Below are 46,207 nucleotides of genomic sequence, written 5' to 3'. Positions count from 1 at the left end.
TCGCACCTGGCGGCATCGCCTATGTGCCTGGGGTTGTTCGGCTAACCCCCCCCGGGGGCGGGCCCTGGGCCCACCCCCCCCCGGCCCGGGCCGCTGCGGTTAAGCCGTGGAACGCTGGGTGACAGTGGAACGCTGCGGTGCCCGTGGAACGTTGCGGCGAAACCGCAGAACGCTCCGGTGAAACCGTGGAACGGACGGCCGACGCACCGTCCGTTCCACGGTTCCCCTCCCGCTTCCCCCGTGCACCCTCCCCCGACCAAGGGTCTGTCCGCTCCCGGCCGCCGATTCACCCCATCGGGCGGGCGCTCGGAGTGAATACGGGGAGTGACGGGGGGCGCTTTCGCCAGGCGTTCTTCTCCCGCTGATCATCCTCTGCCTACGGTCGTCCGCAGGAGGTGACCTACATGGCGGCGGACGACGGGGCCCGGCCGGTTCCGACGGCCGTACTGGTAAGGATCTGCGACCTGGCCGGACGGCTGCGCGGCACCGGCTTCGTCGCCGACGACCACGGCACCGTCGTCACCGGACACGAGGTCGTCGACGGGCTGACCCGGCTCGTGCTGCACGCCCCCGGCGACCGCACCTGCCTCGCCGAGGCCGACGCCCTCACCCCGCTGCCGGAGCACGGCCTCGCCCTCGTACGCACCGAGGACCTCCAGGTGCGCCCCCTGCCGGTGACCGCGCGGACGAAGATCCCGGCAGGGACGTACGTACAGCTGGCCGCCGGAGGATGGCGGGAGGCGCGGGTCCTGGGGGCGGCACCCGTGACCTACACCGCCACCGACCGGTTCCACCTCCTGGACTCCGCGATGGAGCTGGCCATGGGCACCGCGGGCAGCGACGCGCTGCGCCTCGGCGGAGCGGCGGCCGGAGGGCCCGTCCTGGACGCGGAGACGGGCGCGGTGCTCGCCGTCGTCGGGACCTCCCTGCACTCCGCCCACCGGGCCGCGGGTTTCGCGGTGCCTCTGGCACCCGGCAGCGGAGGCCCACTCGGTGAACTGCTGCGGCGCAACGCGGCGACCGTGCCCGCGTACGGGGCCGACCTCAATCTGGCCGGGGCGCTCCAGCTGACCGCGACCTCCGTCGGCTCGGCACGCGGCCCCGCGCAGTGGCGGGAACCGGTCGCCAGGGAACGGCTGTGCCGGGAGTTCGACGCCTTCGGCACGGGGGAGGCGTACGTACTGGGACTGGTGGGCGAGCCCGGCACCGGGCGCACCACGGAGCTCGGGGCGCTGGCCGCGCGGCGCGCCTGCGGTGCCCGCCCCGCGCCCACGGTGTGGCTGCGCGGCGCCGATCTGCGGGACACGGACACCTCGGTGGCCGACGCCCTGGCCCGCACCCTCGCCCAGGCCGGCCGGATCGTCGCCGCCTCGGGGGCGCCAGGGGACATGACCCTCGCCACCCCCGACCGGATCGCCCGGCTGGCCAAGGAAGCGGGACGGCCGCTGCTCGTCCTGCTCGACGGTCCAGAAGAGATGCCGCCGGTTCTGGCGCACCGGCTGGCCGAGTGGACGGCCGGGACGGCCGACTGGCTGCGCACGCACGGGGCCCGGCTGGTGGTGGCCTGCCGGCCGGAGCACTGGGAGCAGGCCGGGGCGCTGCACCCCCCGCACGCACTGCACCCCGTACCGGCAGAGCGGCTGCCGCCCGCCGTCCTGGTCGGGGACCTGGACGAGGCGGAAGCGGCCGTCGCCCGCGAGCGGTACGGCATCGAGCACGGTGCGCTCGACGCCGCCGACGCCCGCCACCCGCTGACCCTGCGGCTGCTCGCCGAGGTGGGCGCCGCCCTGCCGGAGGGCGCCAGAACCCCCGCCGGCCCGGCCCGCGAGGACGTGTTCGAGGCCCATCTCGCACTGGTCTGCCTGCGCATCGCGGTACGGGTGGCGGCAGCCCGGCGGCCCGCCGCGCGGGGGAGCGCGGTACGGCGGCTGGCCGCGGAGACCTCCGGCCGGGTGCACGAGGCGGCCCGCCGCTGCCTGGGCCCCGGACAGGGGGAGCTGGAGCGCGGGGCCTTCGAGGAGATCTTCCCGTGGCGCACCGGGTGGGCCCCGGCGGTGCTGACCGAAGGGCTGATCGTGCCCGCGGGCGGCGGCTACCGGTTCGCCCACGAGGAGGTCGCCGACTGGGTGCAGGGTGCCCACCTGGACCTCGCGGAGGCCGTACGGGACCTGGTGCACAGGGCGGGGGAGCGGAAGCTGCCCGTGCCCCGGCACCGGATCGGCCCCGTCATCGAGGCGATGCTGCTCCTGGAGCGGCACCACGGCCCGGGGGAACTGTCCGCCAGGATGCGGGAGTTGATCGTCGCACTGGAGGTGGCGGAGAGCGCGGACGCGCGCTGGTGGGGCTCCAGGCTGCTCGTCGGGACCCTGCTGCGGGTGCGCGACGTGGGGGCGTACCGCCAGGTGCTGAGGGAGCTGGCCCAGGCGGTCACCGCGCGCTCGCTGCGCGCGGGCGGACCGCAGGGGCTGGGCGGGCTCGGCATGTTCGGGCCCTGGTTCTGGGAACGGCTGGAGCTCGACGTTGCGGAGCGGCTCGATCTGCTCAGGGTGCTGGTGCTCGCGGACGGCGCACCGGGCTCGCAGGCGCCCGAGGGGCGCTACCTCGACGCCGTCGCCCGGCAACTGGTGGCGGACGTACGGCGGACCCAGGTGCTGCTGTGCGCCTGGTTCGAGGACGGCCGGGAGCTGCCCGGCGGGGCCGGGGTGACCGTCGCCGAGGTGGCGCAGGCACTGCTGCACACCCACCGCGGCCCGGCCGTCGACGACCTCGCCGAAACACTCGTGGAGGCCGGGCATCCGCGCGCCGACGAACTGCTGCGGGCGCTGTGCGCCGACGAGCCGGCCGCGCTGTGCCGGGGTGTCGCCCGATGGGCGCACGACGAGCGGGCGGAGCGCCGGGTGGCCGCCGCCTGTTACGCGTCCGTCGTCGCCCCGCACGCGGTGGGGAGCGTGGACCGGGAGCTGCTGCGGTCCGCGGGCCTGGCGCTGCTGGCCAGGCCCGCGGACCTGGGCCTGCACGGGGCCGCCCTGGCGCTGCTCGTACGGGATCCCGTGTCGCGGCCGCGGTTCCTGCCGCGCGCGGTGGCGGCGTTCACCGTCGGGCAGCCCAGGGTGCCCGCGGACGCGCTGGCCGCCGCACTGGGCACCCATCCGGAACCGGTGCTCGCGGCGCTGCGCAGCGGGCTGTACTCCGGGAGCGGGGGGAGCGGGGGGAGCGGGGGGAGCGGCGGCGAGGCCGGAGGCGGAACGGGCGGGGGCAGCGCGGGAGAGGACGACAAGGGCCGGGAGGGCACCGGCGAGGGCAGCGCCGGTCAGGACGGCACCGGCCAGGGCAGCGCCGGCCAGGACGCCATCGGCCGGGGCGGCATCGGCCGGGACAGCGCCGGGGAGGTGCTCCGGGCGCTCGCCGCTGCCGCCGCCGACGCCCCCGCCCAGGCCGGGCGCGCGGCAGACCTGGTCGCCGAGTACGTCGCCCGACGCCCCGAGGGTGCCGCGGGCGCCGCCGCCTATGTCGCACAGCGGCTGGAGAGCGGCCCCGGAACCCGCGCGGAGCTGTACCCCCTGGTCAGCGGGATGCTCCGGACGGGCTCCAGGCAGGCGCGCCGCGCGCTGGTACCGGTACTGGCCGCGCCGGGCACACCGCTGTCGGGGCCGCTGCGGGCCGAACTCCTCGACGTACTGCTGGAGTACGAGGAGTTCCCGTGCGAGGACCCGGCGCGGGGCGCGGACTTCTCCGTGCTCGACGCCGTGCTCCTGGCGGCGGCGCAGGGGGCCGGGCGGCGTGCCCCGTGGCAGACCCGGGAGCTGGTGCGGCGGGCGGGGTCGCTGCTGGTGCGCACCCCCGAGGGAGCGGCCCGTTTCGACCGGCGGCTGGTCGCACTCGCCAGTGAACTGCCCGGTTTCGCCGCCCAGCTCGCCGGGTGGCTGGCCGCGGCGCCGGAGGACTGGGCTGCGGTCGTCGGGCCCAGTTCGCGGCAGATGGTGCGGACGCTGGCCGAGGCGGCGGTCCCGCCGCCCCGGGACGGGGGCACCGATGCGGGCCGCCGGGTGTGGGCATGGCAGTCTTAGACCTGCGTAGAGCAGGCTTCGGGGTCCGGTCGGACCGGTCGCGACCCCCGGGGCAGCCCACATCACGTACCAGAGACGTACAAGGAGCGGTCACAGTGCAGCGCTGGCGCGGCTTGGAGGACATCCCCCAGGACTGGGGACGCAGCGTCGTCACCATCGGCTCCTACGACGGCGTGCACCGCGGGCACCAGCTGATCATCGGGCGGGCGGTCGACCGCGCCCGCGAACTGGGCGTGCAGTCCGTCGTGGTGACCTTCGACCCGCACCCCAGCGAGGTCGTCCGCCCCGGCAGCCACCCGCCGCTGCTGGCCCCGCACCACCGGCGCGCCGAGCTGATGGCGGAGCTGGGCGTGGACGCGCTGCTGATCCTGCCGTTCACCGCGGAGTTCTCGAAGCTCTCGCCCGCCGAATTCGTGGTAAAGGTGCTGGTCGACAAGCTGCACGCGCGGCTGGTCGTGGAGGGTCCGAACTTCCGCTTCGGGCACCGGGCGGCGGGGAACGTCGAGTTCCTGGCCGAGCTGGGACCGACGTACGACTACGACGTCGAGGTTATCGACCTGTTCGTCAGCGGTACGGCAGGCGGTGGCGAGCCCTTCTCCTCCACGCTCACCCGCAGGCTCGTCGCCGAGGGCGACGTGACGGGCGCCGCGGAGATCCTCGGGCGGCCGCACCGGGTCGAGGGCGTGGTCGTACGGGGTGAGCAGCGCGGCCGTGAACTGGGTTACCCGACCGCCAACGTGGAGACCCTGCCGCACACCGCCATCCCGGCCGACGGGGTGTATGCGGGGTGGCTGACCGCGGACGGGGAGCGGATGCCGGCGGCGATCTCGGTGGGGACGAACCCGCAGTTCGAGGGGAAGAAGCGGACTGTCGAGGCGTATGCCATCGACCGGGTCGGGCTCGATCTCTACGGGCTGCACGTGGCCGTGGACTTCCTCGCGTACGTGCGGGGGATGGCCAAGTTCGAGTCGATCGAGGCGTTGCTGGAGGCGATCGCGGACGATGTGAAGCGGTCGCGGGGGTTGATCGCGGATGCGGATGCGGATGCGGACGGGGACGCGGGCGTCTAACTGGACCGGGTGGGGGGCTCCGCCACCCGAGGGGCGGGGCTCCGCGTGCGGAACTTCCGGCCCTGGGGCAATGTGAATGCGGACATGTCCGTGTATGCCCCTGTGGAAGGTGGATCCATGACCGACAGCGAGAGCACCGTCGACAAGCTCAAGGGCAAGGCCAAGGAAATGGGCGGCAAGGCCACCGGCAACGACCGGATGCAGGCCGAGGGCAAGACCGACCAGACCAAGGCCAAGGCCGAGGAGACGGCCGCCAAGGCCAAGGACAAGATGAAGGGGATCAAGGATTCCCTCGGCAAGAAGAAGGACGGCGACGCCCGGGGCTGACCGGCGGAGCCCGAGGTTCGGGCCGATCGAGCTCCGGGTCCCGGTGTGCCGTGTGCGGCGCACCGGGACCCGTTGTCATGCGTCCATGGTGGTGGCCGCGGCCCAGTGGCAGGCCACCTGGGTGCCGCCGCCGCGGGCAGGAAGCACCGGGAGCGTTTCCGTACGGCACCGGTCCGCGACACCCGCCGCCTCCGCCGCACCCGAGGCGAGGATCTGACAGCGGGCGTGGAACCGGCACCCGGCGGGGATCCGGGAGGGGTCCGGGGGCTCACCGCTGAGGACCACCGGCTCCCGGTCCGCCTCGGGCAGCACCGACAGCAGGGCCTGGGTGTACGGGTGCCGGGGAGCGGTCAGCACCTGCTCGACCGGGCCGGACTCGACGATGCGGCCCAGGTACATCACCGCCACCCGGTCCGCGATGTTCCAGGCGAGGCCGAGGTCGTGGGTGACGACCAGGGCGGAGAGCCCCAGTTCGTCGCGCAGCCGCAGCAGGAGGGCGAGGATCTCGCCGCGCACCGAGGCGTCGAGGGAGGCAACCGGTTCGTCGGCGACGATGAGTTCGGGGCCGAGGACCAGGGCACCCGCGATGACGACGCGCTGGCGCTGGCCGCCGGAGAGTTCGTGCGGGTAGCGGAGGAAGAAACGCTCGGGCGGACGGAGACCGGCCCGGGAGAGAGCGTCGGCGACGGTGGCGCGTTCGTCCCCCGCGTGGCCGTGGATGCGCAGGCCCTCCGCGACGGCGTCGTACACGGTGTGCCGGGGGTTGAGGGAACCGCTCGGGTCCTGCAGGACGAGCTGGACGCGCTTGCGGTACGCCTTGAGGGCGCGCGCGCGGTAGTCCAGGGGAGTGTCGGCGAAGGACACCTCGCCCGAGGTGGGGCGGACCAGGCCGAGCAGGGCGCGGGCGAGGGTGGTCTTGCCGCAGCCGGACTCACCCACCAGGGCGACGATTTCGCCGGGGGCGAGGGCGAGGTCCACACCGTCGACGGCCCGGGCGGGCGGGGCGCCGTGGCGGCCGGGGAAGGTGACGTGGACGCCGTCGGCGGAGAGGAGGGGCGGGGGTGCGGTGGTGGGGGCGGTGGTGGACATGGGGCCTCCGTACGGTGGGTGGGGGGAGCGGGATGTGTCCGCGTGCGTGTGCTGTTCCCTGCGGCCGGCAGACGTGGCGGAGCTGTGCGGCCGTGCACGTCGGGTGGGAGCGGCGGGGTGCGCCCGGCGCTCGTGCTGTTTCCCGTACCGCCGGCTGTGCGGGGAACAGCGTGGCCGCCCGCTACGACCCGCCTCCGGCGCCCTACGACCCGCCTCCGGCGCCTACGATCCGCCTCCGGCACCCGGCCCCGGCGGGGAGGCACCTGAGCCCGGTGCCCCCACCGTGCCGACGTGCACGCAAGCCGCCCGGTGGGACGGGCCCGTCTCCCTGAGGGCCTGGTCCTCCGTGGCGCAGGCGGTGAGGGCGACCTGGCAGCGCGGGTGGAACGTACAGCCCGGGGGCAGGTCCGCCGGGTCCGGCGGGTCGCCCGCCAGCCCGCCCGGAGCCCGGCGCGAGGCGGGGTCGCCGATCCGGGGGAAGGCGGCGGACAGGGCTCGGCCGTACGGGTGCCGCGCCCTGCGGTGGACCTCCTGCGCCGGGCCCTCCTCGACCACCCGCCCCGCGTACATCACCGCGAGACGGTCGCAGGTGTCGGCGAGGACCGCCAGGTCATGGCTGATCATGAGGAGCGAGATGTTCTGGTCGGCGACCAACTGTTCGATCAGTCGCAGGATCTGGGCCTGGATCATGACGTCCAGCGCGGTGGTCGGCTCGTCGGCGACGATCAGGTGCGGGTCGCAGGCCAGCGCCATGGCGATCATCACGCGCTGCCGCTGGCCGCCGGAGAGCTCGTGCGGATAAGCGTCCGCGCGGGCGGCGGGCAGGCCGACCTGTTCGAGGAGGGCGGCGGCGCGGGTGCGGGCCGCCGCCGGAGTGGCCTGCCGGTGGACCAGGATCGGTTCGGCGATCTGGTCGCCGATGCGGTGCACCGCGTTCAGCGAGTGCATCGCGCCCTGGAATACCACTGAGGCGCCTGCCCAGCGCACCGCCCGCAGCCTGCCCCACTTCATGGTGAGGACGTCCTCGCCGTCGAGCAGGATCTCGCCCGAGACACGGGCCGAGGCGGGCAGCAGGCGGAGCAGGGCCAGGGCGAGCGTGGACTTGCCGCAGCCGGACTCGCCCGCGACGCCCAGCTTCTGGCCCGCCGCGAGGGTGAGGTCCACACCCCGTACGGCGTGGATGTCCTTGCCGTACGTGACGTGCAGGTCCTTCAGTTCGAGGAGGGTGGGAGCGGAACCCGGGGCAGCGCTCCCGGCAGGGCTCGGTGCGGCGTTCAACGGGCCACCCCCAGTTTCGGGTTGAGTACGGACTCGACGGCCCGGCCGCACAGGGTGAACGCCAGCGCGACGACCGCGATGGCGATGCCGGGAGGTGCCAGGTACCACCAGTGGCCCGACGACACCGCGCCCGCCTCGCGCGCGTCCTGCAGCATCCCGCCCCAGGAGACGATGTCGGGGTCGCCGAGGCCGAGGAACGCCAGGGTGGCCTCGGTGAGGATGGCGGCGGAGATCAGCAGCGTGGTCTGGGCGAGCACCAGAGGCATGACGTTGGGCAGGACGTGCCGGGACATGATGTGGGCGTGGCCGCCGCCCAGCGCCTGCGCCCGTTCGATGTACGGCCGCGATTCGACCGCCAGAGTCTGGGCCCGGACGAGCCGGGCGGTCGTCGGCCAGGACGTGATGCCGATGGCGAGCACGACCGTCCAGATGCTGCGCGACATCACCGTGGCGAGCACGATGGCCAGGACCAGCGCGGGCATCACCAGGAACCAGTCGGTGACGCGCATCGTGACCGTCGCGAACCAACCGCCGAAGTGCCCGGCCAGAATGCCGACGAGCGTGCCGATGGCCACCGACAGGGCCGCCGCCATCAGGCCCACCGCGAGCGAGACCCGGGTGCCCCAGAGCAGCAGGCCGAGCAGGTCGCGGCCGAACTGGTCGGTCCCCAGCGGGAATTGCCCGCTCGGCGACTCCAGGGCCTTGCCGGGGGCCGCGGTGACGTTCTGCACGTCGTCGCCGACGAGCAGCGGGGCCGCCAGCGCGAGTACGGCGATCAGGGCGAGCGCCGCGAGGCCGGCGAGCCCCGCCCGGTGCGCGCGGTACTGCCGCCAGAAGCGGGCGGCGGACCTGCGGCGCCTGGCCCGGGCCAGGGACCGGGCTGTGGTGGGCACGGCGCCCGCCTCGCCGTCGTCCCGGGCGGGCTGCCGAGGAGGTACGGAAGCGGATTCGGTCGTCATCGGCCCACCCGGGGGTCGAGCAGCGGATACAGCAGGTCGGCCACCAGGTTCATCAGGATCATCGCGCCCGCGAACACCACGAACAGGCCCTGGATCAGCGGCAGATCGGGCACGCTCAGCGCCTGGTAGAAGAGGCCGCCGAGACCCGGCCAGGAGAACACCGTCTCGACCAGGATCGACCCGGCCGCCACGTGCCCCAGATTGATGAAGATCATGGTGACGGTGGGCAGCAGGGCGTTCGGCACCGCGTGTTTGCGGCGTACGAGCGCGTCGGTCAGCCCCTTGGCCCGCGCCGTCGTCAGATAGTCGCTGCCCATCTCGTCGAGCAGCGAGGAACGCATCACCAGGAGCGTCTGCGCGTAACCGACCACGACGAGGGTCAGCACGGGCAGCACCATGTGGTGCGCGACATCGAGGACATGAGCGAGGCCCGTCTCCTCGCCCGACTCCATCCCGCCGGTCGGGAACAACCCCGGGAGCGGGCCGATCCCCACCGAGAAGACGATGATCAGCAACAGTCCGAGCCAGAACGAGGGAACCGACCACAGGGTCAGTGCCACCCCGGTGCTGAGCCGGTCGCCGAGCCTGCCGTGCCGCCACGCGGCCCGGGTGCCCAGCCACAGGCCGAGCATCGAGTAGAGGAGCACGGCCACTCCGGTGAGCAGCAGCGTCGCCGGGAACTTCTCCGCGATCAGCTCCCCGACCGGGGCGTGGAACTGGTACGAGACGCCGAGGTCTCCGCCGAGGGCCTTGCCGCAGTACTCCGTGAACTGCTGCCACACGGGCAGATCGAGCCCGAACTGCCTCCGCAGTGCGGCGAGTTGCACGGCGGACACCGGCCGTCCGTGCGTCATCGCACTCACCGGGTCGCCCGGGATGATCCGGAACAGGAAGAAGCTGGTGACGAGTACCGCGAAGAGCGAGACGGCGGCGCCGCCCAGCTTTCCGGCCACGTACAGCAGATAGGTCAGTCGGGGGCCCGAGCTGCGGGTGAGGCGGTCGGGCGGCCCGGTCTTCACCGGGCCGCCGTCCGGCTCCCGCACCACGGCGGGGGTGCTTGCGGTGCTCATGGGTGCCTGTGGTCCTTCGGGTGCGTGCGCGGAACTACTCGCGGTCCTCGGCGCCGGCACTGCGGCGCCTGACGGTCACCACGGCGATGGCCGCGACCAGCAGCACACCGATGCCCGTGATGATCCAGACGGCCGGTCCGGGACCGCTGTCGCCGTCCTCGGCACCGCCGGCCGCCGGCACCGCCGACCACCAGCTCCAGTAGCCGTCCTGACCCCAGATGTTGCCCGCCGCCTCCGGCATGGTGGTGATCGACTTGATCTGGTCGGTGCGGTAGGCCTCCACCGCGTTCGGATAGACCATCACGTTCATGTAGCCCGTGTCGTACAGCCGCGCCTGCATCTGCTTCACCAGTTCGGCGCGCCTGGTCTTGTCGTACTCGGCGATCTGCTGCGCGTACAGGGCGTCGAACTTCTTGTCGCAGATGAAGTTGTCGGTCTGTCCGGTGTCCTTGGGGGTGGCGGGCAGGGCGGCGCAGGTGTGGATGGACAGGACGTAGTCCGGGTCCGGGTTGACCGAGTAGCCGTCGAAGGCCAGGTCGTACTCACCGGCCAGCCACGGGTCGCTGACGTTGTCCAGGCACTCGACCTTCAGGCCGATGCCGAGCGCACCCCACCACTCCTGGAGGTACTTGCCGATCGCCTTGTCGTTGGGGTCGGTGGCGTGGCACAGGATGCGGAAGTCGAGCGGTTTGCCGTCCTTGCCGACCAGCTTGCCCGCCGCGTTCTTCCGGTACCCGGCGGTGTAGAGCATCTTCTCGGCGCCCGTCGGGTCGTAGCCGATCCGCTGCTCGGCGGACGGCTGCCAGTGGTACTCGGCGAAGCGCGGCGGGATATAGCCCTGCCCCTCGACGGCGTGCCCCTGGTAGACCTTGTCGACGATCGCCTTGCGGTCCACGGCGTGGAAGAGCGCCTTGCGCACGACCGGGTCGAGGAGCGCGGGGTGGCCGTTGCCGAACTTCTTCCCCGTCCTGTCCTGTGCACCGGGGTTGACCGCGAGCGCGAAGAAGCGGCGGCCCGGCGCGTCGTTGACCTTGATGTCGGGCTCGGACTTCAGGGAGGCGGCCTGGGCGGGGGTGAGGCCCTGGACGAAGCCGACCTCGCCGGTGCGCAGGGCGGCGACCGCCGCGTCGTTGTCCTTGTAGTACTTCAGCGTCAGCTCCTCGAACTGCGGGGCGCCACGCCAGTACTGCTTGTTGGCCTTCAACTTCACGTACTGGTCGGTCTTGTAGTCCGCGAGGTAGTACGGACCGCTGCCCACGACCGGGAACGTCTTGTCGTTGTTGAACTTGGAGAAGTCACCGACCTTCTCCCAGATGTGCCTGGGCACGATCGGCACGTCCAGCGCCGTCATCGTGGCCTGCGGCTTCTTGAGTTCGACGACGAGGGTTCCGGGGCCGGGGGCCGTGACCTTCTTGAAGTTGGCGGTGAAGTTGCCGTTGGCGGTCGCGGCGTTCTCGTCCGTCATCATCTTCTGGAAGGTCCAGGCGGCGTCCTCGGCCGTGACCTGCTTGCCGTCGGTCCACTTGGCATCCTTGCGGATCTTGTACGTCCAGGTCAGCTTGTCCCCGGACGGCGTCCACTCGGTGGCCAGGGCCGGGACGGTGTGCGCGTCCTTGACGTCGTAGTTCGTCAGGAAGTCGTAGACCAGCCGCATCACCGTCGTACTGACGAGGCGGCTCGCCAGGAACGGGCTGAGCGAGTCGACGCTCTGCGCGACGGCGATGGTGAGCTTCTGGTCGCCGCCCTCGGCGCGGGCGGCGGTGCCGGCTGCGGCCGCCAGGGTCGCGGTGTCCGGTGCCTGGGAGTCCTGGGCCCGAGCGTTCTGGGTCCGAGCGTCCCTGGCATGGGCCTTCGGTGTCTGGGCGCCCTGCGGCTGGGCCCCGCGCGCCTGTGTGTCCTGTGCGGCGGCAGGGCTCAGCGGGGCGGCGGCGGTGGCCAGCAGGGCGAAGGCGGCGGCTCCGGTCGCCAGCAGGCGACGGATACGGGCGGGCCGGGGAGGAGGGTCGTACGGCGGAGCCTGGGGGGTGGTGCCCTGTGTGTCCATGGACAAAGACCTCGCCTCGTCACTTGCGCGTCACTTGCTCGTACTGTGCCTGTGCTTGCCGTGGCTTGCCTGTGCTCGTGCCTGCCTGTGCTCGTGCCTGCCCGGGTTCGCGCTTGCCTCTGCTCGTGCTTGCCGGTCGTGCTTCAGCGGGACCGTGTCTGCCCATGCATGCCCCGGCAGCGCCTGGATCATGGGTCGGCTCGGTGGTGTGGCGAAGGTCTACCAGCGCTCTTCGGGACGTGTCAACGGGGTGTCAACTGCGGTGTGGGCTGCGCGAATACGGGACGCCGGGCGGGCTGGACGTACGGATGGAGCGGGCCGGGGGGACGCGGGCGGGCAAGCGGAAGGCCCGCACCCGGTCCTGGTGTGACCGTGGTGCGGGCCCTCATTGGTCCATACCCCTGAAGCCCTACTGCTGAGGGGCTGGCGGCGCCTGCGGAGGCTGCTGCGGGGACCACCCGGACGGGGCTGCCTGCTCCGGCCGGCCGGGCTGGCCCGGCTGATCCGGCGGGCCCGGGTGCCCCTGCTGAGCGGGCTGCTCCGGCTGGACCGGTGAGCCGCTGGGGCCGCCGGCCTCGGCGGGCAGCGGCATGGGCTGGTGGGCGACGGGGAGCGGCTGGGCGGGCGGGAGGTGCCCGGGGCCGGTGTGGGGGAACTGGCCTTGGGGGATGCTCGGCGGAAGAGGCTGGGCCTGGGGAGTGTGCGGGCCCTGGGGGGCCTGCGGGGCGTACTGGCCCTGCGGAACCTGAGGGGTCTGCGGGGCGGAGTTCGGGTCCTGTGCCGCGTGCGGGTCCTGCGGGGCGGGGCTCTGCTGCCAGCCACCGGGGGACTGGGGTTGCTGGGGGTGCGGATGCTGGTGCTGGTACGGCTGAGGTGCGCCACCGACGGGCTGCTGGCCGGGGGCGTACTGGCCGGGCTGGGGCTGCCCCGGCTGCTGCTGACCCGGCTGGCCCTGGGGCCCGGGCTGTCCCGGGTGACCCTGGGGTCCGGGCTGTCCGGCCTGGCCAGGCTGCCCGGGTTGCTGGGTGGCGTACGGCTGCTGCTGGTACTGGTCCGATCCGGGTACCTGGCTCTGACCGGGCATCTGGCCCGGTGCCTGCTGCCTGCCCGGCAGCGGCGGTGCGAGGTGCGGAGGCGGGTTGCCGTCCGCGGTCCACAGCCCCTGCGCCTGCTGCGCCCGTACGAAGTCCTCGGCGACCAGCGCCGACAGGTGGAAGTACGCGTCGCGGGTCTTCGGCCGCATCATGTCGAGGTCGACCTCGGCGCCTGCTGCGAGGTGCTCGTCGAACGGTACGACCACCACGCCCCGGCAACGCGTCTCGAAGTGCTGCACGATGTCGTCGACCTTGACCATCTTGCCGGTCTCGCGCACCCCGGAGATCACGGTCAGCGAGCGCTGCACCAGCTCCGCGTAACCGTGCGCGGAGAGCCAGTCCAGCGTGGTCGACGCACTGCTCGCACCGTCGACGGACGGCGTCGAGACGATGATCAGCTGGTCGGCCAGATCGAGAACGCCGCGCATCGCGCTGTAGAGCAGGCCCGTGCCCGAGTCGGTGAGGATGACCGGGTACTGCTTGCCGAGCACGTCGATCGCGCGCCGGTAGTCCTCGTCGTTGAAGGCCGTGGAGACGGCCGGGTCGACGTCGTTGGCGATGATCTCCAGGCCGGAGGGTGCCTGCGAGGTGAACCGCCGGATGTCCATGTACGAGTTGAGGTACGGGATCGCCTGGACGAGGTCGCGGATGGTGGCCCCGGTCTCGCGCCGTACACGGCGGCCGAGCGTGCCGGCGTCCGGGTTGGCGTCGATGGCGAGGATCTTGTCCTGCCGCTCGGTGGCGAGGGTCGCGCCGAGTGCGGTCGTCGTGGTGGTCTTGCCGACGCCGCCCTTGAGGGAGATCACCGCGATGCGGTAACAGGAGAGAACCGGGGTGCGGATCAGCTCCAGCTTGCGCAGCCGCTCGGCCTCCTCCTTCTTCCCGCCGAACTTGAAGCGGGACCCGGCCGAAGGGTTGCGGCTGCTCTTCGGCTTCTGCTTGTTGTTGCGCAGCAACCGCTCGGAGGACAGCTCGACGGCGGCGGTGTACCCGAGCGGGGCCCCGGGGTGGGACGCCTGCCGCTGGTCGTGCGCCACGGGCGACGGCCAGGCGGCCCCGGTGCGGGGGTCGACGGGAGCCCCGGTACCGGCACCGGCCCCAGCGGCCTCCGGCTGCTGAGCCTGAGGGATGGGCTGGGCGTGCTGGGCTTGCGGTGCCTGGTGTGCCTGGTGTGCTTGCTGGGCGGGCAGTGCCTGGGCCGCAAGCTGTGCGTGCGGAGGCTGCTGGCCCTGCTGATGCGGCTGCTGTTGCTGCGGTACGGGGGCCTGGTGCTGCGGCATGTGCCCCGGCTGGGCCTGGGCCGGCTGGACCTGACCCGGGTGGGCCTGTGCCGCGTGGGCCTGCCCCCGGTCCTGCTGTGCGGGCAGCCCGGGTGCGGCGGGCTGGGGGAATCCGTACCCCTGTGGCTGCGGAGCGGCTCCCGGGGCCCCGGCCTCCTGAGGTACGGGACCGGGGGCCGGAGCGGGCGCCGAACCGGCCTGCTGGGCAGGGGGGTTGACGGAATGCCCGGGCTGCGGGAACCCGTACTGCGGTGCGGCCGGGCCGTCGGCCGAGGCCGCCTGCGGTGCGGCGGGCGGTTGCGGGAACCCGTACCCGCCCTGGACCGTACCGGCAGGCGGTTGCGGGAATGCGCCCTGCGCGCCGGGCTGCTGGGTTCCCCAGGGCTCACCGCCGGTTGCGGCGGGCGGCTGCGGGAAGTCCGTACCCGGTACCGGGGTGCCGGGTGCCGTGCCGGGCTGTGGCGCGGAGTGGGTGCCGTCGGGCCGGGGGAAGCCGTAACCGTCCTGCGGGGAGCCGGGGGAGCCGGGGGAGCCGGGCGCGGGCGCGTGGGCAGGAGGGTAACCGCCCTGCTGCGCGGGGGAGTTCGCCTGCTGCGGGAAGCCGTAACCGCCCGGCGCGGCCGGTTCGGCGTGCTGCGGGAATCCGGGGGAGCCCTGCGGCTGCTGCCCGGAGGTTTCGCTCGACGGGGCCGGAGCGGTCCAGGCGGAAGGCGTGCCGGGAGGCGTCGGCCACTGCGGAGGGGCGGCCGGTGCGGCGGGCTGGAAGGAGGGGGGAAGCGGCGGCAGGTTGCCCTGCGGCGGTGTCGGGGGAGCCCAGGACGGCGCTGCCGGTGCGCCGCCGGGCGGAGTGTCCTGCGGCTCACCGGCCGGGGCGGCGGCAGCCGCGTCCTGGGGGGAGTCCTGCGGGGCGCCCTGCTGTGCGTCCCCGGGAACGGCGTCGGTGATCCCGTCGGCCGGAAGGGCGTCGCCGTCCGCGGCACCGGCGAACGGGGCTTCCGCGGCGGATGCACCGCGGGACCCTTCGACGGCGTCCGCGGGGGAGAGCGCGGTGTCGGGTGTGTCCGTACGGGAGGACTCAGCGCCTGCGGACTGCGCATCTGCGGACTGCGCGGCGGCCCCCGGAGGGGAACCGTCCGCCCCGGTGCCGGCTCCCGTGCCGGTGCCGTTCGGGAAGGAGCCGTCCGGCACGATGCCACCGGCGGGTGAGGCATCGGCGGGTACGGCGTCCGCCAGGTAGCCAGGGGGGACGGAGTCGGCCGGCACCGCGTCGCTCGGTGCGAAGTCCTCCGGTGCGGAGCCGTCAGCGGGGAGGTCTCCGGGTGCGGAGCCGCTCGGCGTGAGAGCTCCGGATGCCGAGCCACTGAACGGAAGGCCGCCGGGTTCTGAGCCACTCGACTGCCGGCCGCCGGGAAGGGAGCCGCCGGAGGCATGGGCGTCCGTGGCCGGGTCGGCCGACGTCTGGTCGGGGGCCGGGCCGTCCGAAGTCTGGCCCGGGGCCGGGTCGTTCGTGCCGTGGTCACCAGGGAAGCCTTCGCCGTGTGCCAGGGCGGAGCTGCCCGCGGTCGTGCTGTCGGTCATGTCGTCGGTCATGTCGTCGGTCGTGCCGTCGGTTGCGGAAGGAGCATCCTCGGGGGCCCCCGGTGCGGAGCCGCCCGTGGTGGGGCGGTCGGCGGCGAAAGCGGCCGGGACGGAATCGTTCGGCTCGCCCTCGTACGGTGCGGGACCCGCGTACCCGCTCGGCGACAGACCCGGGAGGGGCCCGCCGCGGGACGCGGTCCCGGCCGGAACATCGGCGGACGTGGTCTCGTCCGGGGCGTCGGCCGACGCGTCCGAGGAGCCTTCAGAGCCGCCGTCCGGCGCGGTGCCGGTGGCCGTGCCGCGCGTCGCGGGGGACGGGTCAGGCTCGTCGGAGCCCCAGTTCAGGCCCAGCGGGCGGTCCTCGGCGGAAGCGTAGCCGTGGCGGTCGGCGGGGGAGTCCTCGTCGAGGTTGCCGGTGCGCTCATCGGGCGCCGAAGCACCCGGGCGCGCCGCATGCGGCTCCGTACCGGGCCCACCACCGGCGACAGCGTCAGCAGCCACACCGTCTGCGGCGTCGCTTCCCCCGGAACTCCTGCCCGCGGCAATCTCCTCGACCGCTGCCAGCTTCGCGAACTCCCGCTTGAGCGAGGCGGGCGAGAACCGCATTGTGGCCCCGCTCTCCAGGTCACCGCCGCCGAACACCTGCGGGGCATCGCTCGCGCCACCCGAAGCGTCGTCGCCCCGCCCCGAAGCGTCCGACGGGTGCGACGATTCCGGCGAGCTCGACGGGTCGGACGACTCCGACGGGTTCGTGGAGTCCGAAGGGTTCGCAGGGGTCGCGTTCTGCGTGTACCAAGCGAGCGGCGTGTAGTCGATCGTGAACTCGCCCGTCCGCTCGGCCTCCGCGTCGGGCGTCTCGTCTGCGGGCACGTTCCAGCCCTCGCGGATCTCGTCCCGCTCGCTGTTCACATTGCCTCCTGCTGTGGTCGAGCACCCTGGTGCCGTGCGTGGTGGGTGGGGTGACCGTTTCCGTCGTCCGATCCGCTCGGCATTTCCCCGTGTCCTGCCCGTTCGCAGGTCCGCCGGTGCCGCCTGCCGCGCCCGTGCGTCAGCCTAGTCGTCAGTACTGCCCGTACGGCAGGCCCGATCAACTGTCGAACCGGTCCCCCGACGCCACTTGTTGCGCAGAAGTGACCTGTCCGCACCCGTGCGTGACGGTCAAAACGGACGCAACTCGACATCTCCGTACGGAAAGGGAACAGTTCCCCGGCCGAAGGGCACGCTTCCCAACAATCGGGTGTCGACACACACCTGTGGCGAGCGTCATGGACGTCACCGCACGCCCGCCCAGGCCACCCCACGCCCGCCCAGGCCGCCCCGCACCACTGCAATTCCCCTCCGCCCATGCCCCCGCCCCACGCCGCATCCCCGCGCGGTCCCGCCCCGCCCGCCACACGGCCGAGCGGCCGCCGGGCCGCTTCCTCGCCCCGCCGGCCGCTCGGCCGCACACCCGCGTCACCGCACACCGCCAGGCTCCACCGGAGCCCTACCCGTACCGGCGGCTACGTCAGGTCGAACTCCCCGTCCCGCGCGCCCAGCACGAACGCCGTCCACTCCGCCTCGGTGTACCTGAGCACCGTCTCCGGGTCCGCCGACGACCGCATCGCCACCGCGCCCTCGGGCAGATAGGCGATCTCCACCCGCTCCTCGGCGTCCTCGGTGCCCGGCGCACCGAGCCACTCCACGTCCGAGATGTCGAGGGCGTAGAGCGCGTCCTTCTCCTGCTGCGTTCCCATACCGACTGTCCCTTTCACTGTCCGTCCGACTCAACCGTCGCTCTCACGAACGCCGTTGCCAAGCCCATCGTGCCCGATGGGTGCGCGGGGGGTTGCGCCATCGCCGCGATCGTGCTCCCCGTACGAGTGAGACCGGGTGAGCCATGGGCCGTGAGCGGTGACCCGTGGGCCGTGCCCAGTGGGGCCGTGGGCGTTGAGTCAGGTGCCGTGCCCCGTGGGCCATGGGCCGTGCCCGGTGGGCCGTGGCGCGTGAGCCGTGGGGGGCGCGAGGAGCGGAGGACGCGAGCCGTAGAGGGGGTACGAGGTGTCCGGCGGCACCCCTCAGTCCACCCGACGCGCCTCCCCGAGCGCCGCCTCCTCGGCCTCGGTGGCCGCACAGGCCACCCAGTGCCGCTCCGGCCCCGCGCACCACAGGGAGACCCCGTCCGCCAGTTCCGGCAGCTCGGCCGTCTCCTCCGGTCCCAGCCACAGCAGCCGCCCCACCTGTTGCGCCTCGTCGGGCGACACGCGTTGTACGCCGACGAGCGCCGCGGCCCGCACCAGCTCCGGTGCCACCGGGCTCAGATACGGCAGCAGCGTCAGGACCGTCTGCCACGGGGCGGGCAGCACCCGCCCGCGCGGCGGCCGCATCCCGCAGTCGCGCACGACCACCACCGGCCGGCCTTCCGCCGCCCCGAGTGAAGGCACCCGCCCCACCTCGAAGGTCTCCACCCCCGGCACGCCGTCCCAGGCGCGCGCCCGTGCCGTCTCGACGGCCACCCTGATGCCCGCACCGGCCGCCGCCGCACGCATCGCCACCAGCTGGGCCGTCCACAGCCCACCGATCAGCAGCACGTCGTACGGAGCCGGCCGGTGCACCCCGAGCAGCAACGGCCGTCCCCCGGGGTCCGCACCGACGAGCACCCCATCACCCCCGACCGGAACGGCCGCCGACGCCGCCCCTTCCGCGTCCGGCACCGGCGTCCGCCGCACCCCACGCAACCCCCTCACCGCACCCCACCTCCCCACGGCAGTGCGGCCCGCATCCCAGTCGGCCCCACGCGATCCATGCGCGCGAGCCCGACACGCGCCGCACGCCCAGCCCGCTGCAACTCCGCCTGTACGGACCGGAGTTCCTGCTCATTCGCGCCCGTGACCTGTACCCACGCGGCCATCTGCGCCGGCCTGCCCAGTGCCCCGCGGCGCGCGGTGAGCCCGAGGGTGGCCGTCCGGCCGGGCAGTCCGGCGAGGAGCCGGGCCGCGCGGTCACCCGGCCCGATCACCGCGTAGACGGCGTGCACGTGGCGCTGGCCGTCGTGCGGCTGACGCGGAACAGCCATGGCCGCTGACGCACCGGCCGAGCAACTGGCCGCTGACGCTCCGGCCGAGCGACTGGCCGCTGGCGCACTGGAAGAGCGACTGGCCGCAGCAAGTGCTGCGTTCACCCCTTCCTGATCCAGTACGGCGGCACCGAGCCCCGCCCCCACGATCCGGCTCGCCAGCTGGTCGGCAGCCCGCACCAGGCACCGCTGCGCCCCGCCGAGCCCGCCCCCGCGCGCCGCCACCGCCGCCGGACACAGCCCCGGCTCCAACCGCAGCACCACCCAGGTCAGCCGCAGTGCCGGGGCGCCCGCAGGGCCCCCGCCCCGCACCTGCTGCACCAGGTGCGCCGAGGCGAGCGCGATGCCGTCCACCTCCAGGGCGCCGGACAGAAGCGGCAGCGGCAACCCGCGTGTCCCGCCCACCGGTTGCAGTCCCGTACCGCCGCCCGCGTCGACACGTACGACCGCGGTCAGGGAGGTGCCGTCGCCGGCCATGCCGACGACACGACGGCCCCGGTCGTCGTAGGCGTACGGGGCGTGTCCGGAAGATCCGTCCCAGGCAGAAGCGGAATCCCGCCGGGGGCCGTGCAGCACTCCCGCAGGGAGTCCGGTCACGGCCAGGGACAACCCTGCGGCAGCCACGACGACGGCAGGGGCGAACCACGGCGAACCGCACACCGCACCCGCCGCCGCCAGGGCGACCGACAACTCGCCGACCACCAGCCGTGCCGTCAACCCCCGCCCGCCACCTGCCCTGTTGGGGTCGAGAGCCCCTGCCGTCATCGTCGCCCGCCTCCCACGACCGTAACCACCGCGTCCGTGCGGGAGTTGACCGAGCGTTCACCTTATCTGAGCTGTGAGTGACGGAGTCCAAGGTCCTCCGGGGAGAGTGGCGGCGGTCCGATGGCATCAAGACGAGACGAGCTCAACGCCTACGCGTTCGCGAAGCGGAGGCTGGTGGCACAGTTCCTGCGGCCCAGTCCGTCCGGCTCCGAGGAGGGCGCGCCGCGACCGCTGCGGGCGGTGCTGCCCGGGCTGCTCGCGGGAGTGGTGGTGCTCGCGGGCTTCGGGGTGTGGGGCATGTTCCGGCCGGTGGCCCCCAAGGACTGGGATGAGCCGTACGGGCACGTCATCGTGGCGAGCGGGTCGACCACCCGCTACGTGGTGCTGACGACCAAGGGCGAGCACAGGCTCCACCCCGTCCTCAACATGGCATCGGCACGGCTCCTCGTCGATGTGGACGACAACCGGAGCCAGGTCATCAAGGTCGACGACGCCGTCCTCGACAACGGCGAACTGCCCCGCGGAGCCACCGTCGGCATTCCCTACGCTCCCGACCGGGTACCCGATGCGGCGGAGGTCGCCAAGCCGAAGCTGTGGGCGGCCTGCGAGCGCGCCGAGCAGGGCGGTCGCGCCGTCCAGACGGCCGTCTTCGTCCTCACGGCACATGACGGCGCCCGGCTCGACGAAACGTACCGGTTGCGCGGCGGTCAGTTGCTGTACGTGGAGAGCGCGGCAGCAGGACATCAGCGCTACGTCGTCGATGCCGAAGGCACCAAATACCCGATCAGCAGCGCCAATTCGGTGCTTCTCGCCCAGGTCGCCGGCGTGGGCCGGGTGCCCCAGCGGGTCTCGCAGGAGTGGCTGGCGACTCTGCACGAGGGGAACGAGATCGTCAGCCCGGTCCTGCCGGAGAAGCCCGGCGGCCTCAGCCGGGTGCCCGGCCTGCCGGTGGCCGGAAAGCGGGTGGGGTCAGTACTGCGGGTGGCGGGCGACACCTACTTCCTCGTACTGCGGGACCGGGCCGCCCGGGTGTCCCCGTTCACGGCCTCGCTGCTGCTCAACAGCCGTCCGGCGGCCGCCGCGGGCCTGCCCGCAGGGCCCGTGGACACCGGCATCACCTTCCCTCCCGGTGCCTGGTTCCGGCCGTACGCAAAGTGGCCCGAGCACAGCCCCGGCCCCCGGTCGGTCAACTCGCCCCACCCGGCGAAGGGCCACCGCAACACCGTCTGCAACGTCCTGCGCTCCGTGCACGGCTCCCACGGCACCACGACCCTGAGCACCTGGGCCGGACCGGAGTTCCCCCGCCCGCTCGCGACCGGGGCCGGCTCCGCGTACGTCACCCCCGGGTCGGGCCAGTACTTCCGACAGATCTCCGGTACGCAGACCGGCGCGGGGCCGTACTTCCTGGTCACGGACGCCGGACTGCGCCACTCCCTGCAGGCCGGCACCCACTCGGCGCCGGGCGACGCCGCCCACCGCGACGGGCCGTACCCGACGGGCCCCGTGGATACGGGCTCGGCCGCGACAGGGTCCACGCGGACGGACTCCGCCGGGACGGGCTCCGCCGATGCCGAGGGCGGGACGCAGCGGGAAGCGCGCCAACCGCTGAAGACGGCACGGGAACTCCTCGGCTACGAGAGGGTCGAGGCCGCACCGATTCCCTCCGTCTGGTCCTCGCTCCTGCCGACCGGGCCACGCCTGTCGACAGGAGCGGCCGTGCAGCTGCAGGGGCCGTGACGGGGGTGCGGCGCGTGGGGCGCTTCCGTACCGGCATCGCCCGCTGGGCGGCGGCACTGGCCCCCACACTCGCCGTCCTCTGTGCCCTCGCCGCCCTCTGCGCCCCGGCCGCGCAGGCGGGCATCCAGGCAGACCCCCCGGCAGACCCGGGCCCGTGTACCTTCCCCGCCGCGAAACCGTACCCGGGCCGGCCCTGGCCGCTCCGGCGCGTGCTGCTCGACGAGGTGTGGGAGAAGGCGCGGGGCGAGGGCGTACGGGTGGCCGTCATCGACACCGGTGTGGACGTCAGGCATCCGCAGCTCAGGGATGCGGTCGACGTGGCATCCGGGGGCAACTTCCTCCCCACGGAGGCCGAGCTGCGGCAGCCGCCCGGCACACGCGGCAAGGCCGACGGCACCTCGGACTCGGTCGGTCACGGCACCAAGGTCGCCGGCATCATCGCCGCGCGCCCCCACCCCGCCACAGGATTCGCGGGGCTGGCCCCCGCCGCCACGATCATCCCCCTCGACCAGAACGACGCCGAAGGCAACGGCACCCCGGAAAGGCTCGCGGACGCGATCCACCACGCCGTCGAGAAGCGCGCCGACATCATCAACATCTCCCAGGACACGGCGAATTCGGTCAGGCCGACGGACCGGCTGGCCGACGCAGTCGCACACGCCCTCAAGAGGGGCGTGATCGTCATCGCCTCCGCCGGAAACCGCGGCAGCGACGGCAGCCACGGCAGCGACGGCAATCCGAAGCGCACCTTTCCCGCCTCCTACCTGGGCGTACTCGCCGTTGCCGCCTCCGACCGCAACAACGAGCGCGCCCCCTTCTCCCAACCCGGCTACTTCGTCGGCATCGCCGCCCCCGGCACCGACATCGTCTCCACGGTCCCCGGCGGCGGCCACTGCACGGACAGCGGTACGAGCTTCTCCGCGCCCTACGTGGCCGGGCTCGCCGCACTCCTCAAGGACAGGCACCCGGACTGGAGCGGCCCGGAGATCGTCCGCCACATCCAGCGGACGGCGGAGCGCGCCACCCCCGGCCGGGACCCGCACGTCGGCTGGGGCGTGGCCGACCCGCTGCGCGCCCTGACGGACGACACCCGCCCCCCGCCCGGCCCCGTCGCCCACGAAGTCCGGCCCGGCGTCGACACCCCCGACCCCACCTCGGCCCGTACGGGCGAGACCGCGCGGGAACGTGCCGCGCGCCTCGCCACGTACATCCTGATCGGCAGCGCCGCGGCCGTCGCCGTACTCACCGGTTCGGCGGTGGCGGTACGTGATGCGAGGCGGCGCGGGCGGCGGACGCCGGGGGAACGCCCGCACTGACACCACCCCCCGAACGGGTGTCGGAAGCCCGGCCCCCGAGCGCCGAAATCCCGGGCAACCACCGCATCTGACCAGCTACTTGACCGAATTCCCCGGCCCGGTCCGATGGCACGCTCAAGTGATCAGCGGCAATGCGCGACCGGCTGAGACCCGGTCGGCACCGACCGACGGCGGTGCACCGCACGGGATGCAATGCGGTGCATGCATCGCACGGCATGCACCGCATTGCATGGCAGCAGTGCTCGGCAGCGCCTGGCGGTGCCCGGCACTGCCCGGACGAAAGGAGTGCCGTGCCCGACGGAGGCGGCCCGACCGGCGGCAGCGACCTGGCACGCGGGGTGGGCGCACTGAAGCAGTTCCGCGCCCGTGTGCACGCGATACTGGCCGACTTCGAGGACGGCGACGCCGGTAGGCGAAGGGTGGCCGCCCACACCCTCGACCGCGCCCACTTCGGCGCCCGCGGCATCCCCTTCCCGGAGGCCGACGACCTGCACGCCCAGTACCGCCGCGTCCACACCGGCCTGTTGAAACTCTCCCGCGGTCTCTCCGAGCAGATCGAGTACCTGGACATCGCGGTGCACGGCGCGGAGATCGGCTTCGACAACTTGGAGGAGGACACCCGGCGCCGCTTCTGGGCCATCCGCACCCGGATGCGACAGGAGCGCGACGCCGCGGCGGAAGAGGGGGGCGGCTCATGACGTCCCGCTTCGAGTCCTACGACCTCAACACGATGATCGACCTGGTCGATGCCGGAAACCCGCAGGCCCTGGAGACGGCGGGCCGGGCACTGCTGGGGGTGCGGTCGGCGTTCCACGGCGCGGCCAGGGAGCTGCGGGAGCACCTTGCCGGGGTGGAGTGGAAGGGCGAGGCGGCTGCCGAGTTCCGGAAGTACGGCGTACGTCTGGTGGAGCACGCGGACGCGCTGGGGGAGTACGCGCAGAGGGTCGCAATGGAGCTGAGGGAGGCGGGCGGGGGCCTCACTTCGGTGCGCAACTCCCTGCCGCCCAGAGACGGTTCGGCGGCCACGGGGGCGGTGCCTTCGGAGGCACACCGCCAGGAAGCCATCAACCAACTGAACCGGCTGGCCTCGTACTACCAGGTCTCGACCGCGAAACTGGCGGCCGAACCAGAGCCGGTCTTCGAGGAGGACTTGACGGCGGCGGTGCCGAGGCCGGAGGGGCAGGAGGCGCTGGGGGCGGGAGCGGGCACGCCGGGAACGGGCCCGGGCCCCGGCAGCCCTGGACCGGGGGCCGGCGCTCACCCCGGCCCGGGGCCCCTCCCGGGCCCGGAGGCCGACGCGGGCTCCGGCCCGGGCACTGGCTTGGGCTCCGGCCCGGGCACTGGCTTGAGCTCAGGCTTGGGCGCCGGCCCGGGGGAGGCTTCCGCTGCCCGCCCGAGCCCGAGCCACTCAGGATCCGACGCCCCGCAGTCCGCACCCCCGGGCGGCGGCCCCAGCCCCGCACCCGTGTCCACACCGACGGTCCCACTGGCCCATGCCCCCACCACCATGGAGCTCAACAGCGTTGCACCGACTCCCATCGGCCCCTCCCACCCCACACCCCCCTCGGCACTCCACGCCTCGCAGCCACTCACCGCACAAGCCACCACGGCGGGCCCGGCATCCGGATGGGCGAGCCCCCTCTCCGCCGGAATCCCGATGCCGCCCCCTCTCACCAGCACTCCGGGAGCGCCCGGCCCGGTCTCCGCGGCCGGAAACGCAGCCCAGGTGCGCGCCGCCCCCATCACCCGCCCACTCCTCCCCACGAGCGTGCACGGAGTGCCGGGTGCGTACGGAGTGTCCGGAGGGACCCCGACCCGGGCAGCCTCATCACGCCCGGGCGCGTTCACCCAGGGCGGCGCGGGCCTGATCCGCCCCGGCGCCCCGCCGATGGCATCCCCCCTTGCGCCCCCACCACGCAGCACTCCCCACCCCGCCCGTAACCACCACCCCACCTCCTCCTCGCCCCTCACGGAGGACGAGGAGACCTGGACCTCGGTCCAGCCCGCCGCCGCCCCGCCCGTAGTCACCCACGTATCCCCGCACCCGCACTGAGGAGGCCCCACCCATGGCAGTCCAGAAGGTCAACGGAGTAGCGCTCGCGCAGCTCCAGGTAGAGCTCACGAACGGTTTTGAGAGCGTCAAGGGCCAGCTGACCCGCCTGCACGCCACGATCGACAGCCTCGAAGGCCAGTGGAAGGGCATCGGTGCGGGTGCGTTCAACACCAAGCAGGCCCAGATCAACAACAACATGGTCCGGATCGGCAGGCTCCTCCTGAAGTTCCAGGAGGCGATCGAGGCGGCGCGGACGATCTCCGGCAACACGGAGGACGAGGTGCTCGCGGCCATGCGGGGCATCGACGTAACCCCCGGCTACGCGGGCTCGACGCCCGCCCCTCCCCAGACCCCGACCTCAAGCTTCAGCAGCTACTGAAGCACCCATCACCCGAACCCCGAACGGAACTGGACCTCCCCACATGACCCACAACGACGGCACGATGCTGGTCACGTACGCGGCCCTGGACGAGGCCTCCCGCACGATCAAGCGACAGGCGGAAGCCCTGGACGAGAGCCTGCGCGCGATCAAGACGAAGATCGCCACCATCTCGGAACTCTGGGCCGGTGACGCCCGCGAGGCCTACAACACGGCGCAGTCCCAGTGGGACAACGAGGCCAGGGCCATCCACACGTCCCTCCTCCAGATCTCCCGCGCGGTCCAGGAAGCGGCCCCGGCCTACCAGGCGGGCGACAAGAGGGCGGCCCAGGGCTTCATGTAGTCCCTTGGCCGTGCCGATGAATGAGGAGCGCCCCCCCAGCTGACCAGCTGGGGGGCGCTCCTCATGTGGTGGGAAGGTCAGTTGCACTCGCTTGAGGCGCTGACTGCTTTGGCGTAGCCGGTGACGAGGTTCTTCATGGCGGATTCGTTGGGCTGAATAGGGTCGCTTGTGCGCACAACGACAAAGAGTTTCCCCTGCTCCCTTTTCCACTCCGTAGCTGGTTTCCGACAGGGCACACTGCTGACGCCTCCTCTTTCCGCGTAGACGTACGAACCGTCGTCGGCCACATATTTGGCCAACCGGGTACCGCGCGGCTCCGTGGCTAGCTGTATTACCTTGGAGTCTCTCGGGTACCACTCTTTGGTAAAGGACAGAATCTTTTGTCCGTCCACGTTGATTCGGCAGAAGGAGTAGCGTTCAGAGGGCTCCTTCCGTTCGTCCAGATCCTGGGCGATCGAGTTTCCGGGAGGAAGGATGGGTTCGATTACTCGGGACGGAATGGAGGTGCCGCACAAGGTCTTCGGTGTCGGATAGGATCTCAGTTCTTGAGTGGCGCACGATGTAATCAGGATCGCGCCGAGGGTTGCTGCGCAGAGGATGCGGATATTTCGCTCTCCTCTGGAGTGCATCGGAAATTTTAGACTCCTAGCGTTGGACATTGGTTTCCAGATCCCTTGCCATTCGGTGAAAGTTAGCAGAAGCGGAAGAGAACCCAGCATGTGTGCCGCCACCTGCGGCATTGGTAAGCGCTTCGTGCTGAGGAATTCCGTGCGCCTTGCCGACAGTCAGGGCGCAATTTTGACTCAATGCCGTACTGGTGTTTCTCTGCTCTTCCCAAATTTCCCCAGCGCTGCGGAAAGCCCCCTTGGCCTTCTCTGCTTCCGCCTGCTGGGCAATGTGCTCGATGACAATGCTGGTCGCAGTAGTGGCCGCCCCTCCCGCAACCGCCCCAAGCGCCGGTGTCCCGACAAAGCTGACCCCCACGCCAATGCCTGCACCCGCAAGCCCGGCCCAGGCATTCTTGTTCTGGCTCACCGCGTTGGTGAAGTCCTTGTCCTCCTCCGCCGGTCGCATCAGCACCTCCTCCTGGCGCCCGATGGCCAACGCTCCCCCAATCTCACCCGCCCTGAGGGAAATCTGCTCGATCGTCTCCTCGCTGGAGTGCGGATACCTCTGATCCGCAGGCAGATTCGGATTGAGGTGATAGTCCATCAAATTCGCCATATACGCTTTGTGGCCCATCTCCAAAGCACCATTCCCCTCCGGCGTCTGACCCATGGCCACCAGGAACCGCATGAGGTCGGTCTGGCTCATGTCCGCCTGGGCGCCGGCGAGCGGGAAGAGCTTGGCCGAGCTGCCGAGGTCGGGTCCGACCAGCGTCCGGTTGATGTCCGGGAGGTAATCGGCCGCGATTCGCCCGAGATTGTCCGCCAGGTACTTGCGGTGCGTGAGCCGTTCCTCGTTCTCGCTGACGGCGGAGACGATGGCCGACATGACCCTGGCCTGCTCCGGGGTATGCGGGAGCGAATTCGGGCCGGGTTCCTCGCCCACCATGCGGCCCGTCGCCGCCGCCTCCAACGCCCCCGCCATGAATTCCGGCCCCGCGAAACTCTCCTTGCCGTCCGGATGACGCGTGACCGGCCAGTCCCTCTCGCTGAACAAGTAGTCGAAGTTGGTGAGCCCCTTCCGCCCCTTGTCCTCGTTCTCCGGATCATTGAAGAACTCGTGGTCCTCACCCGACGTCACGAACGTCCCGTTGAAGAAGGCCGTCGCCGCGTCCGGACTCTTCGACAGAGCCTGCATGAACCCCGTCATGGGGTCGTGCCCCGCATCCGTCCTACTCCGGTTCAGCGGAAGCTCGTCGCCCCAGATGTCCTCGGCGGAGGCCCTCCCGTTCTCGCCCAGCTCCTTCTCCACCCGGATCAGTTCCGACCCGTAACTCTTGAGGAACTCGTTGTCGAACTGGCCCCACCGCATCAGATTGCTCATCACCTGGAACCCCTTCGCCTCCCGCCGCCCCGCCGAGACGGACTCGTCGCCCAGGTCGACCATCCCCCGCTCCCACGCCCGCATCTGCGGACTGTCGGAACGGGTCGCCTCCGCCAGCGTGAGCCCCAGGTACTTCTGCAACTCGTGGTCCTGCTCGAAGCGGGCCCGGTCCGCCCAGAGCTCGAGGACACCCCGCGGCCCCGCCCGTACCGCGAACTGCTCCGCGAACAGCGGGTCCGATGCATGCTTCTTCAACTCCGCTTTCAGCATGCTGAGTTCGTGCTCCGTGAGGTCCCGCCCCTTCCTCACCAGCGCGGCCATCGAGTCGGCACTCCGCAGAGCCGCGGCCGCCGTATCGCGGTCACCGTAGGAGCGCCCGGAAGCGAATCCGCGCTCCGCCCGGGCCACCAGGGCGCGCAGCACCCGGTCGGCCGTCGTGTCACTCTCGGCCGCGGCATGGAGGATGCGCTGCACCTCGTCCCGCAAGGAGTTGATCTCCCGCGTGATCACCCGCTCCCGTTGCAGGGCCGCCGCCGCAGCGGCCGCAGCCGCGGCATCCATCGCCCCCTTGCCCGCCCCGGCCCCCGCATCCCCGCTCCCGCACGGCGCGATCGACTTCACCTCGAAACCGCCACCCGCCGTCCCCACCACCAGGAGCTCCATGGCCCTCCCCCGTTCGATGGCCCGGTTCAGCTCGTCGCGTCTGGCGACGAGTTCGTCCCGCGTGTCCTTGAGGATGTTTCGGATGCTCGTGGCCTGGGCGGTCGCATCGGCGAACTCGCCGGCGGTCTTGTGGATGAACGCCCGGGAGACGTCCGCGTTGGCGCCCGACCAGTCCGCACGCTCGGCCCGCGCCCGCATCCCGTCCCTGGCCTCCTTCTCCAGCGCCTGCAACTGCGCGACGACCCGGGACCAGTCGTGCACGGCCTCGTCGAGCGAGGCGAAATTCCCCTGGCGGAGGGTGTCCAGTCTCATCGGCGCCGCTCGGACCTCTCGTCGAAGCTGGTCTCCAGCTGCTTGATGCTGCTCACGGCCTGCCGCACGGAATGCTCGTCACCCCGGTGGACCTTTCCGGTGAACTTCATGTGGTGCGAGATGTGCGCACACGCGTCCACCAACGACCGCACCTGCTGCCCCCACCGCTCCTGCACCCGGTGCAGCCCGCCGCCGAGCGCGAACCCCTGCCCCTTCAGATCACCCGCGGCCTTCGCCGTCGAGGCGATCGGCGTACGCCCCTCCCGCCCCAGCCGGTCGAACAGGACGAACGCGTCGTGCGCGACGGCCGTCAGATCCTTGTGGCTGGCGGACAGCACCCCCCGGCCGCCCCGCCCACCCGCACCCCCGGGCGCCGACGGCTGACCCACCAGCTGGTTCAGCTGCATCCCACCGCCCGCACCGGCCTGCATCCCGCCACCCCCACCGGCCTGCTTCCCGGCCGTCTCACCCTTCAACTTCTCCCACTCGTCCCACGCCACCCGCAGCCTCCAGCCCGATCCCGATCCCGATCCCGATCCCGACCCACGAACCCCAGCCCCGCCCCCCCACACCGCTACTCCTCCGCCCCCACCCATCCCGTCTGCACCAACGAGTTCCCCCGCCGCCGCGACACCAGGACTCCCCGCCCGGCGGGCATCACCCGAGGCCGTACGCCCCCGAAGACATCGCCCTCGTTCGGGTCGCCGGACAGCACCACGCCCTGCGCCCCCAGTTCCACCATCCGCTGCACGAAGGGCTCGTACGCAGCTCTGCTCGCGCCCGCCGTGTTCCGCGCCAGCACGAACCGCACGCCGACGTCCCGCGCGAACGGCAGCAGCTCCGTCAACGGCGCCAGCGGATTCCCGCCCGACGTCGATACGAGGTCGTAGTCGTCGACCACCACGAACACCGTCGGCCCCTGCCACCAGCTCCGCTCCCGCAACTCCCGAGCCGTCACGTCCGCGGCCGGAGTCCGCCGCCGCATCAGCTCTGCCAGCGCCTCCACGTGGTGCTCCATGGCGTGCGACAGGGGCACGTACTCCGCGAGGTGCGACGGCGGGGTCACGTCCAGCAGCCCGCGCCGGTTGTCGACGACGAAGAACTTGCACTCCTCGCCCGCGTACCGGTCGCACAACTGCCGGATCAGCAGCCGCAGCAGATTCGTCCTGCCGGACTCGCTCTCGCCGAAGACCAGAAAGAACGGGTCCCGCTCGAAGTCCACGAACACCGGCTCCAACCGGTCCTCGTCGAGCCCGAACGCCACCCCCTCGCCCGGCCGCGCACCCCCCGCCGGCAGCTCCCGCACCTCCAGCCGTCGCGGCAGCAGCCGCACCTGAGGAGCCGGGGCGACCCCGGCCCAGCGCGCCCGGACCTCCCGTACCAGTTCCGCCGTGCCCTCCGACAGGCCGTCGCCCGAACCGGTCCCGTCGGCGCGCGGCACCGCCCCCATGAAGTGCAGCTTCTCCGGCGTCAGCCCCCGCCCCGGCACCCCGGCGGGCACCTGTGCGGCCACCCGCCGGTCCAGCTCCGAGTCCATGACGTCACCGAGCCGCAGTTCGAGCCGGTTCATCAGCAGGTCCTTGAGCTGGGCGCGCACCTCCATCGAGCGCGAGGCGCTCACCACGACATGGACGCCGTAGCCGAGCCCGCGGGCCGCGAGGTCGACGACGGCCGACTCCAGGCCCTCGTACTCCGTGCGGAAACCGCCCCACCCGTCGACGACCAGGAAGACATCGCCCCACGGTTGTTCGCCGGCGGGAACCGCACCGCTCGCACGTAGCGCGCGGTACGTGGCGACCGAGTCGACGCCCGCCGCCCGGAAGTACTCCTCCCGCTCCGCCAGCACCCCGTACACCTCGGCGACCGTACGGCGCACCCGCTCGGGGTCCAGCCGCGAGGCGACGCCACCGACGTGCGGCAGCCCGGCCACCGCGGACAGCCCGCCACCGCCGAAGTCCAGCCCGTAGAACTGCACCTCCTGCGGGGAATGCGTCAGCGCGAAGGCAGCGATCAGCGTGCGCAGCAGCGTCGACTTGCCCGACTGGGGGCCACCGACGATCTGCATGTGCCCGGCCGCCCCCGAGAAGTCCCGCCACAACGTGTCCCGCCGCTGCTCGTACGGCTTGTCGACCACCCCGAGCGGCACGCACAGCCCCCCGCCGGCCCCGCCCGCCGACGCCGCCACCAGCTCGCCCAGCGACGGCGGGCTGTCCAACGGAGGCAGCCACACCCGGTGCGCGGCCGGGCCCTGCCCCGCCAGCCGCCGCACGATCACCTCCAGCACCGAGTCGGCCAACGCCCCGTCCCCCGGAACGCGGGCCCCCGGCACATCCACCGCCACCTCGGCGTCCCCGGCCCCAGCACTGCCCATCGGCCCGGGACCATGCCCAGGTCGAGGCTCCGGCACGTCCGCCCTCCCCGGCAGCGTCTCCCGCTCCCGCACCGGTACCGGCACCCGCCCCGCCGTGAACAGCACCGGCCGCAGCTCCTCCCGTACCGCGCCCGTCGGCGCGTCCCGCCGCGTCCCCGCGGTCCGGCAGGGGCCCGACACGTACGCCGCCTTGAAGCGCACCATGGTGTCCGTCCCGTACTTCAGATAGCCCGAGCCGGGCACGTTCGGCAGCTGGTACGCGTCCGGCAATCCCAGCGCGGCCCGCGACTCCGCGGCCGAGAACGTCCGCAGTCCCACCCGGTACGACAGATACGTCTCCAGGCCGCGCAGCCGTCCCTCCTCCAGTCGCTGCGAGGCGAGCAGCAGATGAACGCCCAGGGACCGCCCGATCCGGCCGATCTGCACGAACATCTCGATGAAGTCCGGCATCGCGGTGAGCAGTTCGCTGAACTCGTCGATCACCAGCACGAGCGAGGGCAGCGGCCGCAGTGGCGCCCCGTCCGCCGTCGCGCCGGCCAGCCGCGCCCGTTCGTAGTCGTGGACGTTCGCGAAGTTCCCCGCGTCCCGCAGCAGTTCCTGGCGCCGGTTCAGCTCACCCCGGATCGAGTCGCCCATGCGGTCGACCAACGACAGGTCGTCGGCCAGGTTGGTGATGACGGCCGCCACGTGCGGCAGCTGCGCCATGCCCGCGAACGTCGCCCCGCCCTTGAAGTCCGCCAGCACGAAGTTCAGGGTCTGCGACGAGTGGGTGACCGCGAGCCCCAGTACCAGCGTGCGCAGCAGCTCCGACTTCCCCGACCCCGTGGCGCCCACACACAGACCGTGCGGCCCCATGCCCTCCTGCGCCGCCTCCTTCAGATCCAGCAGTACGGGCGTGCCGTCCTCGCCCACCCCGATGGGTACCCGCAACCGGTCCGCCCGGGGACGCGCCCGCCATGTCCTGGCCACGTCCACCGTCTCCGCGTCCCCCAGTTCCAGCAGGTCCGTGAACTCCAGCTCCGAGAGCAGCGGTTCCCCCGCATCGGGCCCCGAAGCCACCCCGAGCGGCGCCAGCTGTCTCGCCAGAGCCTCCGCGCACTCCCGGCTCAGCCCGTCGGCCACCCCCTCGTACGCCACCCCGTGCCCCGACTCCAGCCGCAGCGCCCCGTTCCGTACGACGACGGACAGCCCGCCCCTCGCCCCTTCGCCCAGCTCACCGGGCACCACCTCGACGACGGACACCCCCTGGAGCCCGTCGGCGGACGCCAGCACGGAACCGGGCGGCACGCTCACCCCGTCGAGCACCACCACCACATGCGGCCGGTCCGTTACGGCAGGCCCCTCCGCCCGGAACCGCGGCCGGTCCGCCAGCAACCCGCCCAGCAGCCCTTCCACCTCCCGCACCCCGCCCGCGAACAACCGGGGACAGCCCGCCCCGTCCGCCTCACCCGCCCCCTGCGCATGCGGCAGCCACTTCACCCACTCCCACTCCGGGGCACTCCGCTCCCCGGCCGCCACGGCGACCACCAGATCGGCGGGGGAGTGCAGGGCGGCCAGCGACCCCACCACCGCACGGGCCTCGCCGCGTACGCAGGCGGCATCACCGCCGCTCACCACCAGGTGGTAGAACGCCCGCAGCGACACCGCCATAGGGAGAGCGTCCACCGTGCTGTGCGTGGCCAGGAACTGCCGCAGCGCACCCGCCGACAACGGCTCCAGCTCGTCCACCGGCGCGGTCTCCGGCGCCACCAGCGGAGTCACCAGACCCTGACTCCCCAACCCCACCCGTACCTGGGCGAAGTCGGGGTCGGCGGGCCGCCGCTCCCACACCCGGCTGCCCTCGGCGACCAGCGCCCACAGCTGGTCGGGGGAGGGATGCAGGTAGTACTGGGCATCCCGCTGGCGCCGTGCGGTCTTCAGTACCCGCCGCCGTACCTGGGCCAGCTGCTTCAGATAGTCCCGCCGCAGATCGGCGAGCTGCCCCTGGGACCCGCGCCGGTGCCGCACGACCATCGCGACGGTCATGGCAAGGGTGGAAACCACCATCAACCCGCCCATCACCTGCATGATCGGGTTCTTGCTCATGAACAGAAAGACGACCGACCCGCCCATGCCCAGCAAGGGCAGGAGCTGCATCAGCACCCCCTCCTGCTGCCCCCTGGGCAACTCGGGCGGCGGCGGCAACACCACTTCCTCCGCACCGGAACCGGGCGGCACGGAGCGAGCCGGACGCTTGACGACGATCTGCCCCACGAGCCCCAAATCCCTTACCGAACAGTCGCGTTACCCCCAAACCCCAACGATCCGGGCCCACCGCCGAGGGACCCTACCGCCCCAGCACCCCACCCCGTCCTCCCCTCCGCCCCCTACGAGGCCTGCCCTCCCACGCGACCCCGCCCCCCACAAGGCACCCCACCCGCCGCACTCCACCCCCACCCCTCCGAAACCCACCCCTTTCGGGTGACGCCCGTACTCCTCGCCACCCCCTGCCCCACTCCCGAGCGTCTCCGCCTCGCTCCCAAGCCCTCCGCCTCGCCCGCAAACCCTCCGCCTCGCCCCCAAGCCCTCCGCCTCGCCCGCAAACCCTCCGCCTCGCCCCCAAGCCCTCCGCCTCGTCCCCAAGCCCTCCGCCTCGTCCCCAAGCCCTCCGCCTCGCCCGCGAGCGTCTCCGCCCCGCCCGCGAGCCTCCTCCGTCCCGCGCCCAAGCCCCGCGCCCGTGCCCGCGCCCGAGCCCCTTCGCCCCGCCCCCAAGCCCCTCCGCCCCCCCGCCCAAGCCCCTCCGCCCCCGCCCGCCCGCCACCTCCCCGCCCCTCCCGCGTTGGACGAGCGAGACCGGTGCACGCGCCGCGCCGCTGCCAACCTCCCGAAGGGCACACCCCGTTGACCCCCCGAGCAACGACCACCACCCCACTTCCAGCCCCCGTCACGGGCTCACCCCCCGCCCCCTTCCTCCGCCTCACCGTCGTCACCCCCACCAGCCGCATCGACGTCGCACTCCCCGCCGGCCTCCCCCTCGCCGACCTCTACCCCGAGCTCCTGCGTCTCTCCGGGCAGCGCCCCGCCCCGCACGCCCCCGTCGGGTACCACCTCGTCCGCCGCGACGGGTCCGTCCTGGACGGCTCCCGCACCCTCACCGCCCAGCGCGTCCTCGACGGCGAGATCCTCCTGATGCGGCCCTTCGGGGAGTTCCTCGCGCCGCCCGTCTTCGACGACGTCACCGACGCGGTCGCCTCCGCCGTCGCCCGCGACCGCACCCTCTGGACCGGCCAACTCACCAGGACAGCAGGGCTCTTCGCCGCCGCCACCCTCCTCGTCGGCCTCGCCTTCACCCTCTGGAGCGCCCACCCGCACCACCACACCCAGGGCCTCCCCGGCATCCTCGCCGCCGTCACGGCCGTACTCCTGCTGGCCATGGCCGCCGTCCGCACCCGGGTTTACGACGACCAGGGATCGGCCGTCGCGCTCGGTACGGCAGCCCTCGCGCACGCCGCGGTGGCCGGCACCGCGCTCCTGCCCGTGCCGCCCGGCGAGGGGCCCGGCCGCCTCCACCTGCTGCTCGCGTGCGCGGCAGTCCTCCTCGTCTCCGTCCTCCTCCTCATCGCGTCCCCGGCACCGCCCGTCGGCACCGGGCCGGCCGCCCCGCCGGCACCCACCGCCGACGGTCCCGCCGACACCCCCTTCGTGGCGACCGCCACCGCCGCCACCCTCGCCCTCCTCCTCGTCTTCACCGGAACCGTCGCCGGCCTCACCGCCACCCGTACGGCCGCCCTCGCCGCCCCGCTCCTGGCCTGCGCCCTCGCCTTCCTCCCCGGACTCGCCACCCGCTTCGCCCGCATCCCCGTCGGCTTCGCACCGCCCCCCACCCCCGCCACCAGCGGCTACGACACCGAAGAGCCGGACGCCCCGCAGCCCCCCGTCGACGCCGCCCGCATCGCCGCCCGCACCCGCCGCGGCCACGAACTCCTCACCGGACTGGTCGGCGGCTGCGCCCTCGTCGCTCTCGCCTGCGCCGCCGTCCTCGGCCTCTCCGGCAACCCGCGCGCCCAGCTCCTCGCCCTCGCACTCGGCGCCGCCCTCCTGCTGCGCGCGCACCTCTTCCGGTACACCGCACAAGCCGCCTGCACCCTCGCCGCGGGATTCGGCACGCTCCTGCTGCTCGGCCTGGGTCTGGCCCTGCGCCCGCCGCCCACCCTGGTCGGCGCCGCCCTCGCCGGTGGCGCGGGCCCCCTGGACTTCCGTACGATCGGCATCACAGCGGCCACCGCAGCTGTCGCCGCGGTCCTGGCCGCGATCGCGCTGACCGTCCCGGACAGAGGGATCACCCCCTTCTGGGGCCGGTTCCTGGAGCTCGCCGACACCTGCGCCCTGCTCACGCTCGTCCCGCTCTGCCTGGCCGTCTTCGACGCGTACCACGCACTGCGTTCGATGGCCCCGTAGGAATCCGGCCGCAGCCCCCTTCACCAGCCTGGTACTCTGACCTACGGCCGTTTGTGTACGCGCCCATCGGAGCTCCCAGGAGCCCCGGGGACTGCGCCCAGCGGACCTACGCCACCCGAGTAACGGAAGATCCCCCTGAGAACGAGACCAGGGGCACTCGGTGGCACTCACTCACACACGAGGAGCACGCATGGCGCTCGACGCCGCTGTCAAGAAGCAGATCATGACCGAGTTCGGCCAGAAGGAAGGCGACACCGGTTCCCCCGAGGTTCAGGTCGCCATGCTTTCCCGTCGCATCTCGGACCTGACCGAGCACCTGAAGACGCACAAGCACGACCACCACTCCCGCCGGGGTCTGCTGATCCTGGTCGGCCAGCGTCGTCGCCTGCTCCAGTACCTCGCCAAGAAGGACATCCAGCGCTTCCGTGCGCTGGTGGACCGTCTCGGCATCCGCCGCGGTGCGGCCGGCGGCGCCAAGTAGCACGCCACGAAGGGAGCGGTTCCCGCCACTGGGAGCCGCTCCCTTTGCCGTACGCACGACAGGCACGAAGCCTCTTCTGCGTGCGGGACGTACCGGACGGCACTTAGGCTGGTACGTGTATGGCCCCGCCCTACGGGTGAGGCGTAGAAGCACGACGCGCGGGAACGTACGAGACGTACCGGACCCCGCACGAGAGCACCACCCACAACACGAAGAGCGAGAGGCGCGCCGCCCAGCCCGCCGGTCCTCGGTAGTGGCCCCCGGAGCAATACGGCCCCGGGTGCTTCGATCGAAGACCGGCCCGCACCACGGAGCGCGCGCTTCTCCGCCACCGTCCCACCGCCACACGGGCGACTGGGGACGAAGACGAGGAGAAAACGCTAGTGGAGAACGAGACCCACTACGCCGAGGCCGTCATTGACAACGGCACCTTCGGCACCCGCACCATCCGCTTCGAGACGGGCCGCCTGGCCAAGCAGGCCGCCGGCTCCGCCGTGGCGTACCTGGACGACGACACCATGGTGATGTCGGCCACGACCGCCTCCAAGAAGCCCAAGGACCAGCTCGACTTCTTCCCCCTCACGGTGGACGTCGAAGAGCGCATGTACGCCGCCGGCAAGATTCCCGGCAGCTTCTTCCGCCGCGAGGGCCGGCCCTCCGAGGACGCGATCCTCACCTGCCGCCTGATCGACCGGCCGCTGCGCCCCTCCTTCAAGAAGGGCCTGCGCAACGAGATCCAGATCGTCGAGACGATCATGGCGCTCAACCCCGACCACCTGTACGACGTGGTCGCGATCAACGCCGCCTCGTGCTCCACGATCCTGGCGGGCCTGCCCTTCTCCGGCCCGATCGGCGCCACCCGCGTCGCCCTGATCAAGGGCCAGTGGGTCGCGTTCCCGACGCACACCGAGCTCGAGGACGCCGTCTTCGACATGGTCGTCGCCGGTCGCGTCCTGGAGGACGGCGACGTCGCGATCATGATGGTCGAGGCCGAGGCCACCGAGAAGACCATCCAGCTCGTCAAGGACGGCGCCGAGGCTCCCACCGAGGAGATCGTCGCCGCCGGCCTCGAAGCTGCGAAGCCCTTCATCAAGAACCTCTGCAAGGCCCAGTCGGACCTCGCCGCCAAGGCCGCCAAGCCCACCGGCGAGTTCCCGGTCTTCCTCGACTACCAGGACGACGTCCTGGAGGCCCTCACCAAGGCCGTCAAGTCGGAGCTCTCCCAGGCCCTCACCATCGCGGGCAAGCAGGAGCGCGAGACCGAGCTGGACCGCGTCAAGGAGATCGCCGCCGAGAAGCTCCTCCCGGCCTTCGAGGGCCGCGAGAAGGAAATCTCGGGTGCGTACCGCGCGCTGACCAAGAAGCTCATCCGCGAGCGCATCATCAAGGACAAGGTCCGCATCGACGGCCGCGGGCTCACGGACATCCGTACCCTCGCCGCCGAGGTCGAGGCCATCCCGCGCGTGCACGGCTCCGCCCTGTTCGAGCGTGGCGAGACCCAGATCCTGGGCGTCACCACCCTGAACATGCTGCGCATGGAGCAGATGCTGGACACCCTTTCCCCGGTGACCCGCAAGCGCTACATGCACAACTACAACTTCCCGCCGTACTCCGTCGGCGAGACGGGCCGCGTCGGCTCCCCCAAGCGCCGCGAGATCGGCCACGGCGCGCTCGCCGAGCGCGCGATCGTACCGGTCCTGCCGACGCGCGAGGAGTTCCCCTACGCGATCCGCCAGGTCTCCGAGGCGCTGGGCTCCAACGGCTCCACCTCGATGGGCTCGGTCTGCGCCTCCACCATGTCGCTGCTGAACGCCGGTGTGCCCCTCAAGGCCCCCGTCGCCGGTATCGCCATGGGCCTCATCTCCGAGGAGATCGACGGCAAGACGCACTACGTCGCGCTGACCGACATCCTCGGCGCCGAGGACGCGTTCGGCGACATGGACTTCAAGGTCGCCGGTACGAAGACCTTCGTCACGGCCCTCCAGCTCGACACCAAGCTCGACGGCATCCCCGCCTCGGTCCTGGCCGCCGCGCTGAAGCAGGCCCGCGACGCACGTCTGCACATCCTCGACGTGATGAACGAGGCGATCGACGTTCCGGACGAGATGTCCCCGAACGCGCCGCGCATCATCACCGTCAAGATCCCGGTGGACAAGATCGGTGAGGTCATCGGCCCCAAGGGCAAGATGATCAACCAGATCCAGGAGGACACCGGCGCCGACATCACGATCGAGGACGACGGCACCATCTACATCGGTGCCGCCGACGGTCCGGCCGCCGAGGCCGCCCGCGCCACGATCAACGGCATCGCCAACCCGACCATGCCGGAGGTCGGCGAGCGCTACCTGGGTACGGTCGTCAAGACCACCACCTTCGGCGCGTTCGTCTCGCTCATGCCGGGCAAGGACGGCCTGCTGCACATCTCGCAGATCCGCAAGCTCGCCGGTGGCAAGCGCGTGGAGAACGTCGAGGACGTGCTCGCGGTCGGCGCCAAGGTGCAGGTCGAGATCGCCGAGATCGACTCCCGCGGCAAGCTCTCCCTGATCCCGGTCATCGAGGGTGAAGAGAACGACGAACAGAAGGACGACGCCTAAAAGTGACGTCCCGTAGTTCCGTGACGACGGCCCGCACCTCCTCGGAGGGGCGGGCCGTCGCCCGTACCCAAACGCTTCTCAAGGGCGAGAACGGCCTCGGTACCGTCCGCAGGACCACCCTTCCCGGCGGCCTGCGCATCGTCACCGAGACCCTCCCCTCCGTCCGCTCCGCCACCTTCGGGATCTGGGTCAACGTCGGCTCGCGCGACGAGACCCCCTCCCTGAACGGCGCGACGCACTACCTCGAACACCTCCTCTTCAAGGGCACCAGCAGCCGCAGCGCCCTCGACATCTCCTCCGCGATCGACGCGGTCGGCGGCGAGATGAACGCCTTCACGGCGAAGGAGTACACCTGCTACTACGCGCGGGTCCTCGACACCGACCTCCCGCTCGCGATCGACACGGTCTGCGACATGCTGACCGGCTCGCTGATCCGCCAGGAGGACGTCGACGCCGAGCGCGGCGTCATCCTCGAAGAGATCGCGATGACCGAGGACGACCCGGGCGACTGCGTGCACGACCTGTTCGCGCACACCATGCTCGGTGACACCCCCCTCGGCCGCCCGGTCCTCGGCACCGTCGACACCGTCAACGCGCTCACCGCCGACCGCATCCGCCGCTTCTACAAGAAGCACTACGACCCCACCCACCTGGTGGTCGCGGCCGCGGGCAACGTCGATCACGCGACGGTCGTACGGCAGGTCCGCCGCGCCTTCGAGAAGGCCGGTGCACTCGGCGCGCCCGGCGGCGTCCCGGTCGCCCCGCGCGGCGGCGCCCGCACACTGCGCACCTCGGGCCGCGTGGAACTGCTCAACCGCAAGACCGAGCAGGCCCACGTCGTCCTCGGCATGCCGGGCCTGGCCCGCGCCGACGAGCGCCGCTGGGCGCTCAGCGTGCTGAGCACGGCCCTCGGCGGGGGCATGTCCTCCCGGCTGTTCCAGGAGGTCCGCGAGAAGCGCGGCCTGGCGTACAGCGTGTACTCGTACACCTCCGGTTTCGCCGACTGCGGTCTGTTCGGCGTGTACGCGGGCTGCCGCCCGAGCCAGGTGCACGACGTCCTGAAGCTCTGCCGCGACGAACTCGACAAGGTGGCCGCCGACGGCCTCACCGACGACGAGATCGGCCGCGCCATCGGCCAGCTGTCCGGGTCCACCGTCCTCGGCCTGGAGGACACCGGCGCGATCATGAACCGGATCGGCAAGAGCGAACTCGCCTGGGGCGAGCACATGTCGGTGACCGACATGCTCACCCGCATCTCCGAGGTCACCCCGGACGAGGTACGGGAAGTCGCCCGCGACATCCTGGGACAGCGGCCTTCCCTCTCGGTGATCGGCCCGCTCAAGGACAAGCAGGCCGCCCGCCTCGACGAAGCGGTCTCGTAACTCCCCTTAAGGAACCTGCACTCATGAGCAAGCTGCGCGTGGCGGTCCTCGGCGCCAAGGGCCGTATCGGCTCCGAAGCCGTACGGGCCGTGGAAGCCGCCGAAGACCTGGAACTCGTCGCCGCCCTCGGCCGCGACGACAAGCTGGACACCCTCACGGAGTCCGGCGCCCAGGTCGTCGTCGAACTGACCACCCCCGACTCGGTGATGACCAACCTCGAATTCTGTGTACGCCACGGAATGCACGCCGTGGTCGGCACCACCGGCTGGAACGACGACCGTCTCGCGCAGCTGAACTCCTGGCTCGACGCGTCCCCCTCGACCGGCGTACTGATCGCGTCGAACTTCTCCATCGGGGCCGTCCTGACCATGAAGTTCGCCCAGATCGCCGCACCGTACTTCGAGTCGGTCGAGGTCATCGAGCTGCACCATCCGAACAAGGCCGACGCCCCCTCCGGCACGGCCGCCCGCACCGCCCAGCTCATCGCCGCCGCCCGCGCCGAGGCCGGCAGCCTCCCGATGCCCGACGCCACGGCCACCGCGCTGGACGGTGCGCGCGGCGCGGACGTGGACGGCATCCCGGTCCACTCCGTCCGCCTGCGCGGCCTCCTCGCACACCAGGAAGTCCTGCTCGGCACGGAGGGCGAGACCCTCACCCTCCGCCACGACTCCCTCCACCACAGCAGCTTCATGCCGGGCATCCTGCTCGGCGCCCGCCGCGTGGTCACCACTCCCGGCCTCACCTTCGGCCTGGAACACTTCCTCGACCTGAACTGACGGCACCCCGCCATGCGCGCAAAGATCACCTACTTCCTCACGGCCGCCGTCCTGGTCGTCTTCTTCGTCCTGGTCGGCGGCCGGGCCGTCGCCATGATCGAACTGGGCACCCCGCTCGGCATCGGCTTCGGCGTCGCCGCGCTGATCATCCCGCTCATCGGCGTCTGGTTCCTTTGGAAGAACACCGAGTTCGTGCGCAAGGCGAACAAGCTGGCCGCGCTCCTCGACGCCGAAGGCGCCCTCCCGGTGGACGAACTGCGACGCACCCCGGCCGGCCGCATCGACCGCGCGTCCGCCGACGAGGTCTTCGTCAAACGCCGTGCGGAAACCGAGGACAGCCCGGACGACTGGCGCTCGTGGTTCCGCCTGGCCATCGCCTACCAGGACGCCAGGGACACCCCGCGCGCCCGCAAGGCGATGCAGCGCGCCATCGCTCTGCACGACGGCAAGCCCGTCCGCACGGACTGACCGGCCCCGTACGGACCCGGCCGCACGACCGGCACGCAGAGACCGGCCCGCACGGGCCGACTTCGCACATGCGTAAGGGGCGACCTCCAGGAGGTCGCCCCTTACCCATGCCGTATACGTGCCGACTACGGCTGCCGGTACTCGGCTCCCCATGCCTCGACCGTGTCGGCCGCCCGGTCGAAGGCCTCCGGACGCGACAGGAAGTCCGCGTTGTGGTCGGTCAGCAGAGGCGGCAGCGGCGACCCGCCACGCCGCTCCGTGACCAGCGCCTGCCCCTGCACGGTCCGCGGCAGCCCGAGCCACCGCACCGGCTGCTGCACGGTCCGCACGACCTGGGTCTGCTCCCAGGGCACCGTGACGGTGCTCAGGAAGCCCACCCGGCGCAACCCCGCCCGGCTGACCCAGACCCCCATCCGCAGGATCCGCAGCGCACAGGCGATCATGACCGCACCGAAGCCGAACACGATCAGCGCACCGGTCGGCTCGGCGGCCACCGCGATGATCGTCGCCGACAGCAGCACGAACGACGCCAGCAACAGCAACAGCGCCCCGATCCCGACCCGATAAGGACCGGGCCGGTACGGGCGTCGCCACTGGTCGTGGTCGTCGTACGGCAGCGCAACATCTTCCGCGCCGGCTTCAAAAGCGCGGTCGGCCGTCAGGAAAGGCAGGGGCACGACTGGTCCTCACTCACAAGCACGCTCGATTGGGCAGTGCCCGGTGAGGCTACCGAGCGGTCCCGCGCCGGGCCACCTCAGGGGGGCCCGGGCGAGTCCTGACGTGTCGTGGGGTCAGCGCCCCCTGGCGGCCTCGGACTGCTGGACCTTGCCCGGCGCGTGCCCCGGATCGAGCGCCGGCAGCCCGAACAGGAGGGAGCCGACCAGCCCGGCGACGACGGTGAGACCGACCATCGAGCGGCCGAGGAGCTGGGCCGCACTGGGACGTTCAGGAGGGGGAGGGGTGACGTTACTGCGGAAGCGGTCGGCCTCTGCCACGAAGGCGAACGGGACGGCTTCTCGCCGGCGAAACATGGGTGTCGCTCCTTCTGATCATCAAACTGGACCATTACTGCGGAGACAGACGAAACGCGCCCGCAGCGGCGGACGAGTGCGTCTACAGGTACAGACGTACAGCACTGCCATTTGGTGCCCGATTTCCCCGAATTGCTCAAAGAATGTCCTGAGGGCTCGTCCGGTCTCCGGGGCGGCGGCCGGGGCCTCCTGCGGCCCGTAGAGTGGAGGCCGCCCAGAGCGACGCAAGTGGAAGGACCCGCCGGTGACCGTGACCCCGGACAGCACCCCCGAAGAGACCCAGAAGCCCAGCTTCCGCAGTGACGTCACTGTCGAACTGGTCAAGCACGCGGCACAGGACTCGGACGTCCTGTGGGCCGCCCGGGTCTCCACGGCCGGCGAGCAGTCCCTGGAGGAGCTCACCAAGGACCCCGAGCGCTCCAAGGGCCTCATCAATTACCTGATGCGCGACCGCCACGGCAGCCCCTTCGAGCACAACTCGATGACCTTCTTCATCAGTGCCCCGATCTTCGTCTTCCGCGAGTTCATGCGGCACCGCGTCGGCTGGTCGTACAACGAGGAGTCGGGCCGCTACCGCCGCCTCGACCCGGTCTTCTACGTACCCGGGGCCGAGCGCAAGCTCGTCCAGCAGGGCCGCCCCGGCAAGTACGAGTTCGTCGAGGGCACCGAGGCCCAGCAGGAGCTCACCTCCCGCGTCATGGAGGACTCCTACCGGCAGTCCTACGAGGCGTACCAGGAGATGCTCGCCGCCGGCGTGGCCCGCGAGGTGGCCCGCGCGACCCTCCCCGTCGGCCTCTACTCCTCGATGTACGCCACCTGCAACGCGCGCTCGCTGATGCACTTCCTCGGCCTGCGCACGCAGCACGAGCTCGCCAAGGTGCCGTCCTTCCCGCAGCGCGAGATCGAGATGGTCGGCGAGCAGATGGAGGCCCACTGGGAGCAGCTCATGCCGCTCACCCACGCGGCCTTCAACAAGAACGGCCGCGTCGCCCCGTAGCCGTATGAGGGCACAGATGTACGGATGGGCCGCACGAGGTGTCCGTATTGCGGCGTTTCGAGAAGTTCATCTAGGCTGATCAAACGGACCCGGCACTGCTTGAACCCCCGAGCAGGCAGTGCCGGTGTCCTTTCCCCCCGCCTCACACGGTCCCCCGAGGGGACACCCCGCGCTGAGCAGCGAGTAGCGTGTTACCCATGGCTCCGATCTCCACTCCGCAGACCCCCTTCGGGCGGGTCCTCACCGCCATGGTCACGCCCTTCACGGCGGACGGCGCACTCGACCTCGACGGCGCACAGCGCCTCGCGACCCATCTGGTGGACGCCGGCAACGACGGTCTCGTCGTCAACGGCACCACCGGCGAGTCCCCGACCACCAGCGACGCGGAGAAAAACGACCTGGTACGGGCGGTGCTGGAAGCGGTCGGCGACCGCGCCCACGTCGTCGCGGGGGTCGGCACCAACGACACCCGCCACAGCATTGAGCTGGCCCGCGCAGCCGAGCAGACCGGCGCCCACGGCCTCCTCGCGGTGACGCCGTACTACAACAAGCCCCCGCAAGAGGGCCTGTTCCAGAACTTCACCGCCATCGCCGACGCCACCGGACTCCCGGTGATGCTCTACGACATCCCCGGCCGCAGCGGCGTCCCGATCAACACCGAGACGCTGGTCCGTCTGGCCGAGCACCCCCGGATCGTTGCCAACAAGGACGCCAAGGGCGACCTGGGCCGTGCCAGCTGGGCCATCGCCCGCTCCGGCCTCGCCTGGTACTCCGGCGACGACATGCTCAACCTGCCGCTCCTCTCGGTCGGCGCCTGCGGCTTCGTCTCCGTCGTCGGCCACGTCGTCACCCCCGAGCTGCGCGCCCTCCTGGACGCCCACCTCAGCGGCGACGTCCAGAAGGCGACCGAGCTCCACCAGCAGCTGCTTCCGGTCTTCACCGGCATGTTCCGCACCCAGGGCGTGATGACCACGAAGGCCGCGCTCGCCCTGCAGGGTCTGCCCGCCGGCCCCCTGCGGCTGCCGATGGTCGGGCTTTCCGCCGACGAAACCCACCAGCTCAAGATCGACCTCGCCGCAGGCGGGGTACAGCTTTAAACACTGGCTTCACAACTGAACAAGCACCACCTGAAAACCCTTACGCACAGACATTCAGCCCGTGCACGACACAACATGCGCCCGCGATCCACGGGATCCGCCGCGCGCATGGTGAGGAGAGTCTTTTGAGCCATCCGCATCCCGAACTCGGCGCCCCCCCGAAGCTGGCCAAGGGCGGCCTGCGCGTCACCCCGCTGGGCGGCCTCGGTGAGATCGGCCGCAACATGACGGTCTTCGAATTCGACGGCCGTCTGCTGATCGTCGACTGCGGCGTCCTCTTCCCCGAGGAGGAGCAGCCCGGCATCGACCTGATCCTGCCGGACTTCACGTCCATCAAGGACCGCCTCGACGACATCGAGGGCATCGTCCTCACCCACGGCCACGAGGACCACATCGGTGGTGTGCCGTACCTCCTGCGCCTCAAGCCCGACATCCCGCTGATCGGCTCCAAGCTGACGCTCGCCCTCATCGAGGCGAAGCTCCAGGAGCACCGTATCCGCCCGTACACCCTTGAGGTCGTCGAGGGCGACAGTGAGCGTCTCGGCCCCTTCGAGTGCGAGTTCATCGCGGTCAACCACTCCATCCCGGACGCGCTGGCCGTCGCCATCCGCACCCCCGCGGGCCTGGTTGTCGCCACCGGTGACTTCAAGATGGACCAGCTCCCGCTGGACGGCCGGCTCACCGACCTGCATGCGTTCGCGCGTCTGAGCGAAGAGGGCATCGACCTCCTCCTCTCGGACTCCACGAACGCCGAGGTCCCCGGCTTCGTTCCGCCCGAGCGCGACATCTCCAACGTGCTGCGCAACGTCTTCGCCAGCGCCGAGAAGCGCATCATCGTCGCGAGCTTCGCCAGCCACGTGCACCGCATCCAGCAGATCCTGGACGCCGCCCACGAGTACGGCCGCCGCGTCGCTTTCGTCGGCCGCTCGATGGTCCGCAACATGGGCATCGCCCGCGACCTCGGCTACCTGAAGGTTCCCGGTGGCCTGGTCGTCGACGTGAAGACCCTCGACGACCTCCCGGACGAGGAAGTCGTACTGGTCTGCACCGGCTCGCAGGGCGAGCCGATGGCCGCCCTCTCCCGGATGGCCAACCGCGACCACCAGATCCGCATCGTCCCCGGCGACACGGTCATCCTGGCGTCGTCCCTCATCCCGGGCAACGAGAACGCGGTCTACCGCGTCATCAACGGCCTGACCCGCTGGGGCGCCAACGTCGTCCACAAGGGCAACGCCAAGGTTCACGTCTCGGGCCACGCCTCGGCCGGCGAGCTGCTGTACTTCTACAACATCTGCAAGCCCAAGAACCTGATGCCCGTTCACGGCGAGTGGCGCCACCTGCGCGCCAACGCCGAACTCGGTGCCATGACGGGCGTCCGCAAGGACCACATCGTCATCGCCGAGGACGGTGTCGTCGTCGACCTGACCGACGGCCGCGCCAAGATCGTCGGCAAGGTCCAGGCCGGCTATGTGTACGTCGACGGCCTCTCGGTCGGTGATGTCACGGAGACCCACCTCAAGGACCGCCGCATCCTCGGCGACGAGGGCTTCATCTCGGTGTTCGTCGTGGTCGACAGCTCCAGCGGCAAGATCGTCGGTGGCCCGACCTTCCATGCCCGCGGCTCGGGCATCGACGACTCCGCCTTCAGCGGCGTCACCCCGAAGATCGAGGAAGCCCTCATGCGCTCCGCGGCCGACGGAGTGATGGAAGCGCACCAGATCCAGCAGCTCATCCGCCGCTCGGTGGGCAAGTGGGTGTCCGACACCTACCGCCGTCGCCCGATGATCCTTCCGGTCGTCGTCGAGGTCTGACCGAGGTCCCACTACCTCATCTCCTGGAGCGGGGCACCTCGATTTGCATCGAGGCACCCCGCTCCAGTACGTTTAAGACTCCACCTCAGCGGGAACCAGGCCACGTTCGTGCGCCTGGGGAACCAGCAGGAGGCGGGAATTTCGACTCAGAACTTCTGATAAAGTCGGAGCCGCTGGAAAGGGAAAACGCGAAAGCGGGAAACCTGGAAAGCACCGAGGAAATCGGCACTGGAAACAGTCTGATAGAGTCGGAAACGCAACAACACAAAGAAACACAGAAACACCGAACGAAAC

General features: G+C 71.8%; 33 protein-coding genes and 1 pseudogene. 18 read left to right on the top strand and 16 right to left on the bottom strand.

The features are described 5' to 3' along the window. Positions 1-404 precede the first annotated feature (404 nt). The 3 genes from ACFWVV_RS33025 (at position 405) to ACFWVV_RS33015 (ending at position 5,464) form a co-directional block, all read left to right on the top strand. A complete protein-coding gene (locus ACFWVV_RS33025) occupies positions 405-4,067 on the top strand; it encodes a trypsin-like peptidase domain-containing protein (RefSeq protein ID WP_384356064.1) in 3,663 nt (1,220 codons plus the stop codon). Positions 4,068-4,162: 95 nt separating this feature from the next. Beyond that, positions 4,163-5,137 carry a bifunctional riboflavin kinase/FAD synthetase gene (locus tag ACFWVV_RS33020; protein ID WP_384356066.1) on the top strand — a complete coding sequence of 325 codons (975 nt, stop codon included), beginning with the start codon at positions 4,163-4,165 and terminating at the stop codon, positions 5,135-5,137. A 117-nt stretch (positions 5,138-5,254) separates the two neighbouring features. Further along, positions 5,255-5,464, top strand: a complete 210-nt coding sequence (locus ACFWVV_RS33015) for a CsbD family protein (protein ID WP_384356068.1) — start codon at positions 5,255-5,257, stop codon at positions 5,462-5,464. Between the two features lie 75 nt (positions 5,465-5,539). Here the strand turns inward: ACFWVV_RS33015 and ACFWVV_RS33010 are convergent, their stop codons facing one another. From ACFWVV_RS33010 to ACFWVV_RS32965, 10 genes and pseudogenes are all read right to left on the bottom strand, one after another. After that, complete coding sequence (locus tag ACFWVV_RS33010; RefSeq protein WP_384356070.1) at positions 5,540-6,553, bottom strand: ABC transporter ATP-binding protein; 1,014 nt, start codon at positions 6,551-6,553, stop codon at positions 5,540-5,542. Between the two features lie 222 nt (positions 6,554-6,775). Next, on the bottom strand, positions 6,776-7,831 hold the full coding sequence (locus ACFWVV_RS33005; protein WP_384356072.1) for an ABC transporter ATP-binding protein: 1,056 nt from the start codon (positions 7,829-7,831) through the stop codon (positions 6,776-6,778). Beyond that, entirely contained in the window at positions 7,828-8,790 is a 963-nt protein-coding gene (locus ACFWVV_RS33000; protein WP_384356074.1) for an ABC transporter permease, read from the bottom strand. The genes ACFWVV_RS33005 and ACFWVV_RS33000 overlap by 4 nt, the downstream gene beginning before the upstream one ends. Then, positions 8,787-9,860 carry an ABC transporter permease gene (locus ACFWVV_RS32995; protein WP_384356076.1) on the bottom strand — a complete coding sequence of 358 codons (1,074 nt, stop codon included), beginning with the start codon at positions 9,858-9,860 and terminating at the stop codon, positions 8,787-8,789. The genes ACFWVV_RS33000 and ACFWVV_RS32995 overlap by 4 nt, the downstream gene beginning before the upstream one ends. Positions 9,861-9,894: 34 nt before the next feature. Further along, positions 9,895-11,904, bottom strand: a complete 2,010-nt coding sequence (locus ACFWVV_RS32990; protein WP_384356078.1) for an ABC transporter substrate-binding protein — start codon at positions 11,902-11,904, stop codon at positions 9,895-9,897. A 409-nt stretch (positions 11,905-12,313) separates the two neighbouring features. Further along, positions 12,314-15,541, bottom strand: coding sequence for an AAA family ATPase (locus tag ACFWVV_RS32985; protein WP_384356124.1), 3,228 nt, complete (start codon positions 15,539-15,541; stop codon positions 12,314-12,316). Positions 15,542-16,642: 1,101 nt separating this feature from the next. After that, positions 16,643-16,765, bottom strand: a pseudogene (locus tag ACFWVV_RS32980) (SCO5717 family growth-regulating ATPase); the annotation flags it as partial. A 593-nt stretch (positions 16,766-17,358) separates the two neighbouring features. Beyond that, on the bottom strand, positions 17,359-17,592 hold the full coding sequence (locus tag ACFWVV_RS32975; RefSeq protein WP_362416549.1) for a DUF397 domain-containing protein: 234 nt from the start codon (positions 17,590-17,592) through the stop codon (positions 17,359-17,361). A gap of 321 nt (positions 17,593-17,913) precedes the next feature. Continuing rightward, a complete protein-coding gene (locus tag ACFWVV_RS32970; RefSeq protein WP_384356080.1) occupies positions 17,914-18,582 on the bottom strand; it encodes a hypothetical protein in 669 nt (222 codons plus the stop codon). Continuing rightward, positions 18,579-19,676, bottom strand: coding sequence for a type VII secretion protein EccE (locus tag ACFWVV_RS32965; RefSeq protein ID WP_384356082.1), 1,098 nt, complete (start codon positions 19,674-19,676; stop codon positions 18,579-18,581). Before ACFWVV_RS32965 ends, ACFWVV_RS32970 begins: the two co-directional genes overlap by 4 nt. Before the next feature lie 120 nt (positions 19,677-19,796). On the opposite strand from ACFWVV_RS32965, the gene eccB reads away from it, so the two are divergent. The 6 genes from eccB (at position 19,797) to ACFWVV_RS32935 (ending at position 25,504) form a co-directional block, all read left to right on the top strand. Beyond that, on the top strand, positions 19,797-21,413 hold the full coding sequence (gene eccB / locus ACFWVV_RS32960) for a type VII secretion protein EccB (RefSeq protein ID WP_384356084.1): 1,617 nt from the start codon (positions 19,797-19,799) through the stop codon (positions 21,411-21,413). Between the two features lie 5 nt (positions 21,414-21,418). Further along, entirely contained in the window at positions 21,419-22,729 is a 1,311-nt protein-coding gene (mycP, locus tag ACFWVV_RS32955; protein ID WP_384356126.1) for a type VII secretion-associated serine protease mycosin, read from the top strand. Between the two features lie 290 nt (positions 22,730-23,019). Continuing rightward, the gene (locus ACFWVV_RS32950; RefSeq protein ID WP_384356086.1) at positions 23,020-23,427 is read left to right on the top strand and encodes a hypothetical protein; all 408 of its coding nucleotides are present in this window, start codon (positions 23,020-23,022) and stop codon (positions 23,425-23,427) included. Beyond that, a complete protein-coding gene (locus ACFWVV_RS32945; protein WP_384356088.1) occupies positions 23,424-24,782 on the top strand; it encodes a hypothetical protein in 1,359 nt (452 codons plus the stop codon). The genes ACFWVV_RS32950 and ACFWVV_RS32945 overlap by 4 nt, the downstream gene beginning before the upstream one ends. A gap of 13 nt (positions 24,783-24,795) precedes the next feature. Then, entirely contained in the window at positions 24,796-25,161 is a 366-nt protein-coding gene (locus ACFWVV_RS32940) for a WXG100 family type VII secretion target (RefSeq protein WP_384356090.1), read from the top strand. Positions 25,162-25,204: 43 nt separating this feature from the next. Continuing rightward, entirely contained in the window at positions 25,205-25,504 is a 300-nt protein-coding gene (locus tag ACFWVV_RS32935) for a WXG100 family type VII secretion target (RefSeq protein WP_384356092.1), read from the top strand. A gap of 77 nt (positions 25,505-25,581) precedes the next feature. Here ACFWVV_RS32935 and ACFWVV_RS32930 read toward each other — a convergent pair whose 3' ends face one another. The 4 genes from ACFWVV_RS32930 to eccCa form a co-directional block, all read right to left on the bottom strand. Next, positions 25,582-26,163: a hypothetical protein gene (locus ACFWVV_RS32930; protein ID WP_384356094.1), complete on the bottom strand. Its 582-nt coding sequence runs from the start codon at positions 26,161-26,163 to the stop codon at positions 25,582-25,584. Beyond that, positions 26,150-28,468 (bottom strand): hypothetical protein, encoded by a 2,319-nt coding sequence (locus ACFWVV_RS32925; RefSeq protein WP_384356096.1) that lies wholly within the window; start codon positions 28,466-28,468, stop codon positions 26,150-26,152. The genes ACFWVV_RS32930 and ACFWVV_RS32925 overlap by 14 nt, the downstream gene beginning before the upstream one ends. After that, the gene (locus ACFWVV_RS32920) at positions 28,465-28,968 is read right to left on the bottom strand and encodes a hypothetical protein (RefSeq protein WP_384356098.1); all 504 of its coding nucleotides are present in this window, start codon (positions 28,966-28,968) and stop codon (positions 28,465-28,467) included. Before ACFWVV_RS32920 ends, ACFWVV_RS32925 begins: the two co-directional genes overlap by 4 nt. Positions 28,969-29,042: 74 nt before the next feature. After that, positions 29,043-33,092: a type VII secretion protein EccCa gene (gene eccCa / locus ACFWVV_RS32915; RefSeq protein ID WP_384356100.1), complete on the bottom strand. Its 4,050-nt coding sequence runs from the start codon at positions 33,090-33,092 to the stop codon at positions 29,043-29,045. Positions 33,093-33,719: 627 nt separating this feature from the next. Between eccCa and eccD the strand changes: the two genes are divergently transcribed. From eccD to ACFWVV_RS32885, 6 genes are all read left to right on the top strand, one after another. Beyond that, the gene (gene eccD / locus ACFWVV_RS32910; protein ID WP_384356102.1) at positions 33,720-35,276 is read left to right on the top strand and encodes a type VII secretion integral membrane protein EccD; all 1,557 of its coding nucleotides are present in this window, start codon (positions 33,720-33,722) and stop codon (positions 35,274-35,276) included. A gap of 190 nt (positions 35,277-35,466) precedes the next feature. Then, positions 35,467-35,757 (top strand): 30S ribosomal protein S15, encoded by a 291-nt coding sequence (rpsO, locus tag ACFWVV_RS32905; protein WP_362416654.1) that lies wholly within the window; start codon positions 35,467-35,469, stop codon positions 35,755-35,757. A gap of 383 nt (positions 35,758-36,140) precedes the next feature. Next, the gene (locus tag ACFWVV_RS32900) at positions 36,141-38,351 is read left to right on the top strand and encodes a polyribonucleotide nucleotidyltransferase (protein WP_384356104.1); all 2,211 of its coding nucleotides are present in this window, start codon (positions 36,141-36,143) and stop codon (positions 38,349-38,351) included. A 2-nt stretch (positions 38,352-38,353) separates the two neighbouring features. Further along, complete coding sequence (locus tag ACFWVV_RS32895) at positions 38,354-39,733, top strand: M16 family metallopeptidase (RefSeq protein ID WP_384356106.1); 1,380 nt, start codon at positions 38,354-38,356, stop codon at positions 39,731-39,733. 23 nt (positions 39,734-39,756) lie between these two features. After that, a complete protein-coding gene (dapB, locus tag ACFWVV_RS32890; RefSeq protein ID WP_384356108.1) occupies positions 39,757-40,509 on the top strand; it encodes a 4-hydroxy-tetrahydrodipicolinate reductase in 753 nt (250 codons plus the stop codon). A 12-nt stretch (positions 40,510-40,521) separates the two neighbouring features. After that, positions 40,522-40,977, top strand: coding sequence for a hypothetical protein (locus ACFWVV_RS32885; RefSeq protein WP_384356110.1), 456 nt, complete (start codon positions 40,522-40,524; stop codon positions 40,975-40,977). 125 nt (positions 40,978-41,102) lie between these two features. Here ACFWVV_RS32885 and ACFWVV_RS32880 read toward each other — a convergent pair whose 3' ends face one another. Next, positions 41,103-41,654 carry a hypothetical protein gene (locus ACFWVV_RS32880; RefSeq protein WP_384356112.1) on the bottom strand — a complete coding sequence of 184 codons (552 nt, stop codon included), beginning with the start codon at positions 41,652-41,654 and terminating at the stop codon, positions 41,103-41,105. 114 nt (positions 41,655-41,768) lie between these two features. Continuing rightward, positions 41,769-42,008 (bottom strand): hypothetical protein, encoded by a 240-nt coding sequence (locus tag ACFWVV_RS32875; RefSeq protein ID WP_384356114.1) that lies wholly within the window; start codon positions 42,006-42,008, stop codon positions 41,769-41,771. 244 nt (positions 42,009-42,252) lie between these two features. On the opposite strand from ACFWVV_RS32875, the gene thyX reads away from it, so the two are divergent. The 3 genes from thyX to ACFWVV_RS32860 all read left to right on the top strand — a co-directional run bounded on the left by thyX (position 42,253) and on the right by ACFWVV_RS32860 (position 45,913). Next, positions 42,253-43,005 (top strand): FAD-dependent thymidylate synthase, encoded by a 753-nt coding sequence (gene thyX, locus ACFWVV_RS32870; RefSeq protein WP_384356116.1) that lies wholly within the window; start codon positions 42,253-42,255, stop codon positions 43,003-43,005. A 197-nt stretch (positions 43,006-43,202) separates the two neighbouring features. Further along, a complete protein-coding gene (gene dapA / locus ACFWVV_RS32865; RefSeq protein ID WP_384356118.1) occupies positions 43,203-44,102 on the top strand; it encodes a 4-hydroxy-tetrahydrodipicolinate synthase in 900 nt (299 codons plus the stop codon). Positions 44,103-44,227: 125 nt separating this feature from the next. Beyond that, positions 44,228-45,913, top strand: coding sequence for a ribonuclease J (locus ACFWVV_RS32860; RefSeq protein ID WP_384356120.1), 1,686 nt, complete (start codon positions 44,228-44,230; stop codon positions 45,911-45,913). The last annotated feature ends 294 nt before the right edge of the window (positions 45,914-46,207 follow it).

The sequence above is a fragment of the Streptomyces sp. NPDC058663 genome, assembly GCF_042716745.1.
Taxonomy (GTDB): domain Bacteria; phylum Actinomycetota; class Actinomycetes; order Streptomycetales; family Streptomycetaceae; genus Streptomyces.
The sequence above is the reverse complement of the archived record's forward strand: the minus strand, read 5'-3'. Positions and strand labels throughout refer to the sequence as shown.

What these genes read in the sequence shown, in the direction of transcription:
- ACFWVV_RS33025 (WP_384356064.1), top strand. Translation starts at nt 405, where the DNA reads ATGGCGGCGGACGACGGGGCCCGGCCGGTTCCGACGGCCGTACTGGTA.
- ACFWVV_RS33015 (WP_384356068.1), top strand. Translation starts at nt 5,255, where the DNA reads ATGACCGACAGCGAGAGCACCGTCGACAAGCTCAAGGGCAAGGCCAAG.
- ACFWVV_RS33010 (WP_384356070.1), bottom strand. Translation starts at nt 6,553, where the DNA reads ATGTCCACCACCGCCCCCACCACCGCACCCCCGCCCCTCCTCTCCGCC.
- ACFWVV_RS33000 (WP_384356074.1), bottom strand. Translation starts at nt 8,790, where the DNA reads ATGACGACCGAATCCGCTTCCGTACCTCCTCGGCAGCCCGCCCGGGAC.
- ACFWVV_RS32995 (WP_384356076.1), bottom strand. Translation starts at nt 9,860, where the DNA reads ATGAGCACCGCAAGCACCCCCGCCGTGGTGCGGGAGCCGGACGGCGGC.
- ACFWVV_RS32990 (WP_384356078.1), bottom strand. Translation starts at nt 11,904, where the DNA reads ATGGACACACAGGGCACCACCCCCCAGGCTCCGCCGTACGACCCTCCT.
- ACFWVV_RS32975 (WP_362416549.1), bottom strand. Translation starts at nt 17,592, where the DNA reads ATGGGAACGCAGCAGGAGAAGGACGCGCTCTACGCCCTCGACATCTCG.
- ACFWVV_RS32965 (WP_384356082.1), bottom strand. Translation starts at nt 19,676, where the DNA reads ATGACGGCAGGGGCTCTCGACCCCAACAGGGCAGGTGGCGGGCGGGGG.
- eccB (WP_384356084.1), top strand. Translation starts at nt 19,797, where the DNA reads ATGGCATCAAGACGAGACGAGCTCAACGCCTACGCGTTCGCGAAGCGG.
- ACFWVV_RS32945 (WP_384356088.1), top strand. Translation starts at nt 23,424, where the DNA reads ATGACGTCCCGCTTCGAGTCCTACGACCTCAACACGATGATCGACCTG.
- ACFWVV_RS32940 (WP_384356090.1), top strand. Translation starts at nt 24,796, where the DNA reads ATGGCAGTCCAGAAGGTCAACGGAGTAGCGCTCGCGCAGCTCCAGGTA.
- ACFWVV_RS32935 (WP_384356092.1), top strand. Translation starts at nt 25,205, where the DNA reads ATGACCCACAACGACGGCACGATGCTGGTCACGTACGCGGCCCTGGAC.
- ACFWVV_RS32930 (WP_384356094.1), bottom strand. Translation starts at nt 26,163, where the DNA reads ATGTCCAACGCTAGGAGTCTAAAATTTCCGATGCACTCCAGAGGAGAG.
- ACFWVV_RS32925 (WP_384356096.1), bottom strand. Translation starts at nt 28,468, where the DNA reads ATGAGACTGGACACCCTCCGCCAGGGGAATTTCGCCTCGCTCGACGAG.
- rpsO (WP_362416654.1), top strand. Translation starts at nt 35,467, where the DNA reads ATGGCGCTCGACGCCGCTGTCAAGAAGCAGATCATGACCGAGTTCGGC.
- dapB (WP_384356108.1), top strand. Translation starts at nt 39,757, where the DNA reads ATGAGCAAGCTGCGCGTGGCGGTCCTCGGCGCCAAGGGCCGTATCGGC.
- ACFWVV_RS32885 (WP_384356110.1), top strand. Translation starts at nt 40,522, where the DNA reads ATGCGCGCAAAGATCACCTACTTCCTCACGGCCGCCGTCCTGGTCGTC.
- ACFWVV_RS32875 (WP_384356114.1), bottom strand. Translation starts at nt 42,008, where the DNA reads ATGTTTCGCCGGCGAGAAGCCGTCCCGTTCGCCTTCGTGGCAGAGGCC.
- dapA (WP_384356118.1), top strand. Translation starts at nt 43,203, where the DNA reads ATGGCTCCGATCTCCACTCCGCAGACCCCCTTCGGGCGGGTCCTCACC.